Annotated in this window: 42 protein-coding genes and 2 pseudogenes; 30 read left to right on the top strand and 14 right to left on the bottom strand. The window is 60.2% G+C overall.

Annotated elements, in window-relative coordinates; all coding sequences use genetic code 11:
- Positions 1 to 447 precede the first annotated feature (447 nt).
- The 4 genes from NKH29_RS29675 to NKH29_RS29660 are packed head-to-tail and all read right to left on the bottom strand — an operon-like array spanning position 448 to position 5,011.
- Entirely contained in the window at positions 448 to 1,647 is a 1,200-nt protein-coding gene (locus tag NKH29_RS29675; RefSeq protein ID WP_352915879.1) for a mandelate racemase/muconate lactonizing enzyme family protein, read from the bottom strand.
- A gap of 17 nt (positions 1,648 to 1,664) precedes the next feature.
- Complete coding sequence (locus NKH29_RS29670; RefSeq protein WP_352718094.1) at positions 1,665 to 3,026, bottom strand: mandelate racemase/muconate lactonizing enzyme family protein; 1,362 nt, start codon at positions 3,024 to 3,026, stop codon at positions 1,665 to 1,667.
- Between the two features lie 52 nt (positions 3,027 to 3,078).
- Positions 3,079 to 4,245 (bottom strand): mandelate racemase/muconate lactonizing enzyme family protein, encoded by a 1,167-nt coding sequence (locus NKH29_RS29665; RefSeq protein ID WP_023721828.1) that lies wholly within the window; start codon positions 4,243 to 4,245, stop codon positions 3,079 to 3,081.
- Between the two features lie 55 nt (positions 4,246 to 4,300).
- Complete coding sequence (locus NKH29_RS29660; RefSeq protein WP_023721827.1) at positions 4,301 to 5,011, bottom strand: GntR family transcriptional regulator; 711 nt, start codon at positions 5,009 to 5,011, stop codon at positions 4,301 to 4,303.
- Between the two features lie 208 nt (positions 5,012 to 5,219).
- Between NKH29_RS29660 and NKH29_RS29655 the strand changes: the two genes are divergently transcribed.
- The 6 genes from NKH29_RS29655 to NKH29_RS29630 all read left to right on the top strand — a co-directional run bounded on the left by NKH29_RS29655 (position 5,220) and on the right by NKH29_RS29630 (position 11,700).
- Positions 5,220 to 6,698 carry an ABC transporter substrate-binding protein gene (locus NKH29_RS29655; protein ID WP_031194862.1) on the top strand — a complete coding sequence of 493 codons (1,479 nt, stop codon included), beginning with the start codon at positions 5,220 to 5,222 and terminating at the stop codon, positions 6,696 to 6,698.
- 78 nt (positions 6,699 to 6,776) lie between these two features.
- Positions 6,777 to 7,736 (top strand): carbohydrate ABC transporter permease, encoded by a 960-nt coding sequence (locus NKH29_RS29650; RefSeq protein ID WP_023721825.1) that lies wholly within the window; start codon positions 6,777 to 6,779, stop codon positions 7,734 to 7,736.
- Positions 7,733 to 8,623: a carbohydrate ABC transporter permease gene (locus NKH29_RS29645; protein ID WP_031194860.1), complete on the top strand. Its 891-nt coding sequence runs from the start codon at positions 7,733 to 7,735 to the stop codon at positions 8,621 to 8,623. Before NKH29_RS29650 ends, NKH29_RS29645 begins: the two co-directional genes overlap by 4 nt.
- Positions 8,624 to 8,633: 10 nt before the next feature.
- Positions 8,634 to 9,731 carry an ABC transporter ATP-binding protein gene (locus NKH29_RS29640; protein WP_023721823.1) on the top strand — a complete coding sequence of 366 codons (1,098 nt, stop codon included), beginning with the start codon at positions 8,634 to 8,636 and terminating at the stop codon, positions 9,729 to 9,731.
- 33 nt (positions 9,732 to 9,764) lie between these two features.
- Entirely contained in the window at positions 9,765 to 10,928 is a 1,164-nt protein-coding gene (locus NKH29_RS29635; RefSeq protein WP_023721822.1) for a mandelate racemase/muconate lactonizing enzyme family protein, read from the top strand.
- 22 nt (positions 10,929 to 10,950) lie between these two features.
- Positions 10,951 to 11,700, top strand: coding sequence for a ribonuclease activity regulator RraA (locus NKH29_RS29630; RefSeq protein WP_023721821.1), 750 nt, complete (start codon positions 10,951 to 10,953; stop codon positions 11,698 to 11,700).
- A 458-nt stretch (positions 11,701 to 12,158) separates the two neighbouring features.
- On the opposite strand, the gene NKH29_RS29625 is transcribed toward NKH29_RS29630, so the two are convergent.
- A complete protein-coding gene (locus NKH29_RS29625; protein ID WP_023721820.1) occupies positions 12,159 to 13,061 on the bottom strand; it encodes a LysR family transcriptional regulator in 903 nt (300 codons plus the stop codon).
- A 120-nt stretch (positions 13,062 to 13,181) separates the two neighbouring features.
- Here NKH29_RS29625 and NKH29_RS29620 point away from each other — a divergent pair, with 120 nt between their 5' ends.
- Positions 13,182 to 15,443 (top strand): MFS transporter, encoded by a 2,262-nt coding sequence (locus NKH29_RS29620; RefSeq protein WP_353001196.1) that lies wholly within the window; start codon positions 13,182 to 13,184, stop codon positions 15,441 to 15,443.
- A 113-nt stretch (positions 15,444 to 15,556) separates the two neighbouring features.
- On the opposite strand, the gene NKH29_RS29615 is transcribed toward NKH29_RS29620, so the two are convergent.
- Complete coding sequence (locus tag NKH29_RS29615) at positions 15,557 to 16,141, bottom strand: CGNR zinc finger domain-containing protein (protein ID WP_353001195.1); 585 nt, start codon at positions 16,139 to 16,141, stop codon at positions 15,557 to 15,559.
- A gap of 128 nt (positions 16,142 to 16,269) precedes the next feature.
- On the opposite strand from NKH29_RS29615, the gene NKH29_RS29610 reads away from it, so the two are divergent.
- From NKH29_RS29610 to NKH29_RS29590, 5 genes and pseudogenes are all read left to right on the top strand, one after another.
- Positions 16,270 to 16,656 (top strand): alpha/beta fold hydrolase, encoded by a 387-nt coding sequence (locus NKH29_RS29610; protein WP_245278717.1) that lies wholly within the window; start codon positions 16,270 to 16,272, stop codon positions 16,654 to 16,656.
- A 201-nt stretch (positions 16,657 to 16,857) separates the two neighbouring features.
- Positions 16,858 to 17,158, top strand: a pseudogene (locus tag NKH29_RS29605) (DUF1236 domain-containing protein).
- Between the two features lie 154 nt (positions 17,159 to 17,312).
- Positions 17,313 to 17,516 (top strand): CsbD family protein, encoded by a 204-nt coding sequence (locus NKH29_RS29600; RefSeq protein WP_031194857.1) that lies wholly within the window; start codon positions 17,313 to 17,315, stop codon positions 17,514 to 17,516.
- A gap of 104 nt (positions 17,517 to 17,620) precedes the next feature.
- Entirely contained in the window at positions 17,621 to 17,902 is a 282-nt protein-coding gene (locus NKH29_RS29595; RefSeq protein WP_352791887.1) for a hypothetical protein, read from the top strand.
- Positions 17,903 to 17,986: 84 nt separating this feature from the next.
- Positions 17,987 to 18,145: a KTSC domain-containing protein gene (locus tag NKH29_RS29590; protein WP_023721813.1), complete on the top strand. Its 159-nt coding sequence runs from the start codon at positions 17,987 to 17,989 to the stop codon at positions 18,143 to 18,145.
- Positions 18,146 to 18,183: 38 nt separating this feature from the next.
- Here the strand turns inward: NKH29_RS29590 and NKH29_RS29585 are convergent, their stop codons facing one another.
- Positions 18,184 to 18,606, bottom strand: coding sequence for a YidB family protein (locus tag NKH29_RS29585; protein ID WP_023721812.1), 423 nt, complete (start codon positions 18,604 to 18,606; stop codon positions 18,184 to 18,186).
- A gap of 861 nt (positions 18,607 to 19,467) precedes the next feature.
- Between NKH29_RS29585 and NKH29_RS29580 the strand changes: the two genes are divergently transcribed.
- Both NKH29_RS29580 and NKH29_RS32750 read left to right on the top strand, forming a co-directional pair.
- The gene (locus NKH29_RS29580) at positions 19,468 to 20,028 is read left to right on the top strand and encodes a DUF1003 domain-containing protein (protein WP_023721810.1); all 561 of its coding nucleotides are present in this window, start codon (positions 19,468 to 19,470) and stop codon (positions 20,026 to 20,028) included.
- A 315-nt stretch (positions 20,029 to 20,343) separates the two neighbouring features.
- Complete coding sequence (locus NKH29_RS32750) at positions 20,344 to 20,613, top strand: DUF736 family protein (RefSeq protein WP_502907190.1); 270 nt, start codon at positions 20,344 to 20,346, stop codon at positions 20,611 to 20,613.
- On the opposite strand, the gene NKH29_RS29570 is transcribed toward NKH29_RS32750, so the two are convergent.
- Complete coding sequence (locus tag NKH29_RS29570; RefSeq protein WP_023721808.1) at positions 20,603 to 21,133, bottom strand: Ros/MucR family transcriptional regulator; 531 nt, start codon at positions 21,131 to 21,133, stop codon at positions 20,603 to 20,605. The two genes, NKH29_RS32750 and NKH29_RS29570, sit on opposite strands and share 11 nt — an antisense overlap.
- Before the next feature lie 563 nt (positions 21,134 to 21,696).
- Here NKH29_RS29570 and NKH29_RS29565 point away from each other — a divergent pair.
- From NKH29_RS29565 to NKH29_RS29540, 6 genes and pseudogenes are all read left to right on the top strand, one after another.
- Positions 21,697 to 21,948: pseudogene (locus NKH29_RS29565) on the top strand (DUF2285 domain-containing protein); the annotation flags it as partial.
- Positions 21,949 to 22,284: 336 nt separating this feature from the next.
- Complete coding sequence (locus NKH29_RS29560) at positions 22,285 to 23,271, top strand: methyltransferase (protein WP_353001194.1); 987 nt, start codon at positions 22,285 to 22,287, stop codon at positions 23,269 to 23,271.
- Between the two features lie 408 nt (positions 23,272 to 23,679).
- Entirely contained in the window at positions 23,680 to 24,057 is a 378-nt protein-coding gene (locus NKH29_RS29555) for a VanZ family protein (protein WP_245278716.1), read from the top strand.
- A gap of 144 nt (positions 24,058 to 24,201) precedes the next feature.
- Complete coding sequence (locus tag NKH29_RS29550) at positions 24,202 to 24,567, top strand: hypothetical protein (protein WP_023721803.1); 366 nt, start codon at positions 24,202 to 24,204, stop codon at positions 24,565 to 24,567.
- A gap of 594 nt (positions 24,568 to 25,161) precedes the next feature.
- Positions 25,162 to 25,878, top strand: a complete 717-nt coding sequence (locus tag NKH29_RS29545; protein ID WP_352496628.1) for a pentapeptide repeat-containing protein — start codon at positions 25,162 to 25,164, stop codon at positions 25,876 to 25,878.
- Positions 25,879 to 26,048: 170 nt separating this feature from the next.
- Complete coding sequence (locus NKH29_RS29540) at positions 26,049 to 27,356, top strand: NRAMP family divalent metal transporter (protein WP_352496629.1); 1,308 nt, start codon at positions 26,049 to 26,051, stop codon at positions 27,354 to 27,356.
- Here NKH29_RS29540 and NKH29_RS29535 read toward each other — a convergent pair.
- Complete coding sequence (locus tag NKH29_RS29535) at positions 27,349 to 27,789, bottom strand: hypothetical protein (RefSeq protein ID WP_353001193.1); 441 nt, start codon at positions 27,787 to 27,789, stop codon at positions 27,349 to 27,351. The two genes, NKH29_RS29540 and NKH29_RS29535, sit on opposite strands and share 8 nt — an antisense overlap.
- Positions 27,790 to 28,088: 299 nt before the next feature.
- Complete coding sequence (locus NKH29_RS29530; protein ID WP_352496630.1) at positions 28,089 to 29,228, bottom strand: mandelate racemase/muconate lactonizing enzyme family protein; 1,140 nt, start codon at positions 29,226 to 29,228, stop codon at positions 28,089 to 28,091.
- 135 nt (positions 29,229 to 29,363) lie between these two features.
- Here NKH29_RS29530 and NKH29_RS29525 point away from each other — a divergent pair, with 135 nt between their 5' ends.
- The 5 genes from NKH29_RS29525 (at position 29,364) to NKH29_RS29505 (ending at position 34,265) form a co-directional block, all read left to right on the top strand.
- Entirely contained in the window at positions 29,364 to 29,999 is a 636-nt protein-coding gene (locus tag NKH29_RS29525) for a GntR family transcriptional regulator (RefSeq protein WP_502895979.1), read from the top strand.
- 155 nt (positions 30,000 to 30,154) lie between these two features.
- Positions 30,155 to 31,345, top strand: a complete 1,191-nt coding sequence (locus NKH29_RS29520; RefSeq protein ID WP_353001192.1) for an extracellular solute-binding protein — start codon at positions 30,155 to 30,157, stop codon at positions 31,343 to 31,345.
- A 129-nt stretch (positions 31,346 to 31,474) separates the two neighbouring features.
- Positions 31,475 to 32,338 carry a carbohydrate ABC transporter permease gene (locus tag NKH29_RS29515; RefSeq protein WP_245278558.1) on the top strand — a complete coding sequence of 288 codons (864 nt, stop codon included), beginning with the start codon at positions 31,475 to 31,477 and terminating at the stop codon, positions 32,336 to 32,338.
- The gene (locus tag NKH29_RS29510) at positions 32,331 to 33,176 is read left to right on the top strand and encodes a carbohydrate ABC transporter permease (RefSeq protein ID WP_352484910.1); all 846 of its coding nucleotides are present in this window, start codon (positions 32,331 to 32,333) and stop codon (positions 33,174 to 33,176) included. The genes NKH29_RS29515 and NKH29_RS29510 overlap by 8 nt, the downstream gene beginning before the upstream one ends.
- 9 nt (positions 33,177 to 33,185) lie before the next feature.
- Positions 33,186 to 34,265, top strand: a complete 1,080-nt coding sequence (locus NKH29_RS29505; RefSeq protein WP_352484911.1) for an ABC transporter ATP-binding protein — start codon at positions 33,186 to 33,188, stop codon at positions 34,263 to 34,265.
- A gap of 126 nt (positions 34,266 to 34,391) precedes the next feature.
- On the opposite strand, the gene NKH29_RS29500 is transcribed toward NKH29_RS29505, so the two are convergent.
- The 3 genes from NKH29_RS29500 to NKH29_RS29490 are packed head-to-tail and all read right to left on the bottom strand — an operon-like array spanning position 34,392 to position 37,953.
- Positions 34,392 to 35,213 (bottom strand): alpha/beta hydrolase, encoded by an 822-nt coding sequence (locus tag NKH29_RS29500; RefSeq protein WP_502895978.1) that lies wholly within the window; start codon positions 35,211 to 35,213, stop codon positions 34,392 to 34,394.
- Positions 35,214 to 35,224: 11 nt separating this feature from the next.
- Positions 35,225 to 36,712: an NAD-dependent succinate-semialdehyde dehydrogenase gene (locus NKH29_RS29495; RefSeq protein ID WP_352791942.1), complete on the bottom strand. Its 1,488-nt coding sequence runs from the start codon at positions 36,710 to 36,712 to the stop codon at positions 35,225 to 35,227.
- A gap of 17 nt (positions 36,713 to 36,729) precedes the next feature.
- The gene (locus NKH29_RS29490) at positions 36,730 to 37,953 is read right to left on the bottom strand and encodes an iron-containing alcohol dehydrogenase (protein WP_352484915.1); all 1,224 of its coding nucleotides are present in this window, start codon (positions 37,951 to 37,953) and stop codon (positions 36,730 to 36,732) included.
- Positions 37,954 to 38,291: 338 nt separating this feature from the next.
- Here NKH29_RS29490 and NKH29_RS29485 point away from each other — a divergent pair, with 338 nt between their 5' ends.
- Together NKH29_RS29485 and NKH29_RS29480 are read left to right on the top strand one after the other, a co-directional pair.
- Positions 38,292 to 38,984 carry a GntR family transcriptional regulator gene (locus NKH29_RS29485; RefSeq protein WP_352484920.1) on the top strand — a complete coding sequence of 231 codons (693 nt, stop codon included), beginning with the start codon at positions 38,292 to 38,294 and terminating at the stop codon, positions 38,982 to 38,984.
- Between the two features lie 127 nt (positions 38,985 to 39,111).
- Complete coding sequence (locus NKH29_RS29480) at positions 39,112 to 39,705, top strand: DJ-1/PfpI family protein (RefSeq protein ID WP_023718517.1); 594 nt, start codon at positions 39,112 to 39,114, stop codon at positions 39,703 to 39,705.
- A gap of 129 nt (positions 39,706 to 39,834) precedes the next feature.
- Here NKH29_RS29480 and NKH29_RS29475 read toward each other — a convergent pair whose 3' ends face one another.
- A complete protein-coding gene (locus NKH29_RS29475) occupies positions 39,835 to 40,746 on the bottom strand; it encodes a GntR family transcriptional regulator (protein ID WP_352484916.1) in 912 nt (303 codons plus the stop codon).
- 166 nt (positions 40,747 to 40,912) lie between these two features.
- Here NKH29_RS29475 and NKH29_RS29470 point away from each other — a divergent pair, with 166 nt between their 5' ends.
- From NKH29_RS29470 to NKH29_RS29460, 3 genes are all read left to right on the top strand, one after another.
- Positions 40,913 to 41,965, top strand: a complete 1,053-nt coding sequence (locus tag NKH29_RS29470; protein ID WP_352484917.1) for an ABC transporter permease — start codon at positions 40,913 to 40,915, stop codon at positions 41,963 to 41,965.
- The gene (locus NKH29_RS29465) at positions 41,962 to 42,747 is read left to right on the top strand and encodes an ATP-binding cassette domain-containing protein (protein WP_023718514.1); all 786 of its coding nucleotides are present in this window, start codon (positions 41,962 to 41,964) and stop codon (positions 42,745 to 42,747) included. The genes NKH29_RS29470 and NKH29_RS29465 overlap by 4 nt, the downstream gene beginning before the upstream one ends.
- A 141-nt stretch (positions 42,748 to 42,888) precedes the next feature.
- Positions 42,889 to 43,755, top strand: a complete 867-nt coding sequence (locus tag NKH29_RS29460; protein WP_502911315.1) for a sugar ABC transporter substrate-binding protein — start codon at positions 42,889 to 42,891, stop codon at positions 43,753 to 43,755.
- The last annotated feature ends 126 nt before the right edge of the window (positions 43,756 to 43,881 follow it).

Here is a 43,881-nt window from a genome sequence, read left to right as displayed (position 1 = left end):
GCTAAACACGGGGGCTGCGCGGCGGACACGCCGACGTCACAGCTACTGCCACGCCATTTTTGCAGAACTTGACGCACACAACTCGGCGAGGGCTAATTTGGGCCGTAGTGTCGAAGCATCGGCTTGTGGAGCCGCCTTCCAAAGCTTGATCCACAAGTCGCCTGTTGGCGCAGATGAGCCTACTAGGCCGCTCCCGTGTGCGACCTTTCCGCCCGATCGAGACGTAGAGCGCTCCCACGCGTATAGTCCGAGCCGATGCGCCCGCCGGCTCGGTCGTGCCATTTCAAGACACCCGCGGTGCTTTCCAGAGCGAACTTTCGCCTGTCGGAAGGAGTCGGGCGGATTCTCCCGTAGCCGACAATCTGCTTCCGGCCCCGAAACGGTCATTCCGGATGACAGATTGCGTGAAGCGGTCCGCGTGGTGCTGGGTGGCGCAAGAAGGATGGTTCAGTCGAAGAAGCCTGCATCCTCTTCCCCGAGATACTTCCTGGCTGCTTCGGCGTCGATATCGAGGCCCAGCCCCGGCGCTTCCAGCAGCTCCACCATGCTGTCCTTCACGATCTGCGACGGCAGGCCGATTACGAGATCCTCCCACCAGGGGTCGGAGGCGCTCGGGTATTCGAACGCGATATAGTTGGCGGGCAGGGTGGCGCAGACATTGATCAGCGCGCCGAGGCCGAGAAGGCCGTTCGCGGTGCCGTGCGGTGCCATCAGGATCGAGTGCATATAGGCGTGCTCGGCGACCCATTTGAGCTCGGCAATGCCGCCAATATCGGCCGGATCGGGGCCGATGACGCGCACCGCCTGCGTTTCGATCAGCTCCTTGAAATTGTGCCGCAGGTAGATCTGCTCGCCGGTATGAATTGGCGTCGAGGTGGAGGTGGTCAGCTCCCGATAGGCCTGCGGATTGACCCACGGCACATAGTCGCCGGTCAGCATGTCCTCGAGCCACATCAAATTGTACTTCTCGACCGCGCGAGCGAATTTGATCGCATCGGGCAGCATCCAGCCCGGGCCGCAGTCGAGCGCCAGGCTGACCTTGTCGCCCAGCACTTCCTTCATCGCGATCACGCAGTCGAGCATGTGGTTGAAACCGCGCTCGCTGATCACGCCCTGGTCCATGGCGCCGTGATGGCCGGCCTTCTTCTGCGTCACGCCGTAGTGAAAGCCCTCGATGGTGTCCTTCATGTCGGAGTGGAACGAGATTCCCTGCTTGATCATGAAGAAGTTCTGCGGCTGCTCCATCATCCATTTGACGTCAGCGGCGTAATCCTCCGGCCGGTCGCCCGTGCGTTTCTGGCGGATCGAGCCGTTATAGACGCGCACCTTGTCGCGCACCTTGCCGCCGAGCAGTTTGTAGGCCGGCACGCCTGCAGCCTTGCCGGCAATGTCCCACAGCGCATGCTCGATGGCGCTTACCGCCGCGCCATAGGGCTTGAAAGAGCCGCGTTGGCGGATCTTCAGCATCACCCGCTCGACGTCGGTCGGGTCCTCGCCGATCAGCGCCTCGCGGAAATGCAGGACCCAGGGCTTGAGGTAGGTCTTGGTGAACTCGACTTCGCCCAGGCCATAGAGGCCCTCGTCGGTAACGATGCGGACGATGGGGTGCCTGCCGATAACGGCACAGCGGAGGTCGGTGATCTTCATCTTCGGTTCTTTTCGCCTCAGCTCCAGGTGCGGTCCCAGGAATACTCGTTGTCCCAGTGATCCGTGGGCTGCCAGATGTCGGTGACACCCGGCTGCAGATGCTGCGAGATCACCTCGTCGACGACGTCGTCAATCCCCAGGCCCGGTTTGTCCGGAACAGTGATAAAGCCGTCCTTCACGAGCGGCTTGGAAACGCCGGCGACGATATCGTCCCACCAGTCGACGTCGGCAGAGTGGTATTCGAGCGCCATGAAGTTTTCGGTCGCGGTCGCGACATGTGCCGCGGCCATTGCGGCGATAGGACTTTCGGCCATATGGATGGCCATGGCGACGCCGTGATCCTGTGCCATGTCGCCGATCTTCTTGGTCTCCAGAATGCCCCCGCTGGTGAGCAGGTCTGGGTGGATAACGGAGAGGCCGCCGCTCTTGAGCAGAGGCTCGAAGCCCTCCTTAAGGTAGATGTCCTCGCCGGTGCAGATCGGCACCGTGGTGGCGGCCTGCAGTTGTCGGTACTGCTCGGTGTACTGCCATGGGATCACATCCTCGAGCCAGGCTGGCACGTATTTTTCAATCCGCCTCGCGAGGCGAATACCGTTCTGCAGTGAGATGTGGCCGACATGGTCGATGGCGAGCGGAACATCCATGCCGATAATTTCGCGAACCTCGGCAATGTACTGCTCAAGCAGGTCGAGGCCCTTGTCGGAAAAGTGGAGGCCAGTAAACGGGTGGGGGACATTATGCAAATCATACGCGGCATTGCGGGCGCGCCGCTCCTCCGTGGTCTTGACCGGGCCGCGGCCGGGGTGGACGCGGTACCCTTCAAGTGAGCCGGCAGGGGATACGACCGCACCGGGTACATCCGCGATCTGCATCAGCCCCAGATCCATCTTGAGGAAGGTGAAGCCAAGCGCCATGCGCTGCTTGAGGCGCTTGCCGGTCTCGGTGCCGCTCGGCACGGTCGCATCGGTATCGCAATAGAGGCGCACCTTCTCCCGAAACCGGCCGCCAAGCATCTGATAGATGGGCACGCCATAGGCCTTGCCGGCGAGATCCCACAACGCGATTTCGACCGCCGAGACGCCGCCGCCTTGCCGGCCGTGCCCACCGAACTGCTTGATCCGGCGAAACAGGCGGTCGATGTCGCAAGGGTTCTCGCCAAGCAGCCGGCTCTTCAGCATCAGCGCGTAGGTGGCGCTGGCGCCATCGCGCACTTCGCCAAGTCCGACGATGCCCTGATTGGTGTAAATCTTGAGCAGGGTTGAGGTGAACGGCGCGCCGACGATTTCGGCTACCCGCATGTCGGTGATGCGAAGCTGAGATGGCCTGGAGTTCGCGTTCACCCGATTGAGCGCCTCGTCGGCGCCACCTGTCTTTGCCATGACTTATCCTCGTTTTCGGCTTGTCGCCCCGTACCCTGGGCATAGAGTGTTGCTAGCCCAGCTCAATCTCGTGGGCCTGCAGATAGTCGCGGTCCATCTCAATACCGAGACCAGGCTTCGACGTCAGCTTGAGGCTGCCGTTCGAAATGTCGAGTGGTCTGTCGATCAGGTGATCGTATTTGCCCAGGTTCCACTCCGACGTTTCGAGTTTGTAGAAGTTGGGGACGGTCATCATCACCTGTGCTCCCGCAACCACATTGATCGGTCCCGCGGCGTCATGTGGCGAGACCGGGACGTAGTAGGCTTCGCATAGGGCAGAAATTTTCTTGAGTTCGGTAATGCCGCCGGTCCAGGTGACGTCGGGCATGATGTAGTCGGCGAGCTTGTTCTCAAGTACCGGCACGAAATCCCACTTCGTGTGGCCGCGCTCGCCCCACGAGATGGCGGTATTGACCTTCTCACGCACCTGCTTGAGGGCGTTAAGGCTCTCGGGCGGGCAGGGCTCCTCAAACCAGTCGATCTGACCGGCTTCCTCGAGGCTCCGACAGAGGCGAATGGCGGTGGGAACGTCGAAGCGGCCATGGGCATCGATGAGAATGTCGACATCGGGTCCCGCCGTTTCACGGATCAGAGCCGTGAGTTCGGCGGCTTCGCGCTCGTCCTTGCGGGTCATGCTGCCATCGAGGTAGCCGTCCCGCTGTTCGCGAGGCAGACCATCGGCGCTGCGACCCTGGTGCGGGTAAGGATCGAACTTGAGCGCAGTGTGTCCGGACTCGACAATGTCTAGAATTTCGCGGACCACGGCTTCCTTGCTCGTGAATTTGGCTTGGTTGGGATGGGTGTAGAGCGCGATTTCATCGCGTACTGGTCCGCCCAGCAGCTCGTAAATCGGCTTACCAAGGACTTTGCCCCGGATGTCCCAGAGGGCAATATCGATGGCGCTCACGCATTCGACGGCGGCGCCGCGGCTGCCCATGTAGGTGAAGCTGCGGAAGATCTTGTGCCAGAGATGCTCGATACGCGCTGGATCCTCGCCTGTCACGGCGACACCGATCTGCCGCAGGATCGTGCAGAGAGCGCGGTTGGCGAGCCTTGTGGTGGTGGTGATCTCTCCCCAGCCACTCACTCCCTCGTCGGTCGTCACTTCGACGAACAGGAACTCTCCCCAATAAGAAGCATCGGACTTGATCAGCCACGGCCGAATGCTCGTGATTTTCATCGCAACTACCTTTGTCTGAAAATGGTCAGCCTAACGATGTTCTGGACTGGATATTCTATCCGGCCCGAGCGGCGTTGCGCGCACGCATCTGTTCGAGAATATGCCGGCCCGAGCCCTCGACATGGCGGGAGACGAGTTCGGCCGCCTTGTCGGCCTCTCCCGCCTTTACGAGCGCGATGAGTTCGCGGTGCTCGCGCATGATCGCGGCACGTCGCGCCAGCGTGAAGTTGAAACGACGGCTCACGGCTCGCAGCACTTCGCGATGCTTCCACCAAAGCTCGGCGGCGTGGCGGTTATAGTGCCGCTGGTACATCACGGTGTGGAAAGCGGTATCCAGCTCACTGTGCCTGAATGTGTCGGCGAAGTTGTTCTCTTCAATCAGGCCTTGGAGACGTTCGAGTTCGGCAATGTCCTCGCCGGTAGCCATATTCACAAACCATCGTGTCAGGGCTGGCTCGATCAGAACACCGATCTCGTAGATATCCCGGACAAAATCCTGATCAATGGGTCGGACGCGTGCCCCGCGGTTGGCGACAAAGATGACAAAGCCTTCGCCGCGCAACAGCTGCAGGGCCTCGCGCACAGGATTGGTCGAGGTGCCGTGACGCCGGGCCAGATCGGTGACCACAAGCCGTTCGTTGGCGGCGAGCCGTCCCTCGATGATGTCTTCCCTGATCAATTCATAAAGCGAGGCGCCCTCGCTGGAGGCTCCGATGGGATCGGTGCCCACAGGTGGCATAGCTTTGAAATCGCTTATTTCGGCCAAGGCCGGCTCCCCAACTTAATACATACCTTGCCCGATATCACACACGGCTTTCGCAAACAATGTACGATCCTGCGCGTTGACAGGCAATCCATGATCTGAAAACGTACCAAGGGATCGGGAGGATACATTGAGCATCCTCGCGATCGAAACGAGCAAGGACCGCTTTGCCTTGGCGCAGGGCGGCATGGGAGAACCAGGGAGGATACCTATGACGAGGATTACGCTCGGCAGTGCGGTCCTGCGCGGCACTGTCGTCACTGCTTTGATGGCATCCCTGATGCCCACATCGGCGCTGGCTGCGCCACCGGTCGACCTCAGCAAGTGGTCGCCGGAATATGTGCGCTCCATCGCCGGCACACAGGATTTTGACACGGCGGCCGATTGCGCCAAGGTCACCCCGCTCGACTACAAGGGGCGGCTGACTTTCTGGTATCAGGGCGTGTTCGAGGGCGACCCCGACCTCCTGCGCCAGTACTACAAGGATTTCTTCGAGACCTTCCGCAAAACCTATCCGAACATCCAGCTCGAGGAACAAGCCCTCACCTATAACGACCTTCTCGACAAGTTCCGCACGGCGCTCCTGGGCAATGCCGCGCCGATGGCGGTCCGCCTGCAAATCCTGGGTGGTACCGAGTTCGCCTCAAAGGGCTATCTGGCGCCGCTCAAGCCAGAGGATGTGGGGTATTCGACCGAGGATTTCTGGCCCGGCGCCATGAAGGCCGTGACCTGGGAGGGCGTGACCTACGGCATTCCGACCAACAACGAGACGATGGCATTCATCTGGAACGCCGACATCTTCAAGCGTGCGGGTCTCGATCCGGACAAGGCTCCGGCAACCTGGGAAGACGTCGTCAAATATTCCAAGCAGATCCACGACAAGCTCGGCATTGCCGGCTACGGCCTCGTGGCGCGCAAGAATGCCGGCAATACGCCGTACCGTTTCATGCCACAGCTGTGGGCCTATGGCGGCGGCGTCTTCGACGAAGCCACCGCGAATCCGACCTATGAGCAGGTCCAGCTCGATAGTCCCCAGAGCAAGGCGGCGCTGCAAGCCTCCTACGACATGTATGTTCGCGACAAGTCGGTTCCGGTTTCGGCGCTCACCAACCAGCAGGCCGATAACCAGCCCCTGTTCGTCGCCGGCCAGCTCGGCATGATGATCTCGCACCCGTCCGATTACAACGTCATGCTCGACCTGCAGAAAAAGGCGACGGGCACCGACAAGGACAAGGCGCAGACGGTCATCGACAATATGCGCTACGGCCTGATTCCAACTGGCCCCGACGGCAAGCGCGCCGTCGTGTTCGGCGGCTCGAACATTCACATCCTGAAGCCCGAATATGTCGAGGGCGGCAAGGTAGACGAGCCTGCTGCAAAGGCTATCATCTGCATGTGGACGAGCCCTGAATGGTCGCTGAAGATGGCCTACGCCGGATCAAACCCAGGCAACCTTAACGGCTTCAAGACCAAGTGGATGAAGGAACGTCTGGACAACATCAAGTTCCTCGATGTCACGACCTCGATGCTGCCATACGGCATTCCGTTCCCAGCGCTGCCGCAGGCCCCCGAGATCATGAACATCATCATCCCGGACATGCTGCAGAATGCCCTGACCGGAGCGATGACCGTCGACGAGGCGGCGGACGACGCGGCCAAGAAGGTAAAAGACGTGATGGGCGGACTCTAGTCCAAGCCTGACCTACGACCTGACCGGCTGCGCCGCTGGCGCAGCCGCCTCGTTCCGAAGAATAAGGGCACGCCACAAGTGACGATCGTGACCGGCAAGGCCGAGGCTCGCCGAAGATTGCAACCCGGTACAGCCGGCACGCTGCGGAAGATCTGGGAGCATCGCGCGGACTACGCGTATGTGCTCCCGGCGATCGCCGTGATGCTCATCGTCATCGCCTATCCGATCTACTACACGGTCGAGCTGTCGTTCTTTAAGACACCGCCTGGTCTGCAGCTCCGCGACAAGACCTTCATCGGCTTCGACAACTACACGACGATCCTCACCAGTCAGGTGTTCTGGAAGGTCACCTGGAACACACTGATCTGGACGCTGGGGTCCACTTTCATCTCCTTTGTCCTGGGGTTTGCAACGGCGCTGGCGCTCCACCGCGACTTCATCGGCCGTGGTGTCTTGCGCGCTATCCTGATCATCCCTTGGGTCATCAGTGCCGTCGCCGCCTCCTATATCTGGAAGTGGATCTACCATTCGGACTTCGGGATCATCGGCGCGGTGCTGGTCGGCCTCGGATTGGCCGACCGGCCGCCGAATTTTATCGACAATGTCAGCACGGTGCTGCCCTCCCTGATCGTCGTCAATATCTGGCGCGAGTTTCCGTTCGCCATGATTATGATGATGGCCGGCCTGCAGACAGTCCCCGACCAATTGCTGCGCGCCGCAAAAGTCGACGGTGCCAGTGCATGGCAGCGCTTTTGGCACGTCACCTTCCCGCACTTGCGCAACGTCTCGGTGGTGACGATGCTGCTGCTCGCAGTGGCCAACTTCAATTCCTTCATCATCCCCTGGATCATGACCGGCGGCGGGCCGTCGAACGCATCGCATATCTGGATAACCCACATTTATGAGCTCGCCTTCGGACGGCAGCGCTGGGGCGTGGCATCGGCCTATTCAGTGCTCCTGTTCCTCACACTGATGACACTGGGCTACTTCTACGTCCGTGCGCTAAGCGGCAACGAGCGGAAAGAGGGCAGCGCATGAGCACGATTGCCGAGACAGCCTCTCGAGCCCCGACCCGTCGCCGCATGCGCGTCGACGGTTGGCGGTGGGCCGGGCGCATATTCCTCGTGTTCATGCTGCTTTATACTGCGTTGCCGATGATCTGGATGCTGATCACCTCGATCAAGTCCGGATTCGCGGCGACGCAATTCCCGCCGCAATGGTGGCCGGACGAGCCTACCCTCGCCAGTTACCAGAAGCTGCTCGATCCGCAGAACAGCGTCGGCCAGGATTTCCTCCGCTTCTTCTGGAACAGCCTTTTCGTGTCGACGGTTACGACAATCCTTTCGGTGATCGTGGCTGTCCCTGCGGCCTACGCGTTTTCGCGCTTCAGTTTCCCCGGCCGGAATTTCCTGTTTTTTGCCGTGCTGCTGCGCAATATGTTCCCGGCGGTGATCTTTCTCGTGCCACTCTTCATCCTGATGCGCGCGATCGGGCTGGTGAACACGCACGGCTCGCTGATACTCACCTATCTCACCTTCGGCCTGCCGCTGGCGATCTGGCTGCTCAAGGGCTTTTATGACAACATCCCGGTGCAGCTGGAGCAGGCGGCGCGCATCGATGGCGCCACACGGTTCCAGGCCTTCATCATGATCGTGATGCCGCTCTCGACGCCGGGGATCATCGCCACCGCAATCTATTCCTTTATCGGCGCGTGGAACGAGTACATCTACGCCTACACCTTCCTCTCCAAGAACGAGCAGTTGACCCTTCCGGTTGGCATCCAGCGCTTCTTCTCGGAAAATACGACGGACTTTCCGGGCCTGATGGCGGCCAGCTTCATGATGAGCGTGCCCGTCGTGGTGCTGTTCCTGGTCCTGCAACGATACTTTGTACGCGCCCTTACAGAAGGCGCGGTCAAGCACTAGGGAGTTGCCGATGGCCCACGTGGTCCTCCAAGATCTCGTCAAGAGCTATGGCGGCTTCAAAGCTGTCAACCACGTCTCGCTGACGGTCAATGACGGCGAGTTCGTTGCGCTCGTCGGCCCTTCAGGCTGCGGCAAGACAACCACGCTCAATCTCGTCGCCGGGCTGACCCCGATCACATCGGGCGACATCATCATCGGCGAGCGGGTGGTCAACGACCTCGACCCCAAGGACCGGGATATCGCAATGGTGTTCCAGAACTACGCGCTCTACCCGCAGAAATCGGTCTACAAGAACCTGGCGTTCCCGCTTCAGATGCGCAAACTCCCTAGGGACGAGATCGACAAGAAGGTCAAGGAAGCGGCGCGAGTGCTCGACATGACGCATCTGCTCGAGCGCAAGCCGCGCGAACTTTCGGGCGGGCAGCAGCAGCGCGTGGCCCTTGGCCGTGCCCTCGTCCGCGACCCTGCGGTGTTCCTCATGGACGAGCCACTGTCTAACCTCGATGCCAAACTGCGCGTGCAGATGCGGTCGGAGATCAAGCGCTTCCACCAGGACCTCAAGGCGACGATCATCTATGTGACGCACGACCAGCTCGAGGCCGTGACCATGGCTGACAAGATGGCGGTGATGAATGGCGGCTACCTGCAGCAATACGATTCACCGGCGCAGGTCTTTGCCCATCCGGTGAACATGTTCGTCGCCAGCTTCATCGGCAGCCCGGCGATGAGCCTTATTCCGCTGGAGGCGTCGACGGCAAACGGAAACACGGTGTTGACCGGCGCCGAGGGCTGGCGCCTTGAGCTCTCGCCGCGCAATGCCCAGAAGGTCGTGAGAGCGACGACCATGAAAGTCGTGCTCGGCGCACGTCACTCGACGATCAAGCTCCACAAGAGCGCGGTCCCCGGTTCCATTCCGGCCAAGGCCTACACCGTGGAACCGACCGGAGACGTCACCTTCGTGCAGGCGTTCCTGTCCGGCGCCATCGTCAACGTCAGCGTGCCGCCGAACATTGCCGTCTCGCCCGACGAGCAGATCTGGCTCGAGTTCGACCAGGAGCGGATGCATCTGTTCGACGGCGAAACTGAAATGGCCCTCAAAGCCAACTGAGATAGGGCCGATGCGTGTGGAACGTGGGCGTGGATGACTGAGAAGCTTAAGATCACCGCGATCAAGCCCTATCCGGTTTGGGTAGGAACGCGCAACCAGATGCTCGTCAAGGTCGAGACCAACCAGGGCATCTTCGGCTGGGGCGAGAGCGGCTTGAGCGGTCGCGAGAGGGCCGTGGCCGGCGCGGTCGAGCACTATCGCGAGTTTCTCATCGGTCGCGACCCGATGCAGATCGGGCGGATCTGGCAGGAGGTTTACCGCAGCCAGTACTTCGAAGGCGGGCGAGTCCTGCAGGCGGCGATTTCCGCCATCGACATCGCCCTTCACGACATCAAGGGCAAGGCGCTGGGCGTGCCCGTCTACGAGCTGCTCGGCGGCAAGCAGCGCGACCGCGTCCCCACCTTCGCCTCGACCGGCGACGAGGCCGAGGGCGATGTTGCCATCGGACGGGCCCGCGAACTTCGCGCACAGGGGTGGCAGGCGATCCGCTTCTTCCCCTTCGGGCAAAACAGCAAGGACATCTTCGAGCCGCGCGAGTCCATCGGCGCTACCGCGGGTATGCTGAACAAGGCGCGCGAGGCGCTGGGCGACGACGCCGTTCTCGGCATCGACTATCACCATCGGCTGTCGGTGGCAGAGGCGGCGAGCTTCTGCAACAAGCTCGGCCGCGGCGTGCTTGATTTCCTCGAGGAGCCAATACGGGACGAGACGCCGGAGGCCTATGAATCGCTGCGCACGATGACCGACATCCCCTTTGCCATCGGCGAGGAATTTGCCAGCAAGTGGCAGTTCCTGCCCTACATCGAGCGCGGCATCCACCAGTTCAACCGGCTCGATGTTTGCAACGTCGGCGGGCTCACCGAGGCAATGAAAATCGCTGGCTGGAGCGAGGCGCACTATGTGGACCTGATGCCGCACAATCCGCTTGGTCCAGTGTGCACGGCCGCTACCGTGCATCTCGCCGCCGCAGTACCCAACTTCGCGTGGCTCGAGACCAGGGCGCCCGAAACAAAGCTGGGCTTCGACAGTTCCGACTTCTTCCCCGTGCAACCACGGCTCGACGGGACCGATTACCCGGTCGGCGATCTGCCGGGGCTCGGCGTCGAGGTCAACGAAGTGGCGGTCCAGGCGCAGAGTTTGCGTTTCTGGGAAGCGCCTCACCTTAAGCGCCGCGATGGTTCTGTTACGAACTGGTAGTTCCATTCATCCGGAGTCGACAATGACGCATACTTCCGACATCACGCGGCCGCCTAAAGACCTGATCGACGCGCTGAGGGAGATCGGCGCCGCGACGGTTGCCGGCACGCTTGGCCAAATGGGCTTCCGCAATCCGCACATGGTCGGTCCGGTGGCGCAAAACCATGGGAAGTCGATCGTCGGGCCGGCATTGACGCTGCAGTTCCTGCCGCAGCGGCCGGACCTGTTCACCGAGGGAGAATATGCCGATCCGGAGACCCAACTTCACCGGCACGTGCTCTACCACGCGCAGGAGGGCGATGTGGTCGTGGTCGACGCGCGCGGCGACATGAGCTCGGGTGTCTTTGGCGATATGATGTCGACTTATTTCAAGGGCAGGGGCGGGGCGGGTATCGTCATCGACGGGTGCATGCGCGACCGGCCCAATGTCGAAAAGCTCGATCTACCCCTATGGCTGCGCGGCTGGACGCCAAACTATCATGTGCAGACCAGCATCTATCCCAATGCCGTCAACGTTCCGATTGCCTGCGGCGGTGTCACGGTGATCCCCGGCGACATCATCGTCGCTGACGACGACGGCGTGGTGGTGCTTCCCGTCGTGATGGCCCCGAAGGTGATCGAAGAATCACAGAAGCATCACGATTGGGAGGAGTTTTCGCGAGCCAAGCTCATGGAGGGGGGCCCATTGCAACGCTACTATCCGCTGCATGACGATGCCCGCGGGGAGTACGAGGAGTGGCGCAAAGCAAATCGCTTGGAAAACCCGAGTTAGCGCATCAACTACCTCGTGGCGGGGCCGGGGAGTCGAGTTTCGTCGTCGGGCGCCCACTGCACTGCACTGAACGATCGAGACGGTCCGGCTCCCGCCATCTCGTGCGGGCACCAAGCGTTACACCATGCGGACCTCCAATGGCTAACCGGAAGCCTCATCAGCGCCTAGAAGCTGACGTAGCACCGGGCGTTCGGCAGCCGAGTTCCGCGACGATCGACGCCATTGGCGAAGGCGTGACGAAGCTTGTACGGGCTGCTGCAGAGTAACCTCATGTATCGCCAAGACACGCCAGGAGGCGGCTGCTGATCCTTCTCGCAGCGCGGATCACCTAGTCTCTAGGCGCGTCGAAACGCTTTTTCGGCGTCCGCCGGTACGAGGCACGATCAGCCTAGTCTAGTTCGAAAGAGCTCCTGAAGGCGACAAACGGCGGCAGGCTTAACAGAAAATCAGATGTCGGTTCAATTTCGCTCGCTGTCCCCAATGACTAGGTTCTGAACCAGGAAGTCGATGAAGACGCGCATCTTGGCAAGTGGAAGCCGGGTCGCTGGCCACACCACATGAATCGGGATCGGCGGTTGTTCGAACGCTGCCAGGATAACCTCAACCGCCCCGTCGTCTACCAGGTCTCTTACTTGCCAGAGTGGTACCCGACCGATGCCCAACCCCGCAGCGACCGCCGCATGGCTTGCGGCGGCATTGTCGACGTGAAATCGCGCACCCACATTGACGCTCAGCTGCTTGCCGGCTTCCAGGAATTGCCATTTTCCAGCATCGCGGTCGGTGTTGCGGAAGATGCACTGATGGTTCGCTAGCTCCTTCGGATGTTGTGGCCGCCCGTACGTGGCGAAATACGACGGAGCGCCGAAAATGACGAGACGCATCGCTCCAAGGCGCCGGGCCTTGAGATCGTAGTCGCGGAGTTCCCCGATGCGAACAGCAAGGTCGAGTTCATCTTCAATGAGATCGACGAATCGGTCCGACAGTTTGAGGTCGACCTCGATCCTCGGATAGCGCTCCATGAAGCGGGCCACGACGGGTACCAGGTAAGTAGGGCCGAAGAGCACCGGCGCTCCTACTCTTAGGAGTCCGAAAGGTTCGGCACTGCGCTTGCCGGCTTCGGCCTTTGCTTCGACAATCTCAGACAGTGCCGGTTTCACCCGTCGATAAAAGTCGTGGCCTGCCTCAGTCGTTTGCGTGTTGTGGGTGGTTCGGCGGACCAATTCGACGCCGACGCTGGTTTCAAGCGCGGCAAGCGACCGGCTGACAGATTGCAAGGAGCGGCTGAGGTGCCGCGCCGCGGCTGAGAGATTGCCGCGCTCCACGACAGCGAGAAACGCCTCAATGTCTCGAAATCCGCCCATGATGATCTCTCAAATTTAGAGAGACGATATCACATTTTCCGCGCCTACCATCCGAAAAGCGGAACTCGATATTTCACTCGATGGGGCAGGGACGCCACCTCGCTACGAAAGGAAGAACTCATGTCAGAACCCAAGAAACGAACTGTTCTGGTTGTCGGTGCGTCCGGCCGCAGCGGCGGCTTCGTCGCGGCCGAGCTTGCCCGGCGGGGCATAGCGGTGAGGGCGTTGGTCCGCAGTGAGTACGCTGCTGCGACGGCACGCGCGAGCGGAGCGACCGAAATTGCTTCAGGTGACCTTCGAGATCCGGAGAGCCTAAAGGCAGCGCTGAGAAACGTCGACGGAGTCTATCATGTCGGACCGCCGTTCGTGGCCGATGAAGCGGACCTAGGCATAACCATGGTCAAGGCCGCAAAGCGTGCCGGTATCCGCAAGTTCGTTTTCTCTTCAGTTATCCACCCGGCGAACGGACTTGCAAACCACGCAAGCAAGCTGCCCGTTGAGCAGGCCATTCTCCGCGCGAATTTGGATTACACCATCCTCTATCCGGCGACGCTGTTTCAGAACATGGCAGCTGCTTGGAAAGGCGTGGTGGAAACCGGCGTCTTTGCCGAGCCGTTTGCGAAAACGGCGCGCCTGGCGCGTGTCGACTACCGCGACGTCGCCGAAGTGGCGGCCGAGGCCCTGACGTCCGACCGGCTCGCCTACGGCTCTTTCGAGCTTGCGGCAGAAAGTATGCACGATCGCGTTGAAATTGCGGGGATGATGAGCGTCGCCCTTGGCCGGCCCGTGGAGGCAGCCGAGGTGACGTTCGAGCAATGGACCGCTGTCGCGAAGCCGCCCTTCCGGGGGGAGCAGCTTGCTCAGCTCGAACGGGTATTTCAGTCCTATTCCGACTTCGGTTCCGCCGGAAACAGCCTGACCTTGCGTGCCATCCTCGGACGCCAGCCCCGCACGTTGCATCAGTTTTTCGAGGAACTTGCTGCAGCGTCGCGCGGGCGGCCGCGGCCGCCTGATCTCATCGACGCCTTCGGCCATTTTCTCGCAAAGAGGGTATCTCCGATGTCGGTCTCCCAATTGATCTTCCAACTCGTGCCACGGCGCAGACACGGAACGTCATCTCTCGATTACCCTGGCAGAAGCAATGCCTCTGCCACCGAGGGCCGCTTGGTCCCAGTTTTCACCGCCGCCATCGCCGCAATCGTATTGAGCCTCTATGCCTCTCAACCGTTGCTCGGCTTGATTGGGACTACATTCGAGGTTGGTCCGGAAATGGCGGGGTTGGTTCCGACCGTCACACTGCTTGGTTACGCAGCCGGACTGATCTTCCTGGTCCCGCTCATCGATCTGATGGAGAACCGTTGGCTTATCGGGCTGACACTTGTCCTCATGGTGCTTTCGCTGATTGCCAGCGCGCTTGCCCCAACGGCGGCACTTTTTCTTGTCGCCTCGACCTCCGTCGGCATCACCTCCACGGTCGCGCAGATGCTCGTTCCGGTCATCGCGAGACTGGCGGCGGAAAAAGATCGGGGCCGCATCGTGGGCACGGTGCAGAGCGGCATCGTGGTGGGCGTCCTCCTGTCGCGCCCGTCCGCAAGCCTGGCTGCCGAGTTTCTTGGATGGCGTGCATTCTATGGTATCATGGCCGTATTGGTTGCTGTGCTCGGCCTGATCCTTGCGCGCGTTGTCAAGGCTCATCGCCCGGCGACCGGTCTTCAGTACGGCGCTCTCATCGGATCGCTTTGGAAGCTGATCCGTGAAGAGCCATTGCTGCGCCGTCGCGTGCTTTATCAGTTCCTGCTGATGGCTGCCTTCAATATTTTCTGGACGGCGGTCGCCCTGAGGCTTGCTGAGCCACCATTCGGGCTCGACCAGATTGGCATTGCAGCCTTCGCACTGGTCGGCATACCCGCTGCGTTGATTGCGCCTTTCACGGGCCGGATCGCCGATCGAGGCTGGTCAGATGGCGCAACGCGATTTGCACACCTGTCGGCTTTCATCGGCGTCGTGCTCATCGGATTGCCAACTTCCGGCGGCTGGGGTCTCTGGGAGGCGGATCGCTTCCCCTGGCTGTCGCTCGCGGCGTTGGCCATTGGGGCGGTTCTGCTTAATCTCGGTACTGTCGCCGACCAGGTGCTCGGCCGCATCGCCATCAACACAGTCCGACCGGAGGCGCGCGGACGCATGAATGCGCTTTTCACCGGGTTGTTCTTCTTGGGTGGGTCGGCCGGCTCCAGTCTCGCTGGAGTATGCTGGGCCCAGGCCGGCTGGGCAGGCATCAGCGGTGCAAGCTTGGTCTTTGCCTTTGCTGCACTGATCGCCAGCTCTGCGAACTGGCATCCGGGGACACCTTCGGTGCCGGGGGAAACCTCAACAAACCTGTAACAAACGAATAGTCAGCTCGCGCCGAGCTCGCCGGTGGCACAACGACGCGCCATGATGTTTGAATCCGGAGCCCACAATATGCGACGAATGAGGCCATGGCGCGGGATGCGTTGTCATCTTACCTCGTACGATGCCACTTGGCCCCGATGGCGGGCTACCTTTTCGCGATTCCCGCAAACCCGCATATTGCACCAGCGACGTTTTCCGCCCCGTGAGATGTCTACGAAGAGCCACCCACATCGTGGGCACACGCGGAGCCTTGCGCGGGGTAGCGTAAAAAACGCCTCGATGGACAAGAACGCAAGGAATGCGGTCACCAAGGCTGGGTCTTCCCATTGATCAGACGCCAGAGCGAGCCGTGTCCCATCCCACGCGACTTGCTGGGCTCCCAACCTGTTTGCGGCGCGTGAGCATAAAAGACCAAGCTGTTGCGAGGGAGGCTCCAGATTTGAGGCGATCGCGTCGAAGAGCGCGTATGACGATTCCCGTATGTCACGAACTTCGTGGAGGAAGTGCCGATCCCGTATCTCGGCAACGGCCACTGCTTCCTGTTCGTCTGCCAACCCCGCGGCGAGCAACCACGTCCCGATATCGCGAGGGGAGTTGAAGAGTTCATTGTGCAGGGGCGGGTTTCGCCGGTCATACACGGCGTTCGAAAGGTCGAGGGCGGCGTGGCCGCCTATGAAGTGCTCTGGCACCCAGGCCGTGGGATCGCGCGACAGGGAACTTAACCTTTAATATTCCGTTACATGGTTACAAAACGTAACCGGATTGACCGATTTATCAGGTTTCTTCGCTCGCTGCAAACCAAAGACGGAAAACGGCCATGCTGAACGTTCATAAAGCCAAGCATCATACGGTCGAAGTGGACGGGGTGAACTTGTTCGATCGCGAGGCGGGGCGGCGCGATGCGCCCGGTGTCCTGCTGCTCCACGGCCAGCCCAGCTCATCGTACAGCTTCCGCGACGTCATCAACCCGCTGGCGGAAGTGGCACGGGTCGTCGCGCCCGATCTGCCCGGGTTCAGCTTCACGGAGGCGCCAGAAGACTATCCGTATACGTTGGAGGCCCTGGCGCAGACGATCGACCCGCTCAAGTCATGTGTATGTCGGGCCGGCGACGCTTCGTGCGCAGCAGCTGCCCTACATCCACACCGACGCCGACAAGCTCAGCTGGCGAAAAGAGGTGGGCGACAAGCTCGATCCAAAGGCTGACCCGCTGGCGGAGAAGCGAAAGGCGTTCTGGGACCGCATCGGCACCATGCCCCCGGCCCAAGAGATCAGCGAGCTTGAGGCCCTTGGATATGGCCCAGGCGAGGAGCGCTCCAACAAGTCCTTCTGCCCGTTTAGGTAAGTGGCCTCGCACGGAAGCATCAAGCACCGTAGCGGAAGGTTGCCTCGCTGGAGGATTGCTATATGGGAAAGCAACTTTTATCTGCTGCCACAGGAATCTTTCTATTCGTAGGTATCGGAACCGCCGCCGCTCAGGACGTCATCATTCAGCCTGAGCAAGACATGGTGATCCGGGAATATGTAAAGAAGAAGCCGATAGCATCCCTGAGCCTTCCCTGTGCTGAGCTCAACATTGGCACCGCTCTGCCCGACACAGTCAGAGCTTTACGAAGTGCCGGACGTTCAGTACCGCTATGTAGTTGCCGAGGGACGAACCGTCCTGGTTGATCCAGGTACCCGCAAAACTTTTAAGATCTACGACTGATTTTCTACCTGAAGCCCGCCGTGCCGAAAAGGTGCGGCGGGCTTTTTGCGTTCAGCCGATCCAAGCAACTGATCGGGAAGCCTTTCGTTTCGTAGAACCAAAACCGGTGACAATCGTTTCGTAACTATGGCGATCCCGCCTGATGGAGAAAACCATGGACTGGAACCGCGTGGAAGGAAACTGGAAGCAGGTCAAAGGCAAAGTTAAAGAACAGTGGGGCAAGCTCACTGATGACGATCTCGATCTAATTGCCGGAAAGCGTGACCAGCTCGAAGGCAAAATTCAGGAACGCTACGGCATCGAAAAGGACAGGGTCCGATCCGACGTCGATGACTGGTACAGCCGCCAATCATGGTAGCGGACGATGCGCCCGCCGCCGGCATACGGCGGCGGGCAGCCTCACGGAACGCGCGAGATGCCGCGTTTGGTTCCAAAGTCGCCAGGAGCTATGTCGGGTTCTTCATGCTTACTGCCATCAATACTTCCGGTACTCCGGCAAGCGACGAGGTCGATAGCTTCGTCATCCTGCCACCTTCAGGGGCTCGGTCCGAAGCGGTGTTGCGCGAGGTCGAAGCATTCCTGAAGGCCTGCTTCCCGGAATATGATTTTCTTGCAAACGGCTGCGGCACGCCGTTCGACGATGACTACCAAATCGTGCCCGACTTTCCTGACCCGTCCATCATGATGGGCATCGCTGCCGCTCTGAAAAGTTTCAGGCCAGGGCAGCCGCCGGCGCTGAACTAGAGGGACGGTCGCGCCGCCGGGCTTCCTTTGCGCCCCGCCATCAAAGACGAGGAACGCGACGGCTTTTCCGCTCGTTGATCCTTTATGCCCTCTACCTCGATTCGCAAAACGGAGTACGATCCCGAGCGGAAGGTACTTTCGGTGTGGTTCGTGGCCAGCGGCAAGCGGTACGAGTTTGAGGGTGTTCCGCCAGAGACCTTTGCGGCATTCAAAGCCGCGTTCGCGAAGGGCCGCGAGCGATAGCGACCCGGGATGACCTGACATGTCGTGGCGAGGTGGCGCTAAGTGCGACCAGTCCTTGGGACCTCGTCCAGGAGACTTGGACCTTTGCTCGGTGGCAACTGGCCGTCGGGAGTGAGCTTGTCCACTGCGTCAGGGAGTTCTCTTGTGAGCCGATCGAGAAGCTCGTCATGGGACAATCCGGTCTGCTCGGCCAGATCGTTCAACGTTTGCGGGTCGATTGCTTTTTCAACCTGCTCCCGCTGAACGGGTCGGTTTGATCCTTTACTTACCCACGAATCAACCTGGTCGCCGGCACCTGCATTCCTGAGGCGGTCCAGGATGTCGCCGAGGCCGCCGGGCGAGCCGGCACTATTGGGATCTGTCGATCTCTTTCCCGCGATCAGCTCGCCGATCTTGTCCTTGTTCTTGTAGGCAAGCAGGCCAAGCAACGCTATGGCGACCTTTCCTATGTCAAGGCTCATTTGTCGTCTCCTTCATCCAAAAGGGACAAGGCATGCGGCTCTGAAAGGTTCCGCCGGGTCGGATCTCCCACCGGAATTCCGGGCCAGCCTCGCACATGTTATATATTAGCATCTGCGGAACTTTCGGCCCTTTCGCGTGTTGGTGCCTGTACTCCGGCCAGACAGCAAATTGTGATCAGCTGTTGGTTGCACTTGGCCCGTCGGCTTCGGTCGGCGGGCTTTTGTTGTCTTGGGCAGAACCCCCGCCTGCGACGATGGTTCGATCAAGCAGCACCGTGCCGCCAGCCGCATAACGGTTCGTTAGGCATGTTGAGGCGGTGATGGGACTATCTCCAAACGTTCCATCGACCGTCTTCCAAGCGCTCGGTAGGCGGGCAGGCATGCATCATCTCCCAATGGGTGTCGCCCTCGCCATTTCGCTTGCATTCGGTATAGTCGTGACGGCGGTTGCCGGGAAGGATCAGTCGGAAGGCAGCAGCACGTGGTGCTCATCGGTCCTGGGCGATGTTCCCATGAGGGGCACGCGTCACGATGTAGAGGCGGAACCGGACATCGGGCACTCCGAGCCCTAAACAGAGGGCCGTAGCACCCCCTGGACGACCGCGGTGCGCTGAGCCTCGATGCCCAGTCCCGAGCGGCCTTACCGCCGCGTGGAGACACCACTGCGCTCGGCAACTTGACCTCCCCAAGGGTGCGCAAACTGCAAACCACCGTTTGGTGGCGCCAAGCGTCTAAGACCCCGGGCCCCGGTAAAAAGCGGAGCCAATGATTAGATGGCTCTAGTCGGGAACAAAGTCGAATATCCATGATTTTGTACGTTGCCCTGAGTGGCAGTACCGATAGCTATCCAACGGGTGTTCCATGGATTCTCCAACGTTGCCTCCGCCACCTCCGACTGAACTCAGCCAAACACTGAAACGCAATATCCAAGCGATTGAGGAGCGCCGGGCGAAGGAAGCAAGCGATGCAACTTTGGAAGAGAAAATCGCTGAGGCGATTACTTCTTTTACGGGCAGTATGCGTTTCGTGTACCTTCACTTGGCCGTGTATGGCGGCTGGATCGTCTTGAACTTGGGCTGGATACCGATCACTCCGCCATTTGATCCGACATTCGTGATATTGGCTATGGTAGCTTCCGTCGAGGCCATATTCCTCTCGACCTTTGTACTGATCAGCCAAAACCGGATGTCAGTTGCCGCAGATAAACGGGCGGATCTGGACCTTCAGGTGAGCCTGCTAACGGAGCACGAACTCACAAAGCTTACTGAACTTGTCGATTCAATTGCGGATCGGTTGAGTGTAAAACCAGCCTTAAGCGATATAGAAGTCGGCGAGATTAAGAGAGACATTGCGCCAGAAGCAGTACTGGACGAGATCGAATCGAAGCAGCGGGAGACTGCGAAGAAGCTGGACCAGCGCTGAAGGTGGTGACGAAGGTCACTGATGTGTCTCCCTCTAGCTCATGGATCGACGTCTCCTTCCGGCGCGCCCTGGTCTTCAGCCAGAAGATTGCTTCAGTGACGGCCCTCGACCTTCACCGCTCGCCTTGCGGTATAGGTTCTCGGCGACCCGTGCGTCGGCCTTGATGGCGCCGCTCTCGAGCTTATGGGCATAGGTCGCCTTAAACCTGCTCGTCTGTGGCGAGCACGCAGGCAATGTCGCCCGTGCTAAGCCCGAAGCCGGCCAGCGCCTCCACCCTACCCGCGAGGTTCATCTGAGCGGGCCGGAAGCAGGTCAATCAGAACGAGCGCGTCGGCACCGCATGGAAGACGTCGCGAAAGCCGCGAATATCACTCGGTCAAGCTCGACGATCCAAGCTTTCCTGCTCCGATTTATGCAAGCGTGGTCGATACCCAGACAAAAAACGAGTTCTCGCTCATCATTTTCCCGCCGCGCCGCAGAGTGATCCGCCCCAACACGGAGCCCCGTCGCAAAAGGCGGGCTTCGCCACGTTCAGGTATGACACTGCTTGGAGCTCCTTATCGGGTGCAGCACGCTACGCTTTGACGAGTGCCTTGCGCGCCTTCTTCACCGGCGACTTGACGGCCGTTGCGGTTGTTGTCGCCGCCGCGGCGCGAGCAGCTCGTTTTGGTTTTTCTGCCGCTGCTGGTGCGGGCGCCGCCTTGCGCCCGAGCCCAATTGATTTCGCAAGAGCCGAGCGGGTGGCTGCGTAGTTCGGCGCCACCATCGGATAGTCGGACGGCAGGCTCCATTTCTGGCGGTACGCGTCGGGCGTTAAATTGTAATGAACTCCGATGTGCCTCTTGAGGGATTTGAACTTCTTCCCGTCTTCCAGGCAGATGATGAAATCAGGTGACACTGATTTCTTGATCGACACCGCCGGCTCCAGCTTGACTGCGGCCGGAACGACAGGCGTGCCGATCCCTTGCAAAGCAACATAGGTGTCCCCAATCAGCTTCGACAACTCGCCGACCGGCAAGGGATTGTTCGACACGTAGGCGGAAACGATGTCGGCCGTAATTGATGTGAGATCAGCCTGGTTGTTTCGGTCCGGAGAAACGTTCATCGAGTTTTCCTCTTGTCTAATGGCACGCGTTGAAACGGATGAGCTGTTTATTTCGGAATCAGGCAAACAATTCGTCGTTTCCGCCAACAAACCTCATTCGTTGCAAATATCAACCGGCACGCTTCGCTTTCATCAGCTCCAGACAAGGTTGGGAGGCGCTCGAGGTCGGCAGCCTGCTGATGAAGCAATGCAACAGCAGCTTATTCGGCGGGGTCGAGGTCCGACACAATGCCACCGATCGGCAGCGGCAGGAACGAGGCCCAGATCACTGGGCCCGCTGTCTGAGAAGTGCCAGGTCAGCGTCCCATTGACGTCGAAGGCTACAGCCGGACCGGTCTGCGCGACACGCGCATGAGCCCGCGGAAGCAGCGGCGATGATATCGCCGAACTCTCGCGCCCTCGGCATCGCCAGGCAGACATCCCCGGCTGTTCGGGTGCCTCGGCGCTTCAGAACGGCCATCCAGCATCCGGAGTTGGTGCGCAATCTGATCGTGATTACGATAGCGTTCTGGCGAGCTTTTCTCGCTTGACGCTTTGCCACGGGTGCGTTTTTCTCTTGGGCCATGCTCAAGCCCTTGCTAGACACCGACGTTGCCGACGAGGCGCCTGGCTACGACGAAGAGCACCTGCTTACCTTTATCCGCCTGCTTGATGCTTCTGACGAAGGGGCCGATTGGAGGGAAGTTTCTAGGATCGTTCTGCACGTGGATTCGGACAAGGAGCCGGAGCGGGCCTTCACAGCCTGGCAGACGCATCTAGCGCGCGCGCACTGGATGACCATCAACGGCTATCGATATCTTCTTTCCGGTGGCGCGCTGCGAAGCCAGGATCTGGTGAAAGTCACCGCGATGAAGATCGGAATGGTATGGACGGCTCGTTTGAACGGCATTTTGAAGTCCCAAATTTCAGTAGCTAAGCAGCGGCGCGGGTATGATCTTTCACAAACCCGCGCACCGGGTACAGCCCAACCCAATTCCACGCCACTGGCGTGGTGCAATGCCTGATAGACCGGTCGTGCTGTAGAGTGCGGCGTGTTTTTCACGGTCGGTCGCACAACTCTTCAGCTTGGATAGGTGAGGACAGCGCCGCCTCGGTCCAATCCGATCTTCCGAGCCTCAAACTCGGTCCTGGATTGCGCAAGGAGATGTGGCATGGTTGGTTCTGATCGGATCGACAAACTGATCGCAGCGGTGCCCGCGGCCTTGGCGCTTCGCGCCGGGCTGGACCTCGGCATCTTCACCCGGCTCGGGAGCAGCGCGGTGACCGCTGACGGCCTTGGGGCCGCGCTCCAAGTCGAGCCCGATCGTCTGTCGCGGCTCCTCTACGCGCTCGCCAGCATTGGTCTTCTCGAAGTCAACGATGGTCAATTTCGCAACGGAGCCGAAGCGTCAGCCTTCCTCGACGCGTCCAAGCCAACCTATCGCGGCGGCGATCATGCCCTCCTGCGGGAGCTCTGGGGAGCCGACTTGCTGACGGCAGAGTCGCTGCGACAGAACCGGCCGGCTGCGCTGCACGACTTCTCCGAAGCGCGGGCCGAGGCCGCGGCGGCTTTCAGCCGCAGGCTCGCACCGGGCGGGGTGATTTTCGGCCGACATTTGGCCCGGGAGATGGACCTCTCGGCGATCAGTTCGGTGATCGACATCGGCGGGGGCTCCGGGACCATTCTTGTCGGACTTCGGGAGCGGTGGCCGCAGATTGCGGCGACGCTGATGGAGCTCCCAACGGTCGCAGCGGTCGCGCCAGCGATCCTGTCAGAATACGGTGCAGACGACGTGGTCGTCGAAGAGGGGGACATAACTGTCGCTCCATCGATCGGTCGGCACGATCTGGCGATCCTGAAGGCCGTCGTCCAGGTGCTTCCGCCGGACCAGGCGCGCAGTTCGATCCTGAACGCGGCACGTTGCCTCACACCCGGAGGCGAGATCGCAATTGCGGGGTGGGGTGTCGTCGATGACGACCGCCTCGGCCCGCCTGAGGGTGTCTTTCTGAATGTCACTTTCTTGAACCTCTATCGCCACGGCGAATCGTACACTGAAGGTCAGTATCGCGCGTGGATGACCGAGGCTGGATTCCGGGATATTTCGAGGTCGCGCCTGGCGGACGGCTCCACGCTCTTTCGTGCGCGCCTCACGGGCTGACCGTGGCTGAATCGTTGATTTTCGGACGCAGGGATCTCCGAGGCGCCCCGCGACTTGATTGCGGTTGCGGCTGTCTTGTCGCTGCTGCCGCCCGAGCAGCTCGTTTTGGTTTTTCCGCTGCAGCTCTTGCTGGCGCGGCCGCCGTTGGTGAACAACCGGGTGGCCGGTTCGGTACGCGCAGCAAACTCCCCCTCCGATTGCTGCATTGGTCGGTGGCACCGATCGCAGCCCGCTTCTGACGCCCGCCCTGATACTGCCGTATTAAACGCAGAAGCCTACCGAGATTCCAATTTACCTTTTTCCCAGCCATCTGCGGCAATGGACTCTGTTCCCCAATGTGCCGCCACGTGCGGATGGCTATGTTCGAAGTAGCGGCGTCCTAGGTTCGGATAAAAGGAGTGGCCTGATTTGTTGCGTGCGAGACCTTTTCCCATCGTGGCAAGGATTGCTTTTCTGGTCACACTGGCCGGTGTCCTCGTGCTCGCGCTCTCACCGGTGTGGCTTTTGCAGAATTTTGGTTTCGGGTTCACCTCTCACGATGACAAGCTCAATCACGCCGCAGCGTTCGTCGTGTTGACGGCTATCGGCAGTCTTGGTTGGCCAGAGCACAGAGCAAGGCTGATAGTTTTTCTCGCCCTTACTGGCGGCGCGATCGAGATACTGCAGGGCATGCAAATAATAAGTCGCGACATGGATATCTTCGACTGGTTTGCCGATTGTGTCGGCATCGCGTGCGGGCTCGCGATTGCAAGCTGGACAAAGAAATTAGCTGACGGCTTCTCCTAGAGGTCGCATCCTGGCAAGTACGGGCTGGCCGCGTAAAGTACTTGCGCGGTGAATAGGATTTGCGGCACGCTTCGCTAAAGGATTTCCGCGAGGAGAATGGGATGGCCGTAGCTAAGAAGGACTCGGAGTCCCGGAACTAGACGCATGAAATACGTCATCGCCTCGCTGTTCGGCGCCTTGCTGCTGTTCGGTTTCATCGCGTTGGCTGGCGCTGGCCACGGGTGGATCGCGGGCGCGTTGAGTTGCCTGCCATTAGCTGCGGTCTCGTTTGCCGCTTGGCTCAACGCACTGCGCACTATACCTTCACTCCATATCGCTAACGGATTGCTTGTTACCGCATGCGTCGTGCTCGTAGGTACGGCGTATGGAACGCTATCAGAAGGCGCACGGTACTTCCTTGATTATTGGCACCTGCAAGGTCCCCTGGCCGGGCCGGTTATCGCCCTCATCTATTTCAACTGGGTCTTCGCTTGCGGGCTCACGTGGTGGCGTCGCCGCGCAGAGACTTAGCTTTGCATCGCCCTCCCGGGAACCCGCTAGAGAGGACCGACGAGCAAGAAGACCATCGCTCGGCAATCGCAAGCTCCGCTTCCGTCCTCGCCTCTCTTTCTGGGTCCATATTGTCGGCGGCGATGAGCCGTCGCGGGGATTGCATGATTTCGCCTCGCGTCCATCCGGCCCAAGCAGGCAACCTACGATGGCTTGGAATCCCGGCCCCATGGCCTCCTGGCAGTATCTCGCGATCGGCACGCCGTGTCGTCTTGGCGGCGTGATCATCCTCGCTCCCTAGAGATACGCTTAGCCGGCACGCTACTCGATGATCTTCACAACCACGTTTTCACGGCTTGCTTCTGCGCGCGCGTAGTCGATGCTAGCGTTATAGTCCGCTTTCGGGCTGGCGATTCTTTCAGGGCGCTCTGCTGGACCGGCGATGATATGGGGAGGCGCTCGCAAATCGCGCCCCACGCGCGGGTTGATCGGTTGATCAACATCAAATCGTGAATATGAGAAATGCGCTAACTGTGACCGCGGTGGTCACCGTGGCTCGTGTGTCAGCAGATGTGGTAAGGTTGAGTGTCGGCGAGTAGCAGAGGTCCAGCAACAATGACTTTGAGGCGAATCAGAGCTTACGGCGCATCCGGCTTGGTTCTAGCGCTTTGCACTGTGTTTGCTTGGCAGAACGCCACTGCCGCTCAAAATTGCGACGCAGCCGCGACGCCTGGCGTCAATTGGCGCGAGTGTGACAAGAAGCTTCTCATCCTAGAAGGACAGGACCTGAGCGGGGCGAACCTGTTCGGTGTTGATTTCACTTCGACCGACCTCAGGAACAGCAATCTCGTTGCCGCAAATCTTGAGAAGGCAACGCTTGTGCGTGCTTCCCTGGCCGACTCGACCGCCAAAGGCGCCCGGTTCGACAGAATCGAGGCCTACAGGACCGACTTCAGCCGTATGGACGCGCAGGGCGCTGTGTTTGCGAGCGCGGAAATGCAGCGCTCGAATTTCCAGGACGCCAATCTGACCAATGTTGATTTCACAAAGGCAGAATTGGGGCGTGCGCAGTTCCATGACGCCGATATCAGCGGCAGCCGCTTCTCGTTTGCCAATCTCGCACGGGCGGACTTCCGAGGAGCGACGTTCACCGCGCCGGTAGACTTTGACCGCGCTTTTTTGTTTCTGACCCGTATCGAGGGCCTCGACCTTTCCAATTCGGTGGGTCTGTCCCAGTGGCAGCTCAACATGGCTTGCGGAGACGCCCGGACCGAGTTGACTTCTGGCTTGACGAGGCCTGAAGATTGGCCCTGTCAATTCCAGCAGGAATAGTTGTCGCAAACGAACTGCGGCAATGCTGCACCCGACAGGATTCGAACCTGTAACTTCTGCCTTCGGAGGGCGGAGATCCTCCGCCAAAGTGGCACGTTTCTACGGTATTGGTATTGGCGAAATCGCGGCAGCTACTGGTGCTGCTGGCTTTGCTCTGTGGACCCGACGCAATGGATGAGCTGGCGGCTTCCAAGAAAAATCGACCGAGTTCATCTGTCTCTCCCGTGAAGAAGACGATCCTCCGCAGACTGGGGCCGGGCCTCATCACTGGCGCGTCGGACGATGATCCATCCGGGATCGGCACCTATAGCCAGGCGGGGGCCCAACTCGGGTTCGCAATCGGATGGACGATGCTGCTGACCTATCCTCTGATGGTCGCGATTCAGGAAATCAGTGCGCGCATCGGAAGGACCACCGGCCACGGCATCGCAGGCAATCTATGCCGCCACTATCCGAATTGGCTTCTACAGTCCATCGTAACTCTTCTGTTCATCGCAAATACCGTCAACATCGGCGCCGATCTCAGCGCCATGGCCGATGCGACGAAGCTTCTAATCGGCGGCCCGACCGTTCTCTATGTCGTCCTGTTCGCAGCCATTTGCGTAATTGGAATCGTTTTCGTGAACTACGATCGCTACGCGCTCATCTTGAAATGGATGACGTTGAGCCTGTTCTCGTATGTCGCTGTCGTGTTTGCTGTGCAAGTTCCCTGGGCCGAAGCACTGGGTGGCGTGCTGGTCCCGCGAATTGTCTGGAGCAACGAGTTCTTCACTACGCTTCTCGCTATCTTCGGCACGACGATTTCGCCCTATCTCTTCTTCTGGCAGGCGTCAGAGGAGGCCGAAGAGGTCCACGCAAATCATCGCAGAAAATCGTTGTTGAGGGCTCCACGTCAGGCGGTCGACGCGTTCTCGCGAATACGCGCCGACACTCTCATAGGCATGGCATTCTCCAACGTCATCGCGCTGGCGATCATCTTCGCGACCGCGGCGACCTTGAACAAAGCCGGCATCACCGACGTCGAGACATCCGCTCAGGCGGCCGAGGCGCTGCGGCCGATCGTCGGCGATTTTGCCTTTGCTATCTTCGCTTTCGGCATCGTCGGGACAGGGTTGCTGGCGGTACCAATCCTGGCCGGCGCGGCGGCTTACGCCATTGGCGAGGCGAGACGATGGCCCGTGGGGTTGTCGCGCAGACCTGGGGAGGCTGTGGCGTTTTACAGCACTCTTGCCGCGGCCACGGGGCTCGGAGCAGCGATCACGTTCGGTCCAATCGATCCGATCAAGGCGCTGTATTGGACAGCCGTCGTCAACGGTGTCGTCGCCGTTCCGGTCATGACGGTCATGATGATAATGACAGCCCAGCCAAAGGTCATGGGCGACTTCACCGTCAAGGGCTGGCTGCGCTGGCTGGGATGGGCCTCCACGATCGCTATGGCGATGTGCATGGTCGGAATGCTCATGAGCTGGTTCATGTGACAGCCAATTGATCACCCGCCGCAGTTCGTATGGCGGTGGAAACCAGGCCGGAAGCTATCTTCGACACTCTATCAAGGTCTCGACGCCCTAGACTATCGCGCTGCCGAAACCGCAGGCTCGAGGCCGAGCCGTCCCACAACAGCTTCAACCGGCATTGGTTGCGGGTTGTCGCCGATTGCTGGACGTTACCTTGAAACGCGCGGGTGCTCTTCAGATCGGGGCGGTCGAGGCGCCGAAGGCTCAGATGACCGATGCCGACGTCGGGATTGCGGCAGACCACACGGACGAGAAACTGGGCTCGAACTCGGTTAACCAGCCGCGACCGCGGCGAGGAGCGTCCGGCGGGCTTGGCGAGGACGCCGAACGCGGCGGAAGACCAGCGGGTCGGCGCAGTATTGAGGTCGCACACGTTCAGTTCCTTCTTGAGAAACATAATTCCAGCACCGAGGAACCCGATCCCGGACCCGCGCGGCAGGACGATGCCTAAATTAATTGGCAGCCTGTTCGATCGAAATCATGGAATGTTCCTGAGAAGACAGCCCTGCGAACTCGCTCACGCCGGGTTCTCGAGGTCGAATTGCTTCGACGGCTCGTCGTAGCCGAACAACTCCGCGTAGCGCCCCAGGAGATGATCGCGCGCATCGTGTCGGCACGTTCTTCGGACATGTGGTCTTCGAGGTGGCGTGAATTGTGCCATGCATCGCCAACTCCCAAGCTGGCTCGGTCATTCACTCACTTGCCAGGGAGGCGTGCATTTTCTGGCGCGGTACCCAGTTCCGACCGTATCAGGCGCCTTGGTCTCATCCATTCGCCGCGCGCTCTTTCGGACAGTACCAATCCATGGCCAGGTCGATCGGGCGCATAGACGTAGCCGTCCCGGATTTCGATGGGCTGTTCCACCAGATGATCGAAGTTCTGAAACGAATATTCCAGCCATTCGACTTCCGGCAGCGCGACCGCCATGTGCACGCCGATCTCCAGAAAGGTGTTGCCGATGCTGACCGGGATGCCGAGCTCGGCGGCCAGCCAACCAATGTGCATAACATCGGTGACTTGACCGTGGACATTCAGGATGTCGGCTGCGTGGGCTTCCAGAAGAAGCCGTTTGCCTTGAAGATCCAGATACTCGCCGCTGTTGATCTGAGTCCATGTCATTGCCTGCCTGAGCATTCTCAATCCTTCGTGGTCGTGACGCAGGATTGGATCCTCGACCCAGAGAAGATCGTGGCCGGCATCGCGGATCGCCACCAATTTCATTAGCGCTTCCTTCGAGGTCCACGCCTCGTTCGGGTCGATCATGATTTCCGAGCCTGCCGGCACGCAGGTTTTCAACAGCTCCAGGCGCCGCAGATCGCGATCGAAATCCGGGTGGCCGACCTTGATCTTGAAAGCGGAATAGCCAAGCGACGCCGCGTGGGAAAACAAGGAGACGAAAGCATCGTCGTCGAGGTGAAAATCGAGGCCACTGGCGTAGGCTTTCACACGGTTGCGACGACTGCCGAGCAGCACGTGAAGGGGTAGGCCAGCTTCCTTTGCCGCAAGATCCCAAAGCGCCACCTGGATCGCTTCATGAAAAGGCAGGGAGTACGCCCGCTGATTGCCACCGCGCGGGCGGTTCACACGATGAACCAGCGCGATCGCCTTATGTCCTTTCAGCCCCGGCCAAACCTCGTTTTCGAAAACGGTCTCAATCTCAGTCTGGTCGGGCAGGGGATTGAAGAGCGTCTGGATGAAGCCCAGTCCCACTTCACCACTTTTCGAAACGAGTTCCAGCGCAGCGACGTTTACATCGTCGGCTCGAACCTGACTGTCCCCGATTACCCGGTCGCGGGCGAACTGAAATCGGGTTATACGAAAATGCGAAAGGCTCATCACAGGGGCTTTCTGATCGTTTATGATAACGCACTGATCTATCAGCTAAGATGTCTCAGTACCGAATCAATGGAGGTGCCGCAAGTGGCGGACAAAGCAAAAGCCATCTCTCATACCCTGGTGGCGGCCACCCGTATGAGCGATGTTGCCTACGAACGAATTCTGGAACGCTTGTTCGACAGGCGCGTTCCGGTCGGGGCATTCGTTTCGCAGAGCGAACTGTCCGCGATCGTTGACGTGCCCGTCGCTCCGCTTCGTGACGCTCTGCGCAAGCTCGAGGCGGAAGGAATTCTCACCATCCATCCACGCTCCGGAATCCAGTTCATAAAACCTGGCATGGAGCTCACGCGCGCCACCTACCAATTCCGCGCCATCATAGAGCGATCGGCAATTCGGGTCTTTGCCGAGCAGGGCGATGAAGCCGTCATGAATGCCTTGGAAATGCGGCACTCCCGGCTGGTCCGGCGCATCGAACGGGAGGGTGTGGGAAAGGAGCAACTGGAGGAGATGGATGCGCTGGAGGGAGAGCTGCATGGCGCAATCATCGGCGCGCTGCGCAATCCCTTGATCGATAGCACCTATCGGCGCATGCACAATTATCTACGTCTGTTGCGGCTGGACAGCAAACTCACCTCGCCAATCATGATCCGGACACTGAAGGAACACCTCGACATCCTTGAGGCTTGCAGCACCAGGAATGCCGACGCTGCCGAAGCAAAGCTGCAGTCCCATTTCCAGGCGGCCATGCAGCGGAACCTTGGTCTGGTCTGACACGTCGTTGCTTGCCTCTCCGGCGCGGTTGCACGGCTTGGGAAATGATGTTACCCAACACTCCAACTGATCGATCAGTCTGCTGATCTGATATCTTGGAGGTTCGCATGCGGTTGAACAAAAGGCAGTTTCTCGTGGGTTCGGCGGCCCTCGCGATGGCAGGGCGCATTGGTGGTGCCCGTGCCGCGAGTGCCATCAGTTACTGGCACCACTTCACCAGTCAGTCGGAAATGGCCAGCTTACTCAAGATCATCGGATTGTTTCAGGCGGCCAATGCAGATGTGGCGGTGACCCAGGAAAACATCCCGAACTCGGAATATATGGCCAAGGTTTCATCGGCCGTGCTGGCCGGCGGGCGTCCCGATACCGCCATGGTGATCGCCGAGCGCTTCGCCGATCTTACCGCGATGGAGGGATTGATCGATCTTACCGAGCGCGTGAATGGGTGGGAGGGCAAGGCGAACTTTCCCGACAACCGCTGGACCGGGCTTTCAAGCAATGGCGTCATTTATGCGGTTCCCGCCTTCGCCTTCGTTGACTGGATGTACTACCGCGCAGACTATTTCGAGGAAGCTGGACTGGCGGGGCCACCCCGAAATTTCGACGAATTCCTTCAGGCATCCCGCAAACTGACCAATCCTTCGAAGGGCAGGTATGCCTTCGGCATGCGCGCCGGCGCCGGCGGTTTCAAATATGTCATCGATGTCATAGAGGCGTTCGGCTCGCCGATCGTCAAGGATGGGCAGCCGGCCATCGAGAGGGCCGCGGCGATTGAGGCGATAACGTTCTATTCCGATCTCTTCCTGAAGGAAAAGGTCGTGCCGCCGAGCGCGCCCCACGACAGCTACCGTCAGATCATGGAAGCCTTCCGCACCGGGCAGACTGCGATGGTGTGGCATCATACCGGTTCGCTGAACGAAATCTCGAGTGCGATGAAGCAGGGCGAACAATTCTCGACCGCGCCGATGCCGGCCGGTCCGAAGGCGCATGTCGCTCGCGTCGCGTACGCCGGCAACGGCGTCATGAAGGAAGACAATATCGAGGCTGCCTGGCGGTGGGTGAGCTTCTGGGGCCAAACGGACGCTGCCCTGGCCCTGCTCGAGGGGACCGGCTATTTTCCGGCCTCCGCCGCTGCGCTGCAGGATCAGCGGATCACCGGCAATCCGATCTATAATGCGGCGACGGAAACGCTCAAGTTCGGACGCCTGCCGAACAATTTCGTCGGCGCCGCGGGCTGGTCCGAAAATGTCGTCAATCCCGCTTTCCAGTCGGTGCTGACGGGTCAGTCGACGCCGGAACAGGCAGTAGACCGCATGATCCAGGGCCTGGAGGCGGCGCTCCGCTGATCCCCGGACGTGCAGCCGTGCTCAGAACGCAACGGGACGGTGCTTTCGCATCGCAGATTCATGATAATAAGCTCGAGCAGATATCTGCCTATGCGGGCTCTCGGCGAACTATCCGAGACCCGATACTGGATGTATTTGCTGCTCCTTCCCAGCCTCGCCCTTATCCTTCTCGTGATCGCCTATCCGACGCTTTACGGCATGGCAATCAGCTTTCGCGAGATGCGTCTGACGCGTCCCGGGTTGGATGGCTGGGTCGGCTTCAAACATTATCTAGCGATGTGGTCAGACCCGGTATTCTGGATCGCATTGAAGAACACCGTCGTGTGGGTTGCTGCCGCGGTCGTGCTGGAACTATCGCTTGGTCTGCTCGCCGCGACAGCTCTCAACAGGGATTTGCCGGGCACGAAAATCTTCGCCGTGCTCATCCTGCTTCCCTACTTCCTGCCCAATGTCGTAGCGGGCCATATGTGGGCCTTGCTGCTCGATCCGCGGCTCGGAGTCATCAACGATCTTCTTGTCCGGCTAGGCGTCCTGCAGGCCTACAAGGCATGGTTTGCTGATCCCAATACTGCGCTTGCGGCGACCATTCTCGTCGAGGCCTGGCATGGGTTTCCATTCTTCGCGCTGCTGCTGCTCGCGGGCCTGAAGGGTATTCCCGAGGATCTCTACAGGGCAGCGGCGGTCGACGGCGCAGGCCTGGCGGCGCAGCTCAGGCTGATCACCTTGCCCATGCTCAAGACCGTCATCGCGGCGGCAGTGATCCTGCGCGTCATCGGTCTGGTCAATTCGCCCGATCTGCTCCTCATTCTCACCGGTGGCGGACCGGGAGATGCCACGCAAGTGCTGTCGTTGTACGCCTTTCAGACTGCCTACAAGGAGTTCAATTTCGGCTACGCATCCGCCCTGTCGGTGGTGATGTTCGTGACCCTGATGATCTTCGCGGCCGGGTATATCCGCATCTCCAGGATTACCAAAGGACAGGGCGATGATTGAAAGCAAGCGTCACCGGCGGATGATCGCGAACATCGCCACCTACATCGTGCTCGCAAGCCTGACGGTGTTCTGCATCGGTCCGATGATCTGGATGTTCCTGACATCCCTCAAATATGAGGCCGACATTGTCACCCAGACGATGCAGTACCTCCCGAGCCGCGTTACCTTCGACAATTATGTCGCCATCTGGACGCAGTCGGGTTTCCCACGGCTTATAGGCAACAGCCTCGTCGTTACCTTGCTGACGGTGACGATCTGCGTCGTCACGGGCACGCTTGCCGCCTATGCATTTTCTCGCTTCGCGTTTCGAGGCCGAGATCAGCTCATGCTCGGCTATCTTGTCGTTCGCATGTTTCCCGCAGTCATGATGATCATTCCCCTTTATGTTGTTATGCGCGGTGTGGGGCTCGTCGACAGCCGTTTCGGCCTAGCGCTTGCCTATACGAGTTTCCTGCTGCCGCTGTTCGTGTGGATGCTCAAGGGGTTCTTCGATTCGGCACCTAAGGAACTCGAGAGCGCGGCTCGCATCGACGGCTCGACAAGGCTTGGCGCCATGGTCCGTATTGTCATGCCCCTTGCGCGGAACGGCCTGGTCGCAAGTTCGGTGTTCATTGCCATCGCGGCCTGGAATGAGTTCCTGTTCGCCCTGATGCTCACGACGGGGCAGGGGTCTCGCACCTGGCCCGTGGGCCTGCAACTGATGGTCGGAGAGTTCCAGCTTCCTTGGGGCGTTCTGGCGGCAGGCGGCATTCTCAGCATCATCCCTGTCATCGTTCTCTTCGCGATTGTCCAGCGAACCATGGTCCAGGGGCTGACTGCAGGCGCCATCAAAGGTTAGGAGTTTCGCATGGCGACACTTTCCATCAGGGACGTGCGCAAGTCCTATGGCTCCGTACAGGTTCTTCACGGGGTCGACATCGAGCTCGAGGACGGAGGCTTTCTGGTTCTGCTCGGGCCGTCCGGATGCGGCAAGTCGACCTTGCTCAACATGATTGCCGGCCTCGACGACACGTCCAGCGGTGACATCCTGATCGGTGGACGCTCGGTCCTCGACCTTGCGCCCAAGGACCGCAATATCGCGATGGTGTTCCAATCCTACGCGCTTTATCCCACCATGTCGGTCGCGAGGAATATCGGCTTCGGATTGGAAATGCGTGGCGTGGGCGCCGACCAGCGCACGCGTGCCGTGGAAGATGCCGCGCGAATGTTGCAAATCTCCCATCTGCTCGATCGACGCCCCGCCAACCTTTCGGGCGGACAGCGGCAGCGCGTTGCGATGGGCCGCGCGATCGTGCGCGACCCGGAGCTGTTCCTCTTCGACGAGCCATTGTCCAATCTCGATGCCAAGCTTCGCGTGGAAATGCGCACGGAGATCAAGCGCCTGCACGAGCGTCTCGGCACGAGCATCGTCTATGTCACGCATGATCAGATCGAGGCGATGACGCTGGGCACCAAGGTGGCCGTCATGAAAAGCGGCTACATCCAGCAATTGGGCGATCCGCGCACCATCTATGAACGGCCCGCCAATATGTTCGTGGCAAGTTTCATCGGATCTCCGGCAATGAACTTCCTTGCCGGACGACTGGTCCCGGATTCGGAGGGTGTCCGGTTTCAAGCGAGCGGTGTATCGATCGTGTTGCCGACGCGGAACCGGCAGGTGGGCTCTGAGCGACCGGTGATGTTGGGCATACGGCCTGAAGAGCTGAGAACCGTTGCGGAGAATCGAGCTTCGATCATTGGGGAGATCGACGTGGTAGAGCCCACCGGGCCTGAAACCATGGTGACTGTGCAGGTCGGCGAGAACGCGATCATCGCGCGCCTGCCGCCGAGGTTTGCCGGCCGGCGCAAAGAGCCAATATTTCTTGCCGTCGATCCGGCGAGCGTCAACCTGTTCGATCCGGATAGCGAGCAGCGCATCGACATTTAGGACGTGGATACCAGCGGCTGGACGCAGTGGCGCAGGGATCCGCGATGTCGCCTCGAACTCATCCGGAGCGAATGCGGACCGCTTGCGGTCAAGCTGCGCTGGGTGAGCGGTATCTCGGCAGGGTAGTCAGCGGGCCTTGGCGATCAGTTCTGTCAGGCAATCAGCAGCCTCCGTCCCTGGCACGCCAAGATCTCTGACACTGTCCATGTGGTTGCGGTTCGGGAGCACATGCGACGTTACCAACGATCCCTGCCGCACCAAGCTTGCTTTGAATCGATCGGCTTGCTGATGGAAGGGTGGCGTCTCATTGGCTCCGACCAGAACCGCCGCCCTGGTTTGAGGATCATGCCGACAGGCGAGCGGCGTAAACATGGCGACTTCCTCGTCGGTTATTCCAATCTCGTCGGCGAGAAAGGAATCCTGGAGCGGTTTCAAATCGTAGAGCCCGCTCAGCAGAAGGGCTGCCCTCACATTCGAGGGGGTATGCTCGCCGTCGAACAGAAACGTTGCAAGATGTGCTCCAGCCGAATGACCACTGACAGTCAGGGCCGCCGGGTTTCCGCCATGATCGGCGATGTTGGCCAGGATCCACTGCTTGGCGCGGCGCACCTGGTCGACGATCGTCGCCATTCGGACCTTGGGCATCAGAGCATAATCAAGGATGACGGCAATGGCCCCGGCCTGGGTAATCGTCGTCGCGACATATGAATAGTCGCGCTTGGAGAACATTCTCCAGTAGCCGCCATGGACAAAGATGTGCACCGGCAGCGCCGTTCTTTTCCCCGGGGGAAAGAACAGATCCATGGTTTCGGTCGGATCCGGTCCGCAGGCCACGTCCGCGGTCATCGCAATGGTGGCGCGGGCGGCCTCGCTGCGGCCAACGAAGTCCTGCACGATTTCGTCAAAATCCGCGACGTGGTCGCGGATGCGAAAGGGATCGTCTTGCATGCTTTCTCCGCTCACATGCTGATGGCGAGGTATTTCGCCTCCATGAACTCGGCAATGCCGTGATGCTGCCCTCCCTCGCGGCCGAGCCCACTCTGCTTAACGCCGCCGAAGGGGGCCGCCGGATCGGACATCAGCCCCCGGTTGACAGCGATCATCCCGGCCTCGATCCGGGAGGCCACCCGCATGCCGCGCGCCAGATCGCGCGTGTAGATGTAGGCAGCAAGCCCATATTCGGTGTCATTGGCGCGTGTGATGACCTCAGCCTCGGTGTCGAAGCTCGAGATCGGCGCCACGGGCCCGAATATCTCCTCATGCGCCATCTTTGCGTCGCCTGGCACGTCGCGAAGCACTGTAGGAGGGTAGAAGAAACCAGTTCCGGACAGGACTGAGCCGCCGCACATGACCCGCGCGCCGCGTGCGACCGCGTCGATGACAAGGCGATCTATCTTCTCGACCGCCTTTTTCGTGATCATGGGTCCGCATTCCGTGTCCGGGTCGGTGCCAGGGCCGACCTTGAGCGACGACATCCGCTTCTTGAGGCCGTCCGAGAAGGCTTCGTAAATGCCAGATTGCACGTAGAGGCGGTTGGCGGCCGTACAGGCCTCACCGGCGTTACGCATCTTGGCTACCATTGCGCCATCGAGCGCCGCTTCGAGATCAGCGTCGTCGAACACAATGAACGGTGCGTTGCCGCCGAGTTCCATCGAACACGAAACCACATGCCTGGCAGCCTCTGCCAGCAGAGCGCGACCCACACCCGTCGAACCGGTGAAGGAGAGCTTGCGCACTCGCGGGTCGGCCAGCATGGCGGCTGTCAAAGGGCCGGGACTGGAGGTCGTCAGGACGTTGACCACCCCCGGTGGCACGCCTGCGTCCTGATAGAGCGCGGCCAGCGCGTAGGCGGTAAGCGGGGTCTCGCTGGCTGGCTTCAAGATCACCGTGCATCCAGCGGCAAGTGCTGGCGCGATCTTGCGGGTCGCCATCGCGGCAGGAAAATTCCAAGGCGTGATCAGGACGCAGATACCGATCGGTTCGTAGTCGACCACGATGCGATTGGTGCCGGAAGGCGCAATACCGAATTCGCCAGTAATGCGAACGGCCTCCTCGGCATTCCAACGGAAAAATTCCGCGGCATAAGCGATCTCGCCGCGGGCATCCCGCAGAGCCTTGCCGTTTTCCAATGCGATGAGAGTCGCGAGCGCCTCTGATCGTTCCGTCATCAGTTCAAAGCAGCGTCTGAGGATCTCGGAACGCTTTCGCGGCGACGTTGTCCGCCAGCCATGGGCTGCCTTGGCAGCGGCGTCAACGGCAGCGGCCGCGTCGTTCACGGTCGCATCGGGCACAGCGGCGATGACAGCCTCGGTCGAAGGATCGACGACCGGAATCACCCTGCCATCCGCGGACTGGCGCCATTGGCCGCCAATATACAGCCCGTGCGAGATTGTGTGGAAGTCGCTGATTCCCTGATCATCCGACAGAACCTGTGAAAACGTGTTCATCTCGATATTCCCGATTGTTACATGATGCTGGCGAGGTCGCCATCAAAGGCGGCCTGGACCAGGCGTCGCATGGACCCCAAGTCGAATGGACGCGGATTGTTCTTGATGAGGCGCTCGATACCAATCGCTTGTTCGGCCGTCCAATCGAGCTTATCGGCGGGCAGCCCCAGTTCGGCCAACGAGGGGGTGATCCCGATTGCCCCAAACAGCCGACTGACCTCGCCAATGGTCGCGTCGGCCAACTCTTCGGGCGTACAGCCCTTTGCATCGAGGCAGAGCGCGTCGGCGATCTCGGCCATCTCGGTCGCTGCGGCTGTTTTGTTGTACTTCATGACGTATGGCAGCATGGTGGCGACACCCAGTCCGTGAGGGGTGTGGGTTATCGCGCCAACCGGGTATTGCACGGCGTGCGCTGCCGCTGTGCCGGCCGTTCCGAACGCACAGCCGGCGGCCAGTGCACCCATCATCACGTCGGCCCGGGCGTCCTCGTCAGAGGGCTGGCGGTATGCCGTTTCAAGGCTTCGGCCAAGCAACTTGATCGCCAGCAGGGCGAAATGATCGGTCAAAGCGGTTTTGCCGATAAAGACATGTTTCTGCGGAAGGCCGGGATCGGTCCCCCGCCTGACGGCGGTGAAGGCCTCGATTGCATGCGTCAGCGCATCGGCGCCTGCGATCGCCGTCAATGCCGGCGGGCATGTCATCGTCAGTTCAGGATCGCAGATGGCCGCGGCCGCGATCAGATATGGGCTGGAGATGCCGACCTTCAGGGTGCGATCCGGATCGGAGATTACGGCGACCGGGGTCACTTCAGAGCCCGTGCCGGCTGTCGTCGGCACCGCGATCAGCGGCAGCGTCGGGCCGGGCACCTTGAACTCGCCGTAGTAATCCTGGAGCTGACCGCCGTGAGTGATGAGCAACGCGGCGCATTTGGCCATATCGAGACAACTGCCGCCGCCAATGCCGATCACCATGTCGGGCGCGAACCTCCGTGCTTCCTCGACGCAGACGGCAACGGTGTCCCGGGGAACGTCGGGTAGCACGCGGTCATGCACCAGTACGTCTATCGAGCTGGCTCGCAGCGCCGCGACGATCTCTCCAAACGGGCCCGTTGCGGCAAAACGTTCATCGGTGCAGACGAGCACGCGACGCCCGAGCCTGGCCGCGACAACCGGAATGACGTGGCGTTGGCCCTTCCCGAAGAGGATTTCGCGCGGCAGCCTTATGGCAGCGAAAAGGCTCATTATCTGCATCCTGTGATGATGTCTGGATTGGAATGCGAAAGGCCGTTCAACTCGGCCCAAAGGCTGGGTTTGACGTCAAACCCCACTTGCAGCACGCTTGCGTTCCGACGCGTTGAACCATCGCCCGGAGCGCTGACGGTCCGTTCAGGCTCGGACGGTGAGGAAGCCCGGCCCGCGGAGTCGGCCCGCTGCTCCAGCAGGTTCATCGCAAGTACGATTGCTTTGTCTTGAAACAGCCTCAAATTATATCCTCTATAAAATCGTATAGGATATAGGATTGCATTGGCCGAAGCATCGTGTTAGCAACTCAATGTGTCAAGGGGCAAAAAATGCAGGCCATGAACTTACCCAGTCTAGATGAACCGAACCTCGCCGGCGGGCGTATCCAGCGCTCCAGCAGCCTGGTTGAGGACGTCTACGAAGCGATTTTTGCGCAACTCATGTCGCTGAAGATTGCGCCGGGCTCGCGCATCACGGTCGACAGTCTGGTCAAGGAATTCAACGTCTCCCACACGCCGATCCGCGAGGCGCTCGGCCGGCTCGAAGGCGAAGGCCTGGTGCTGAAGACGCATCTGATCGGTTACCGCGCTGCGCCGCAGATCACGAAACGACGGTTTGACGAGCTCTACGAGCTTCGCCTGCTGCTCGAGCCTCATGGCGCGGCCAAGGCAGCCGCGCTCATGGACGAGGTAAAGCTCGCACAGCTTCAGGAATCGGCGGGCGTCATGGCGCGCCGTGAAGGCAAGGACGAGCGTCTGAGGTATTCCAACTTCGCCCGCCAGGATGCCATTTTCCATGACAAGGTCATGGAATTCGCCAACAACGAACTCGTGCGCGAGACGCTGGCGCACCAGCATACCCACTTCCACATATTTCGCCTGATGTTCCATTCGCGCGTCACCGAGGAGGCGCTCGACGAGCATGAGGCCATTCTGGCCGCTTTCGCTGCGGCCGATCCTGCCGCTGCCGAGCAGGCGATGCGTCGCCATATCGAGCATTCCCGCGACCGTTTGTTGCTGGCGTTCGACTGAGACTGTCCCGATGTCTTTGATCACAGGCCAGTGCCAAGGATACTTCCCCGATTCACCCTTCTAGAAAGTCAAACCCACCGGGCGAGTACAGGTCTCGCCCGGCCGTTGTCACAGGAAAGGTACGACCATGCCAGGCAAAAAGATCCTAATGCTGACCGGTGAATTCACCGAGGAATACGAAATCTTCGTCTACCAGCAGGCGATGGAAGCGGTGGGCCACACGGTTCACGTTGTGTGCCCAGACAAAAGCGCCGGAGACCTGATCAAAACATCGCTGCACGATTTCGAGGGCGATCAGACCTACACCGAAAAGCTCGGCCACTATGCGCTGATCAACAAGACCTTTTCCGACGCTGAGAAGCAGCTGGAGCAATACCACGCTGTGTACTGCGCCGGCGGTCGTGGGCCCGAATACATCCGCACCGACAAGCGCGTGCAGGCGATGGTGCGCCACTTCCACGAAACCAAAAAGCCGATTTTCACGATCTGCCACGGCGTGCAGATCCTGATTGCGGTAGACGGCGTCGTGCGTGGCAAGAAGGTCGGCGCACTGGCGGCATGCGAGCCCGAAGTGACGCTTGCGGGCGGCACCTATATCGACCTGTCTCCAACGGAGGCATATGTCGACGGCACGATGGTTTCAGCCAAGGGCTGGACGGCGCTTGCAGCGTTTATCCGCGAGTGCCTGAACGTGCTTGGGACAGAAATCCGCCACGCGTAGACCTTCTTCCGACGCGTCTCAAAGGGGTGCGTCGGTTCCCTTTCTGGAAGGGCATTGTCACCGCAATTCGGCTTCGGATCATAAACGCCCGCATCGCGCTGTTTGCCCCCCAGGTTCAAAGCTCTTTCGTTATGCATTGATGCTCGTTTCATCAAATCCCGTAAGCGAACGCATCAGTGTTTCCCTTGCTGAAGCCAGATGCGCTCGGCAGGCTACCTCAATCCGAGTGGCGTTGCGGCTCTCAAGCGCATCGATATAGGCAATGTGTTCGTGGATTGCGGCAAGGTTGCGCTGCTTTTCGTCCTGCTTGTTCCACTGATAGTGGTAGTGAAAAATGAACATGATGATGTCGTAGAAATCATCGATGAAGCGGTTCGGTGATGCCTCGTTTATAAGCCGGTGGAACCGGTTATCCAGGCCGGAGAAGTCGTGAAAGCGGCTCTCAATTCGCTCCAGCAGGTCGGCATGCGCCATCTTGAGCGCGGCGAGTTTCGACCATAGCGGAGAGCTGTTCGGCTGCAGTGAAAACAGTTGTGCCGAACGCAGTTCAAACATCACCCGGATCTCGAAGAGCTCAAGTGCAAAGTCTTCAGTGAAACCCTTGAAAAGCCAGCCTGTATTCGGCCTTTTCTCGATCAGTCCAAACCGGCTGAAGCGGATCAGGAATTCGCGAATTCCATTGGTCGCAACACCGAATTGCCGTGCAAGCTCAAGCTCATTGATGCTGGTTCCGGGCCTGGTGTCACCCCGCAGCATCCACTCCATGAACTGCTGTTCGACATGCTTGGCGCGAGGCGTAGTTTCGGCGTCCGGATAGTAGTCGTTGTCGCCGACCGCGCGGCCCGTCGCTCTGAGGCCGTGGCGTTCGGTGACAAGTTCGCGGTTAACAAGTTCTCGCAGGACCTTTCGGACGGTTGTGCGGCTGACGCACATTCGCCGTCTAAGCTCATTTTCGGAAGGAAGTTCGCCGGCCAATTGTCCGTCGCGCAGCATATTTGCAGCTCGATTGAAGGCCTTCTTGTAGACGGTGTCCGTTCTCATCGGATTTCCTTGGAACAATACCTTGTCCTTTTTAGCATGAACTTTATCCATAAAAAACAACTTGACCCGACTACACCAGTTGTTTTTTATCGATAAGAAGAGGACCTGAACACGAACTGAGTTTTTGACGACGCGGCTCGCACAAGCTGCGGCGGGGAGGGGAAATTTGCCTGAAACGGGAAACACCGGCACGACTGTCGGCGAGGCCGCGTTGCCGGCATCCAGGAAGTCAGAAGCCGTCCCCGGCCTTGCGCTTGGCCTGATGCTGCTGAGCGCTGGTCCGGTCGTCATCCTGGTGCTGCTGGTCGCCGTCCTCAGCTTTCTGTCACCCTATTTCCTGACAGGACGCAATCTCAGCAACATCCTCGCCCAGACGGCCGTCATCTCGGTTGTGGCGATGGGCCAGCATCTGGTCATCCTGACACGCGGCATCGATCTCTCCGTCGGCTCGAACCTTGCGCTGGCTTCCGTCGTTGGCGCGCTGAGCTTTCATGCTGGCGCCCCCGCCATCGTTGTGATCGCGGTGATGGTTGGCTGCGGTGCCGCGGTCGGCGCGATCAACGGGCTCTTCTATGTCTTCGGCCGACTGCCGCATCCTTTCATCATCACGCTGGCAACATTGAGCATCGCCAAGGGGTTGGCGCTGCAACTGGCCGATGGCCGCGCCATCCCTGGCATGCCGGATTCGATCGATGCGCTTGGCCGCGACGCGGTCTGGGGTCTGCCTGGATCGGTTTTCGTTGTTGCCGGCGTTGCCGCGGTGCTTTTCGTCATGGCTAAAACCATGGTCTGGGGGCGCTGGATTTATGCGGTTGGCGGCCGGCCCGACGCTGCGTTGCGCATGGGTATTCCCGTGTCCTGGGTCCTGGTTTCCGTCTATGTCATCTCAGGGCTGTGCGCCGGCATCGGTTCAGTCATCCTTGCCGGCCGCACCGACGCCGGTTCGCCGCTCTTCGGCAATCTGCTGGAACTGGATACGATCGCGGCGGTGATCATTGGCGGCGCCAGCTTTCTTGGTGGTCGCGGCCACCTCGGCCATGCCTTGATCGGCGCCATCATGATCGGCGTTATCCGCAACGCGCTCAACCTGCTCAACGTCAACGTCTTTTTCCAGCTCATCGTCATCGGCGTGGTCATCGTCATAGCGGTCGAGTCCGACGTGCTGCGCAATTACCTCGAAGGGCGTGTGCGTGTCATGCAAGCCGGGAGGCAGTCATGAGCGCTGCTGCGGCCAACGTCGATCATGCGGTCACCGCGGACAATCCCGTGCTGGCGGTACGCGGTGCGACCAAGCGTTTCGGTTCGGTTCTGGCTCTGGACGATGTCAGCATCGAGGTGCGGCGAGGCGAGATCGTCGGCCTGCTCGGCGACAATGGCGCGGGTAAATCGACGCTAACCAAATGCATCAGCGGGGTGCACCAACTCGATGCCGGCGCGATCTTTTTGGATGGTGCGCCAACGCAGATACGCTCCCCTGCGGATGCGCGCTTCGCCGGCATCGAGACCGTCTATCAGGACCTGGCGCTGTTCGACAATCTGACACCGGGACAGAACTTCTTTGCCGGCCGCGAGCTGGCTGGCCCGCAATGGCTTCCGCGCGGCCTGCGATTTCTGCAGCAGCGCCGAATGGACGCCGAGACCCGCGCTCTGTTGGTGAATCTCAAGGTCACGTTGCCGCGGCTGGATGCCGTCGTCGCCATGATGTCGGGTGGACAAAGACAAGCCATTGCCGTGGCCCGCTCGACCGTATTCGCCCGCAAGGTTGTCATTCTGGATGAGCCGACCGCCGCACTCGGCCTGCGTGAATCACGGCAGGTGCTCAATCTGGTTGCTGCGCTCCGCGACCAGGGCAATGCCGTCATCCTGATCACTCACAACATGGAACACGTCGTCGAACTCGCCGATCGCGCGGTGGTGCTTCGCCAGGGCCGCAGGGTCGGCGAACTGGTGCCGACCAAGGACAACAAACAGGAGCTGGTTTCCATGATCGTTGGAGCCTGACCCGTTCGAGATTTGGGGACCGTTCCGGTCCGCAAATGCCTGAAGCGTCTCGCGCAGGGAGGCGTCTCAATCCAAGGGAGGAAAACAATGCCAATGAACCGAAAACTGTTCGCAGGGCTGGCGATCGCCGTTGCGTTTTCTATGCCGGCTTCGGCCGCAGACAAGATCAAGATCGGCCTGATCACGAAATTCCCGGTGCCGTTCTACTCGACCATGGAGGACGCCGCCAAAAAATACGCGGCCGCTCATCCGGAAATCGAGCTGGTCACCGGCCAGGGCCAGGCGGCCACCGACATCGAAGGTCAGATCGCACTGATCGAATCCATGATCACGCAGCGCGTCAAGGGGCTGGCAATCACGCCGGTCGACCCGACGGTCGCGCCGGCGCTCGACAAGGCGGTCGCCGCCGGCATCAAGGTGGTTCTCGTCGACAACAGCATTCCCAACTGGAAAGGCCAGACGGCATTGGTCTCGACCAACAACCTCAACGGCGGCAAGATCGCCGGAGAGTATTTGAAGACGGTGCTCAAGAGCGGTGACAAGATCGGTATTTTGCAAGGCGTTCCCGGGGTGCCGGCTCTCGATGACCGGGTCACCGGCATGATGGAAGGATTGGGCGACGTCAAGGTCGAGGTCGTCGGCAAGGGTGCAACCAACTGCACGCTGGAACTTGGTACGTCAGTGGCCGAAGATATCCTGACCGCCAATCCCGATCTCAAGGCGATCTACTCGGCCTGCGGCCCGCCGATCCCTGGCGCCGTCAAGTCGATGAGCAATGCCGGCATTGCCAACGACAACCTCATAGTGGTCGGCTTTGACGCCTGCTGCGGTGAGATCGAGGCGATCAAGTCGGGGGCGGAGGACGCCAGCGTAGCTCAATTTCCAGCGAAAATGGGTGAGCTTGGCATCGACACTGTCGTCAAGGCCATCCGTGGGGAACCCGTCGAGGCCAATGTGGATACCGGCGCCGGACTGGTGACGCTGCAGAACGTCAAGGACTTCGAGTGATCAACCAGTGGTGGGGGGGGGGGGGGGGGGGGGGGGGGGGGGGGTGGGGGGGGGGGGGGGGGGGGGGTGGGGGTGGGGGGAGGGGGGGGGAGACCCGGCGAAGGGTGCTGGTGTCCGCGGGGGGCG

The organism is Mesorhizobium sp. M1295 (assembly GCF_040318135.1).
Lineage (GTDB): Bacteria > Pseudomonadota > Alphaproteobacteria > Rhizobiales > Rhizobiaceae > Mesorhizobium.
This window is presented reverse-complemented; position numbering and strand designations above follow the sequence as displayed.

Excerpts from the sequence above, each read along its gene's own strand:
- NKH29_RS29675 (WP_352915879.1), bottom strand. The coding sequence starts at position 1,647 with ATGAAGATCACCGACCTCCGCTGTGCCGTTATCGGCAGGCACCCCATC.
- NKH29_RS29670 (WP_352718094.1), bottom strand. The coding sequence starts at position 3,026 with ATGGCAAAGACAGGTGGCGCCGACGAGGCGCTCAATCGGGTGAACGCG.
- NKH29_RS29665 (WP_023721828.1), bottom strand. The coding sequence starts at position 4,245 with ATGAAAATCACGAGCATTCGGCCGTGGCTGATCAAGTCCGATGCTTCT.
- NKH29_RS29655 (WP_031194862.1), top strand. The coding sequence starts at position 5,220 with ATGACGAGGATTACGCTCGGCAGTGCGGTCCTGCGCGGCACTGTCGTC.
- NKH29_RS29645 (WP_031194860.1), top strand. The coding sequence starts at position 7,733 with ATGAGCACGATTGCCGAGACAGCCTCTCGAGCCCCGACCCGTCGCCGC.
- NKH29_RS29640 (WP_023721823.1), top strand. The coding sequence starts at position 8,634 with ATGGCCCACGTGGTCCTCCAAGATCTCGTCAAGAGCTATGGCGGCTTC.
- NKH29_RS29635 (WP_023721822.1), top strand. The coding sequence starts at position 9,765 with ATGACTGAGAAGCTTAAGATCACCGCGATCAAGCCCTATCCGGTTTGG.
- NKH29_RS29630 (WP_023721821.1), top strand. The coding sequence starts at position 10,951 with ATGACGCATACTTCCGACATCACGCGGCCGCCTAAAGACCTGATCGAC.
- NKH29_RS29625 (WP_023721820.1), bottom strand. The coding sequence starts at position 13,061 with ATGGGCGGATTTCGAGACATTGAGGCGTTTCTCGCTGTCGTGGAGCGC.
- NKH29_RS29620 (WP_353001196.1), top strand. The coding sequence starts at position 13,182 with ATGTCAGAACCCAAGAAACGAACTGTTCTGGTTGTCGGTGCGTCCGGC.
- NKH29_RS29610 (WP_245278717.1), top strand. The coding sequence starts at position 16,270 with ATGCTGAACGTTCATAAAGCCAAGCATCATACGGTCGAAGTGGACGGG.
- NKH29_RS29600 (WP_031194857.1), top strand. The coding sequence starts at position 17,313 with ATGGACTGGAACCGCGTGGAAGGAAACTGGAAGCAGGTCAAAGGCAAA.
- NKH29_RS29595 (WP_352791887.1), top strand. The coding sequence starts at position 17,621 with ATGCTTACTGCCATCAATACTTCCGGTACTCCGGCAAGCGACGAGGTC.
- NKH29_RS29590 (WP_023721813.1), top strand. The coding sequence starts at position 17,987 with ATGCCCTCTACCTCGATTCGCAAAACGGAGTACGATCCCGAGCGGAAG.
- NKH29_RS29585 (WP_023721812.1), bottom strand. The coding sequence starts at position 18,606 with ATGAGCCTTGACATAGGAAAGGTCGCCATAGCGTTGCTTGGCCTGCTT.
- NKH29_RS29580 (WP_023721810.1), top strand. The coding sequence starts at position 19,468 with ATGGATTCTCCAACGTTGCCTCCGCCACCTCCGACTGAACTCAGCCAA.
- NKH29_RS29570 (WP_023721808.1), bottom strand. The coding sequence starts at position 21,133 with ATGAACGTTTCTCCGGACCGAAACAACCAGGCTGATCTCACATCAATT.
- NKH29_RS29560 (WP_353001194.1), top strand. The coding sequence starts at position 22,285 with ATGGTTGGTTCTGATCGGATCGACAAACTGATCGCAGCGGTGCCCGCG.
- NKH29_RS29550 (WP_023721803.1), top strand. The coding sequence starts at position 24,202 with ATGAAATACGTCATCGCCTCGCTGTTCGGCGCCTTGCTGCTGTTCGGT.
- NKH29_RS29545 (WP_352496628.1), top strand. The coding sequence starts at position 25,162 with ATGACTTTGAGGCGAATCAGAGCTTACGGCGCATCCGGCTTGGTTCTA.
- NKH29_RS29540 (WP_352496629.1), top strand. The coding sequence starts at position 26,049 with ATGGATGAGCTGGCGGCTTCCAAGAAAAATCGACCGAGTTCATCTGTC.
- NKH29_RS29535 (WP_353001193.1), bottom strand. The coding sequence starts at position 27,789 with ATGTTTCTCAAGAAGGAACTGAACGTGTGCGACCTCAATACTGCGCCG.
- NKH29_RS29530 (WP_352496630.1), bottom strand. The coding sequence starts at position 29,228 with ATGAGCCTTTCGCATTTTCGTATAACCCGATTTCAGTTCGCCCGCGAC.
- NKH29_RS29525 (WP_502895979.1), top strand. The coding sequence starts at position 29,364 with ATGAGCGATGTTGCCTACGAACGAATTCTGGAACGCTTGTTCGACAGG.
- NKH29_RS29520 (WP_353001192.1), top strand. The coding sequence starts at position 30,155 with ATGGCAGGGCGCATTGGTGGTGCCCGTGCCGCGAGTGCCATCAGTTAC.
- NKH29_RS29515 (WP_245278558.1), top strand. The coding sequence starts at position 31,475 with ATGTATTTGCTGCTCCTTCCCAGCCTCGCCCTTATCCTTCTCGTGATC.
- NKH29_RS29510 (WP_352484910.1), top strand. The coding sequence starts at position 32,331 with ATGATTGAAAGCAAGCGTCACCGGCGGATGATCGCGAACATCGCCACC.
- NKH29_RS29505 (WP_352484911.1), top strand. The coding sequence starts at position 33,186 with ATGGCGACACTTTCCATCAGGGACGTGCGCAAGTCCTATGGCTCCGTA.
- NKH29_RS29500 (WP_502895978.1), bottom strand. The coding sequence starts at position 35,213 with ATGCAAGACGATCCCTTTCGCATCCGCGACCACGTCGCGGATTTTGAC.
- NKH29_RS29495 (WP_352791942.1), bottom strand. The coding sequence starts at position 36,712 with ATGAACACGTTTTCACAGGTTCTGTCGGATGATCAGGGAATCAGCGAC.
- NKH29_RS29490 (WP_352484915.1), bottom strand. The coding sequence starts at position 37,953 with ATGAGCCTTTTCGCTGCCATAAGGCTGCCGCGCGAAATCCTCTTCGGG.
- NKH29_RS29485 (WP_352484920.1), top strand. The coding sequence starts at position 38,292 with ATGAACTTACCCAGTCTAGATGAACCGAACCTCGCCGGCGGGCGTATC.
- NKH29_RS29480 (WP_023718517.1), top strand. The coding sequence starts at position 39,112 with ATGCCAGGCAAAAAGATCCTAATGCTGACCGGTGAATTCACCGAGGAA.
- NKH29_RS29475 (WP_352484916.1), bottom strand. The coding sequence starts at position 40,746 with ATGAGAACGGACACCGTCTACAAGAAGGCCTTCAATCGAGCTGCAAAT.
- NKH29_RS29465 (WP_023718514.1), top strand. The coding sequence starts at position 41,962 with ATGAGCGCTGCTGCGGCCAACGTCGATCATGCGGTCACCGCGGACAAT.
- NKH29_RS29460 (WP_502911315.1), top strand. The coding sequence starts at position 42,889 with ATGCCGGCTTCGGCCGCAGACAAGATCAAGATCGGCCTGATCACGAAA.